Source organism: Cupriavidus sp. Agwp_2 (assembly GCF_040784895.1).
Lineage (GTDB): Bacteria > Pseudomonadota > Gammaproteobacteria > Burkholderiales > Burkholderiaceae > Cupriavidus.
In genome coordinates, this window is record NZ_CP088083.1 from 2,145,143 (window position 1) to 2,198,562 (window position 53,420).

Sequence of the window (53,420 nt, forward strand, 5' to 3'; positions counted from 1 at the left end):
CACCCAGCTTCCAGCCCTGCGAGATACCAATCACCAGCTCCTCGGGGATTCCAGCGGCCACCAAAGCATCCAGCACAGCGCCGATGCCGCTCGGGTCCACGCCGATCTTGTCGAGCAGCCCCGCCTCGTAGACCAACAGCACGTCCTGCGCAAGCTGCTCTACGTCCTCACCGATCCGAGTGACGATGACAAGCTCACCGGCCTTTTGAAGGTCCAGGAGCTTAGGCGCCTCGGATTTGCGGCGATCGAGCACGGTGGGATGCGCCCAAGCCTTGCTCCAGGTCAGCCATTCACCGTTCTCCCGGTCTCGGCCCGCGGCGCCCAGGCCCAGTAAATCGTCCAAGCCGCCGCCGTCAACGCCCACGTCGATCACCTCGCATCGACGGATCAGATCGGCAAGCGTCAGTCCTGGTCGGGCCTGCTGTTCCCAGAACAGCGCCCCGGCCCAGTTGTCCGAGCGCAGCGCCAGGCCAATTTCGACGTTGCCGTGCTTCGCCATGAAGCCGCGAAACGACTCTTCCCCGGCATCCTTCGCCTTCCGGTACTCCCGCTCCAGAAAAGCTTGGTCCACCGAATACCCGAGGTTCGGGTTGACCATGGCGAGGTTCTCGACCTCCAGGTGCTCGCGGCGAGCCACCATTTCGGGTGGATGCTCAAAGATGATCGGGACGAAGCTCTTATCCTCGATCTTGCCGTCGCGAACGTCGCGCGCGTACTGCAGCTTCTGCTTGAACACACCTGCCGGCGGGTCATCGCTCTGGGTGGTCAGGTAGATGACGAAACCTTCTGGCCGCGACGCCAGCCCGCCGATTGCCTCGCGCAGCATGTTTTCCGCGTTTGACTGCTTCCCGAACAGCCACAGCTCGTCGACCAGCGTGCCGACGCTCTTCTTGCCGCCAACCGTGTTGGAGTCGGCAGCCACCACCTTCAGCGTTGCGTTGCTCTCCCGGTGCGTGATGGTCTTGATGTGGGTCTGCACGTGCATCAGCGCGTTCAGATCCTCGTCCACCCGCTCTGCGCAGAAATCTCGCGACGGACCGAAGCTGTTATTGGCGATCTCGATGGTCGGTGCCAGGATGGCAAACTCCGCCGACTGCCGCCAGTTCAGGATCAGCGCCGTCATCATGATGCCGGCCGCGATCGTCGACTTCGAGTTCTTCTTCGGGAGGCAGACGAACCATTCCGTGATCAGCCGGCGCCCCGATTCCGGATCGTAAGCGCCAAAGATCGACGCCACTAGGTCGAAGACCCAGTCCGCGCAGGCCTCCCCGAACGTCGGGCTGCTCGGCGCGTCGACGATCCGCAGTTCCCTGAAGATCGCCAGCGCCTGCTCGGCCTGGTCCGGGAAGATCGGCGGCGGGATGATCGACCGCCCCGACTGCAGGCGTTCGGCCCAGTCGGGGCAAGCGGTCGTCCAGTCCATAGCGTCATTTCACGGCACGTAGCGGCGGCGCCGCGGCGGCGAATCGTCCGGAAGCTGCCTTCTTGGCTGCATCCGCGCGATCCTCTTTCTTTCCGGCGTCGCCGAGTTTCCGATGGAAATAGGGCATCAGTTCCTTCGCTGCGAAGACGCGGAGCTTCGGCTCCGTCAGATCGTCGTTCATCACGGCCTTCAGGAAGGCCTTGGGATCGGAATACTGTGTGGCCTGCTCCCAATTGAACGCTGCAACTGCCGCGTCTTCATCCAGTGACTCGGGCTCTCGCACCGGCTTTGCCTTCGGGGCCGCCTTTGCTGGCGGCGCAGCCTTCCGCGCAGTACCGGCCTTCGATTTGCGCGCGAGGTGAGCCAGGACGTCAGCATCTTTCGCCAGACGCGAACCGGCGGCGGCGGCAGTGCCGGCGCTATAGCCGGCGTCGATAGCCGCCTGCTTGTTCGACAGGCCCCGCGCCTTGGCCTCGGCAAATTTGAGTTTTTTGCCTGTCAGAGCCATGTGGAAACCCCGCGTTGCGGGCCTCAATCCTTAACATCGCGCCACCCGATTGGCGTTTCCAATCAATGGCTTGCGGCTCATTGTTAAAGGGAGAGCCGTGTTAAAGCTTTAACAAGTTTCGTGGGCGGGGAAATTTTCTCTGCGTGAGGGAACGGGCGGTTTCCGGCCAACAGGCCTTCCGAAGATTTACCCGCCCCCCACCCCTAATGAATGCGCCGATCAGCACGCATCAGGGCTCCGTGCCGGCGGTCACGCCAATCGCAACCGGCGGATGACCCGCGCCGAACACGGACAAACGGATGGGCAGGCCAGCCAGGATGTTGGCGATGTCCTGCTCGGTGGGCTGGTACCACGACAGCCATCGGTTGTTCGCCTGGTCACGGTGGACCGGCAGGCCGAGGCACTCGCCGTGCACTGCCGGGTCCCAGTCTGCTGGCGCACCAAGCATGGCGTTGGTGTGGTCAGTCGTCACGGGCTGCATCATGGCTGGTCTCCTGCGCTATCGCCCAGCTCGGGCTGCCGCCTCTCTGGCGGTCTTAGCCTTATGGCAATCATCGCAGCGAGGACGCAGGTTGCTGTCGTCGTTGCTGCCACCCTGCTCCAGCGGAACATCGTGATCAATCTGGTCACGGGCTGCTATCCAAACATGGCCACAGTCGACGCATCGGAACCCATGCGCCAAGGCAACACGCTGGCGGGTCTCCATCCATAAGCGCCCGCGTGGCCGTGGCGCGGTGCCGGCCTTAGTCTCAAGGATCGGTACCCTCTTTGCGGTCGAAGCCTGGAGGCGTGGCTTCAGCATCTGGAGCCGGCTCATTGGATCGACCCCTTGAATAGAAAGCGCCTGACCAAGGCCAGGCAAACCCCGGCGGCTGCCGGCGGAGGAGACAACTGGGTTGCGGCACCGCGAATTGAACGCGGAACCTGCGGGGCATGAACCCCGCCGCGCTACCGTTGCGCCATACCGCAGAAGACTGACGGCCACCAGCATGTTTGCGCGCAGACACCACACCAAAGGCAGAGCATCACGGGCAAGAACATGGGCGGCATCCAAAAGCGAAGCCCCGCGCGGCGCCGGCCGGGCGGGGCTCTGTGTTGGTTGAAACGACTCTCCCTTACTGCGCGGGGCTGTCTGTGGAATGAGTAGCCTCTTGCTCCTCATCTCGCTCAAACCAGGTCGTGACTCGGAATATTCCCATCGATGCAGCGACAGCCGTCATCAAAGCATACATAAAGAGGAAGAAGCCGAAGCAGTTACCTATTGGAGCTAAGCAGCGGCGAAAAAGCATGAGGTCCCCAGAGATCGCCAAGGAGACATGCCCATACAAGGTGTCAGCTGCGAGGGGATAGTCAAAAGCCTTTGTAGCAATCGCGAACACCAACGCAATCAACTGAACGAGAATGAAGTGCGCGAACGATGCACTGACCACCACGTATGGACTACTTTTGCCATTTTTGCGCGTTGCCTGACGCCTGCGGAATTCTTCGTCGCCAAACCCAAGCCAGATTGCATATCCCCCCAAAGCAAAGCCAACAACGTTGGGGAGGACCGATGCAGCCGTATCCCACCACTTCTCATTCAGCCAGAACGGATGGAGAACGATAGTCAGCACGGCAGCACAGTGCATGTAAGGGGAACTGAGCACATCCCAGATCCCCCCATATGCTGACCAGTACAGCCTGAAGATCTTTCGCACTCCCACGTATGCCCGGGGAAGTCCCATATTTCTAGCCTCTTGCCGCGCGACGCACCAGCGAACGAAGGAAATCGGAAGCGACGGCGTACAGTGCGGTTGACGGGAACTCTACATCTGGATCGTACTCCGCTGTTTCTAGCAGCGGGTGCTGCTTTGTCGAAAGCTCCACCACATTGCCTTCGTCGTCTCGGCCGCGCCCCGAAACTAAACCATTCGACTTAGCAACCTCGGCAAGCGCTTGAATTTCATTGTCCGGTGCCAGCGTTTCGCCTCGGCTCGCAATCAGGGACACATCCATTCGTCTCGCATGCTGAGCCTTTAGCCGATCCTTGACATCCTGCTCGAAGTCCTCGAAATCATCGGGATTTGGAGGACTTATCTGAATATCGAGGCGCCTCAGCCCTGGGATTGCGAGAATCTTTCTAAGGGTGTCCTTGTCGGGCTCGGCGGTAACCTCAATTTCACCGAACTCTTCCCTAAGGGCAGGCTGATTCAGCAACGCTCGAAAATACCGCGCTGCATCCAAGGGTCCAAAGCTCTCGCCCCGCTCTCTCGACACAAAGAACAAGCGATGCTTGGGCGGAAAAAACAGAAAATCAAACGTCTCCAAGCCCGGCTTCAAATGCTCCGGCACCGAGACACCTTCTCGTTCAGCGTCGTCCACCGGCTTCCGGGCCTGCAGATTGAGCCACTTACCAGTTAGCTCAAGATCAAAGAACTTGTGCACGACCCCACCGTAATACCCGTTCTCTTTCGGCCCAAAGCCACCCAAGATGGCCGCAAACTTTCCTCGCACCGTCAAGGCACGGCGAGTCCCATGGGCCTTCTTAAAGAGTTCAACGTATCGTTCCCGATTGTGCGGCTCGGGCATAACGATATTAAGAACGCCGACTGTTACCTTACGCATGACCCCTCTATCTGCCTAGAAATGTGGAGGTCAGATTTTATTCTGAGGTGCCTATTGACATGCGAAGCCCCTACCAACGAGGGGTAAGGGACTGCTGACTCTACAAAAAAGCCCGCGCGGCGCTATCCGGGCGGGCTTTCGAATCTGGTTGCGGGGGCAGGACTTGAACCTGCGACCTTCGGGTTATGAGCCCGACGAGCTGCCAACTGCTCCACCCCGCGGGCCGGACTATACGCGGTTTGGCAGAACATTGATACGGCAACATGCAAAAAGCCCCGCCCAGATAACTCCGGCGAGGCTTCAGGCGCATCTCTGCAATTTGGGGAAATTCTAGGGTCGCTGTAACAGCCTGTCAAGCCACAACTTCGCCGTCGCAGATCAGACCCAGCGCGGTGAAGTAGGCATCAAGGCGCGACACCGCCAAAGCCTCCAACTCACGCAGGCGCTCGCGGATCTTGGGGAAGGCCCGGGCGTAGGTCATGTGGTTGCTGCCGAACGATGCCGCCATGTCGCGATAGCTCACCGCCAGGCGCTCATGGTTGGCAAACGCCTTCGATACCAGTATGTCCAGGGCCGGCCCGGCAATTGAGCAGTTCGGCGCCAGCCAGTCGGCGAGGTATCGGATTCCCTCAACGCGAGCCGGGCCGTAGAAGTAGCGGCGCTTTCGCTCGCCGTTGGCGCCGATCTCCTCATACTCGGCCGGCGTGAACCGCGCGCGCACCACCGCCCGCTCCGGGGCCGGCAGCTTCGAATCCACAGCCGACATCACCATGGCGCACTGGCCGCGCACCTCGTCGCTGGTCAGGCCGCCGAAGTCGACCGTGCTGTCCGACGGCGTGCCGCGCAGCTGGTCCAGCCAGGCCTCCTGCATGCCAGTCAGGTTCGGCGTGGCCTCCATTGCCCGGATCAGCGCCGTGCGGAATGGCGCCTTCTGCCGCGGCGGCAGAGCCATCACCATGTGAGCAACGTACAGCGCCTGGCGCGTGTCGGCGAATACTGCGTTCATCGTCATTCCCCCGTGTTCTCTTCAATTGCCTGCGGGAAGGAGATGCTCACCGGCACCGGCTTCCCTCCCACAATCCGGTAGCGGGTCTTTGCCCCCACCGTCAGTCGTACCAGCTCGAATTCCTCGCCTTCGACCAAGGTGCCGTCTTCCCGCACCATTTCCTCGGGCGACTCGTAGTGCGCGTTCCACTCGTAGTCCGGGACGAAGATCTCTTTCACCCTCGATCCCCTTTCTGCCAGCGCATGTACGGCAGGCGCACTCCAGCGTGGAACTTGGCCTCGGCCGCCGGCGCGTGGTCCAGCTGGGCGCGCGACTCGATGCCGCCGCTGACGGCCAGGACGTAGGCCCGCGCCGCTGCCGCCGAGTCGCACGGCTTTCCGCTGCGGTGCGCCACGAAGCGCCAGAAGTCCGGGTTTCCGCACCACATGCCCGCCAGCCGCGCCAGCGCGCCGCCCTTCGCTTTCACCGTCATGCCGACCTCCCAAGGCCAAACAGCGCACGCACGACTCGGTGCTGCTTCCGGACGGTTCCGTTCCGGCGGGAGCGGTTGACGGTGGCGCGGTCGATCATCGCCTTGTAGCGCAGCGGGTCTTCCTCCCTGATTCGCGCGCGCAGGGCACGGTTGCGCTCGGTGTTGGTCAGGGCGCGCGGCTTCGGCTTGCTCTTGCCAGGGAACGGCAGCCAATACGGGATCGGCGCCCCTGGGCGCTTCTCCCAATCCGCCACGTGAGCCTCGCCGGCCTTCTCCTTCCTCCGCATCAGCTGATCGATCGTGTAGCGGCTCGTCCCTGTGGCCTGGGCCATCTCGTGGACCGTCCGGCCGCGCCGGTCTTGGCAAACCCGGGTCAGAAGGATCCATGTCGGGGAAGTCTCGCCATCGAAAGGCTTCGAGCCCAAACCCATTGCCTTTCCTTTCCGGAATACAGCGTGATCCGTCCGCCCCAGCTCCGCGCCGATGACCTTCAACGACTTGTCGGTCGTCCACAGCTGGCGCAGGCGGGCTTCTTCCTCGTTCGTCCAGCGCATGTCAGACCTCCATCCCTTCCGGGCGCGCCAGGCGCGTCCAAGGGCAGCCGGCCACCGAGTGGTCCCCGGCGCCGCAGTAGCAGCAAACCCAGTTCATTTCGGCTCCTTGCTGGCGCTCATGGCGGCGTCGATGGCGGCACGGCAGGACTTGGCGCCGCGCGCCTTGCTATCGTTCAGATCTATCGCAGCCAAATGACCTCGCCCGCCTGGGCCATTCATGAGCCGGACGATGTTGGGACTGAGTATCAGCTCCCAACCGTAGACTGTTCCGTAGTGCTCATTCAATCGATGGTTCAGTCCATCGAGGAAGTCCAGCCGCTTCGCATCCTCCACCTGGTCGGCAGGCGATGCGGAAACCAAACGCTCTAAGCCGGCAGCGTCAGCCCACGTACCGTTCGCTTCCAGATCGGCGATCGTTGCCGGCTCCACCCAATTCGCCGGGGCAATCCAGTTGTTTCCGTTGGATGCCATTCCGATTGCGCAAAGAGACGAGCCGCCGCTTTTCCAGTTGACGCGATACAGGCCAGGGGTGATCCGGCGGTTGTGCTGTGGCGCGCCGGCGCTCGGGGCGGCGAGTGCTCGAATCTCTTCGGCGAGCTCCGTCAGCGAGGTGTAGTGGTCCATCTTCACTTGGCTGCCGAACGAAAGTGTTCCAGCAACGCCAAAGCCGAAGCGATTCGCGTAGTCATCCGCCTTGCGATCGATGAATGCTGCGACCTCTGCAGCCGTGGTCAACGCCTCGCGCTCTGCCTGTTTCTCGTTCATCTCATCTCCTTGTCGCCCGTCTATGCGGCTTACCGAAAGACCTACCGCGCTTTCCATTTCACCTACTGCCACGTGAGTCATTGACCATTCCGTCTACAGACGGTCATGCGGGACCGGTCGATTCCTGCGGGCGGCGGTCCACAACGATCTCGCACACAGCCTCAGCCTTGCTGGTGCCGAGGCTCCCGCTCGAACGGCTGGTGATACGCAGGATGCGAACCGAGACGTTGGAAGCATCCAGGTCCACCCCAGCCTGCGCGGCCACCGCCTGCGCCACCAATTCCAAGATTTGCTGCTGGTCGAGAACAGCCCTGAAGCTCAGTTCGTCCACCGACGACGCATGCACCTTGATCTCGCTCACTTTGTCTCCTTGATCTGGATTCCCATGGCCGCCATCAGATGCCGCTTGATGCGGTACCCCTCGGTGATGTGGCCCTTCACGTCCTCTACCGTCTTCACCGAGGCGCCCTCTTCGACGTAGGTGAAATCGGCCACGTACTTGAGCGCCGGCCGCTTCCGGCCACCGATCACCACCGCCGGCGACAGGATGAACACCACCTGGCGCTCCAGCTGCTGGATCTTCCCGGCCCGCTGCAGGATCCGTAGGTGGTGGTACCGCTCCATTTCCCGCTGGCTGTCGAACGTCTCGCCGTTCACCGTCACCCTGGTGTTCCCGTACTTGCTCGGCTTGCCCTTCGGTGCGCTCGCATGTCCGATGCCAGCTGCACCGCCGCGGCGCGCCCCCTGTGCCTCTCCACCTTGGTCAGAAACTCGGTCACCTGGTGATCCGGCCTTGCCGCCAGCCACCTGACCTCGCACTCGTGCCGCCTGGCCTCGTCCGTTCGCATTGCCCCACTTCCCCCACATGCCCGTCATGCCGCATCCCCAATCGGCGGATGGCCGTAGATGTACTGATGGATGTCTGCATAGAGCGAGTTCTTGGTGCGTTGCAGCTCGTTCATCAGCTCGTCGCGCCACTTACCCTCTCCGGCCCGCTTGAAAACGTTGACCTTGTAGCGGAGCGGATCCTCGCCCTCTTTGAAGGCGCGGAAGACCTGGGCGCCCTTCTCCGTGATCCCGGACCAGCGCCGGTACCAAGGCTCAGCTGCAGATTGAGCGCCGCCCGTTTCGCCTTCCGGCGATTCCTCGGGCACCTCGTCGGTCCAGCGCCGGCCATTCAGCCAGGTGGAGGCATGCGGGACGAACGTGCCGCCATCCTTGGTCCATGCCTGCGATGCCGCCTGCTTCTCCACCGCTGCCAGCAGGACGGCCTGAAGCGCCTCGTCCGGGTCAAGCTTCCGATAGGCCTTCAGAGCGGCGTCCTTCGAAACCTTCCTCGGGTACACGGCCCAGAGCTGCTCGAAGGCTTTATCCACAGCCTTGCGCTTGGCGCGCGCAACCTTGGGTAGTTCTTTGGGTAGTTCTAGTGGGTAGTTAGACTGAACGTCGTTCAGTGCCTTTTTGTCGCCACGTTCAGTGCCTTCTGTCGTCACGTTCAGTGCCTCGCCGGAAGGTACTGAACGTCCTTCAGTGCCTTCGCCCTCAACGTACTGAACGTCGTTCAGTGCCTCTGTGGATAACTTTTCGTCAGAAGGCACTGAACCTGCTTCAGTGCCTTTTCTGACTGGGGCAGGACGCGGCACAAACCCGTCCGGAGTGCGTGGGCGATACTGATTCCGGGCCCAGCCTTGGCCGGCATAGCCGTGCTTGGACACGGTCAGCCACCCAAGGGATGCAGCCAGCTTCAGGTGCGTGACGACGGCGCGCTCCGACAGCCCGCATTCGTCGGACAGCAGCAGCGTGGAGGGGTATGTGGGTTCGCCAGCATCATTGATGTGGCAGGACAGCGTCAGCAGGACGTGCCGGGTGGTCGGGCCGAGATCCGATCGGATGATGGCGGCGCGCCAGGTATAGGAGTTCATTGAAGCCCTCCCGCCGCGCCGTGCGACAATGCCAGCCCACCAACATCGGGAGCACTGCAATGACCCCAGAACGTGAAGAATGGCTGCTTGACGCAATGATGTTTGCTGGCCGCGTCGCCCGCTGCACCGTTGAACCGTTTGATACCACGGCCTTCGGTGGAAAAACGGCAAGCCGGGTCACCCTGGAGATTATTCGTGACGCTGCTATCGACGGGGACTTCCCCTGCAGCCTGAGTGCGACCTTCGTATTCCCGACCGCCGGCAAGACCATCGAGCAGATTCAGGACGAAGCCTTCGAGCGCGCTCAGAAGATGCTCAGGCATACCGGCCCGGATCGGGACAAGGCGCCCGCTTGATTGGATGCAGCCGGTCATGCGATCACCTTCACCAGGCCGGCTTCGAACAGCAGGCCAACCGTCTTGCGGTGGGCCGCCTCCCACATTTCCTCGCGCTCGGCGCGGCTTAGCTTCGAGCCTTGGTCTAGTGCGGCGTGACAGGTGTGGCACATGGCAGCAATGCGGTAGTCGTGCGCCTTGAGGCCGCGGCCCTTGCCGTCACGCAGTTGGTTGGAGTGCGCCGCCACTACCGTGCCGTCCTGCCGGCCGCAGTTCGTGCACGGGAAGGCCCGCACCGCTTCGAGCAGCTTCGTGTTTCGGTACATCATCAGAACAGGTCCCCTTGCGGATTCGGCCGGCGCACCGGGCGGATCGTGCGGCCAGTGATCTTGCACGCGCGCGACGGCGCAAGCTGAAGCTGGCCCTTGGCGCGCAGCTCGTTGACGCGGCCGCTGACGGTATTGATCGCCAGACCGGTCGCCTGCGCCAGTTCCTGCAGGGAGTAGTCGCGCGGGTAGCCGCCGACCGCGCCCAGGATCTCCTGCTGGACCCGGCCCAGTTCGCCGGTCTTGCGCATCCGGTCGTAGTTGCGAATGCTGGTGTGAGCGACGGCGGTGTGCATGCCCCCTCCTATGCCTTGCCGGCCGTCTTGGGCCGGTATTGCTCGTCCTTAAAGCCCGCATGCCACTCCAGGTGGGCGTCGGTGCCCGGTGGCCAGTGCGGGTTGTCCTCCACCTCCTGCCCGCGGCGGAAGGCTTCGGCGCCCTGCTCGCGCACCGCGGCGCGCGGGATCAGTTCGTGGATCACGGGCCAACCTCCGGTACCGCCAGGCGCAGATTTGCCTCGGTCAGGAAGAACACCCGATGGCGGATCTCCGAGCCGTCGTCCACGTAGACGAACTTGTAGGCCTTCTGGTACGGCACGTAGGAAACGAAGCGAGCCTTACGCCCGCTGGGCATGCGGCAGGCGCAGCCTTGAGTCAGCGCCGCAGTCATGGCCGTCCCCGCACGCCGGATCCGCACTCCCCGAAGCCCTCGCGCGCGCAATGGCACGACGCGCCCACCTGGCACAGCGTGCTGATCGCGTCCAGATAGGGCTTCGTCACCAGGGCGAAGCCGCAGTTGGCGGTCAGGAGGTCGATCTTGTTGAGGGGGATGCCCTGTTGGTTGCTCAGGATCCGACTCACGTCGGAGCTGTCCCAGCCCATCAGGTCCATCAGCTCCTTCCGCCGCTCGGAAGAAAGCGCCATCCGGACAGCTTGCTCAAGCTTTGCCGGCGAAAGTGTGGTGGCCATAGTGTGTGTCTTGCTCAAAGTTGCTCAACGCTGCGCAAGTCCGCCCCTACTTCTCTGCGTGCTGTTGGGTGGGGGTGGCGAGTACGCTGCAGTTATTGAAACCGCGCCCTTCGCGCGGACTGTTGCGGGATGCCCCGCGTACCTACTTCTGCGAGTGCCCACATGGAACATGGACAACTTCATTCGATGGATCGGCTTGATGGCCTTTCCTTTGCGCCGGCGGTACCGTCATCACATGGCCAGGTGACCCTGCACTTCGGTAACGCCGGTATTCCTTGCGAGCTGTCCATCCCGGTGCCCCTCGCCGTCCAACTGCTCAACTCACTGCAGCTGCTGGCCTACGAACACGGTCTGCGCAAACCCGCGCACTAATCAGATGCCTGCCAGGTACAACATGAGCATCCATTTCGCCAGACCAGCGCCCGATCATGGCGTCCAGATGAGGGACAGAAGCGGAACGGATTTGGGACGGATTTGGGACGCTCTCTTTCCGCTGTCTATGCGCGCTCTTCTTCCCCAACTCCCGCCATCCGATCCAGCCGGGCTTTGTGTAACCTCAAGAGGTGATTACGACCATGCACATGGATCATCACCATGTCCCGCAGATACTCGGATACCGTCATTCCCTCGCTGGACGCGATTCGGAGGAACTCGTCCTTCGTCTCCTCGTCCACAACGGTCCGCATCTCAGCGGTCAACTTGCCAGGCGTGCTGCTCATGCGTGCGCGCGACATGCCATCCCCTATTTGCCTATCTCCCACAACGGCCCCCGGTTTTCTTGTTGACCAGCGCCGATCTGTGTCGGCCATTACCTGCTACCCATCTACCTACTTATTGGTGCGTACCCGCAGCCGTGGAACAATTGAGATCTCTGACCTTCTCAACCACCCACGAAAGGGGTACGCATGGACTATTTCGTAGTTTTGAATCCCGCCGCGGCGTTCACCGCCCTCTACGACGAGCACTGCGACCAAAGGCTCAAGGCAGGCGACCAGTCGTATCCGTGCCTGATCTGTTCGGAAGCGGACATGGATCACCCGCACTACCTGTTTGTGAGGAGACCCACAAAAGAGGGTCATTCGCATCAAGCAATTCACATCCCGCATGCCGCGATCGTTGCGGTGTATCGAATTGGCGAAGGCGAGCCAGCCCCAATTGGCTTTCTCTGACAAGCGCCGGCCGGATCAGCCAGAGCACCAGGCGTGCGTATAGGCGTTTCATGTCAGGCCTCCTTCCTCTGTGGCTTGCTGCGTCGGATTGCGCCACCCGTAGGAGGCTGGACGTCATCGATGGCCTTGATCCTGTCAGCGGCTCCGACCAGTTCAGGCCACACCCGCTCGAGCACGTCGTGGCTGAACATCTCCTTCCGGGTAACCAGTCCACCAGTGGCATCCTCGATCGGGCGGCCAAAGGGAACCGGCACCGGGCGCTCGCCGGTAGCCCATCGACTAAGATCGGATGCATGGGCGCCGATGGCCTTGCTCAAGGCAACGAGCCGACCGCGTCTTCCGGAGAGGTAGGTTTTGAGGTCCATAGCTTCACTATAGCGATTCGCTAAAGAAATGACAATAGCGAATCGCACATTTCAATGTTTAGCGAATTGCTATGGAATGGCGCGCATGAAAACCATTGATGAAATCCGCCGCCTGAACCTCATAGAGGCCATGGCACGCATGAAGACGGCGAGAGCGCTGGCAGAGAAGGCTGATCTTTCAGCGGCTTACCTGAGCCAGGTGAAGAATGGTCAGCCTGAGAGCAAGACGGGAAAGCCCAAGAATTTGGGCGATGACGCGGCCCGCAAGATTGAAAAGGCTCTTGGCGAAATGCGTGGTTGGATGGATGTCGACCACTCGCTGGGACAGACCGAGCCTACTGTCAAGCCAGAATTTGGTTCAGATCAGATAGAAACGGGACTTAACGAGGGCGGCGAAGCCCCCTCATACAATGTGACCCACCTGCCAGAGACTCGCATCCCAGTTGGGGATGCGCCAGCGCGGCGTGTGTACGTTGTGGGCCGGGCCAATGGTGGCCTTCCCGAGAGAATTTGGACTGACGGCGGTTACCTGGTGGGCGCAACAGAAGAATATGCAGTACAGGCGACGGATGACCCGCTCGCCTTCCTTACCCCGATCGTTGGCACCTCGATGTCTCCGGTCTACAACCCTGGAGACTTTGCCTTCGTCGAGCCAAGCACGGAAGTTGAGGCTGGCGACGACGTGATGGTGAGGCTTACGTCTGGCGAGACAATGCTCAAGCGCCTGCGCTCTATGCACAACGGGGTGCAACTCGAGTCCTACAACGAGCCGGGTACCTTGTTCTTCAAACCGGAGGAGGTTTCGTGGATTTACTACGTTGCTCACCCGGTACGCCGAAAGAAAATCAAGACACGGTTCTAGCAATTCAACGAGGAGGGAGCGGGACATGAGAACTATGGCCGCTGCTGCAGCAATCCTGGCCATGACGGGGTGCGCAACCAAGAACTATGGAACGCAGGCACCGCTGACGGACTTCGAGCGGCAAAACTTGTCCTGCCGGGAGATTCAGTTGGAGCAGGCAAAGGTCATGGGCTTCGCCCAGCAGGTCGACAAGGAAAGCCAGTTCAGCGGGCGAGATGTGCTGGCCGCCTTCGGCGACTTTGGCATCGGCAACTCCCTCGCGAAATCTAACGCCATCGATAGCGCCACTCTGCGTTACCACCAGCTCGCGACCGCTGCATACGAAAGCGGCTGCACTACGGCGAAGCCGGACCCTCTACCAGAACCAGTCAAGTACGGCGCTAGCCAGAACTAACGTATTGCCCCCTTCGGCTCGCGAAGTAGCTCTACCCCCACCATCCGAGCCCGCCCTTCACGGCGGGCTTTTTGTTGCCTGCTCGCTACACACACAACGGATCGCTAGATATTTAATTTAGCGATAAGCGAATTTCCAGCTTGCGTTGTTTTTAGCGAATCGCTATAGTGAATCCATCAACTCACCGATGGAGGCGCACATGGAAATCCTCGCAGGTATCGGCATCATGGCCTGGACGGTCGTTGTCCTGGTCGTGGTTTCCCTCTTCCGCTTTGTGGGCGGGCCCGACTGGGTAACCTCCCCCACGAAGCGCGACGCCGCTCAGCCGGTCTCTCGCATTCCCCTCGTCCACCGGCCAGCTCCGCGCGAAGGATCCACGCGCACCGCCATCTGGATGGAAGGCCGGTACTGGGCTGTCACGGGCCACGTCTGGGTCGACCCTGACCATCCGCCCACCTTCGTTGCCACGGACGTCCGCCAGTTGATGGTCGACGGCAGCGAGACGGTCGACATGCTCGGCAACCTCGCACCGGCCCTTGTCGCCCACATCGAACGCACGGCCGCTGCCTCCCTGTGGAGGCCGGCATGACGCCAGATCAAGCCGCTATCCGCCAGGCCGTCCTCGACAACTCGCGCGCCGAGCTGCTGAACGAGCTGAAGGCTGCCCACCAGATCATCCGCAACATGCTTGGCCTGCTCTCGGTCTGTCAGAAATCGGTGCTAGCGGAGCGCAACGCGCACGACGGCGTCGATGGCGAGGGCACTACCCGCTATCACGAGCGGGCCGCCGTGATCCGCCGCGCGGGAGGTCAGGAATGAAGCGCTACGCCATCGCCCTGGCCTTGCTCGCCTACCTCGTGCCGCCGATCGCCGGTTTGGCAGTGATGGCCTCTCTTCATTGGGTGTCGCAATGAAGGCTATCCGCACCCTTCTCTTCTGGTTCGGCATCGCCTTCGGCGTCATCGGCCTCTCCGGCCTCTATGCCGCCATGAACCCGGAAGCACCCACCAATACCCCGATCTGGAGGCAATCGTGACCTTCCGCATCTTCATCAACCGTCAGTGCGTCTATACGGGCCGCTTCGCCAGCTGGTGGGCCGCTCATGACGCTGCCATCAATCGCGGGCTGCTTTGCGGCGCGCGCAACGTCCAGGTGAAAGCAGCATGAAGCTCTCCGAACGCCTTCTCCAGATCTTCGACGCAAAGGCTGCGGCCGACCGGGCACAGCTCCAAGCACAGGCGGCCGACGTTGATGCGCTGGGCGAGATCTTGTCCACCGCTCACTACGCTGGCATCGATTGCCGCCCGGAGCAAATCCACGCCCACGGCGACTCGATCATGGTGTGCAACGCTGAGCCTGAGACGGCCATCGCCTGGATGCTACGCGCCGGATTCAGTGTTGAGCAGGTGAAAAGCCGTCTCTACTTCACGCACAACCATCTGCGGCACCCGGACATCACTTGCCCGATCGTGATCTTGACGCCCAAGGATGGAGCGGAGCGGGCATGAGTATCCCTGGCTTCCTCGTCCGCACGGCGGCGAACAGCAAGGCGCTTGCCGACAGCGCGAGCCGCGTTGGTAAGGCCGCCGTTCCGCCCGGCCTGCCCTCGTCGCAGGAGGTCGTCACCGCTATCGACGGCGTCCTGCAGTGCGACAACTTCTATTCGGCAGCCGCGCAGGATGCGCTCGCTCGCCTGGTGATTGTGCGCGAGCGGTTTGCCGCGAGCCTCCCCAAACCCAACGGAGATTGATCCCATGTCCGCATTCTGTGTGTTCGGCATGACGTTCGAAGTCGCAATCAAGCGCGCTGAGAAGAAGCTGTGCGATTCCAGCCTGCCGATGGAAGCCTGGAAGAATAAGGTGCACGAGCTGGCAGAGAAGATCCTGATCGAGGCTAAGCCTACCCAGGTCAGCCCCCCCTTCGACGCTCCGCAGTTCGCCAAGGAATGGATCGAGGTCGCGCGGAAAACCTCGCGCATCTACGCGCCCAAGGTCATGGTCCGAAAGCCAAAGAAGGACAAGCACGGCAATCCTGTGATCAGCAAGACCACCGGCCTGCCCGCCCTCGGTTGGGAACCGTACTGACATGGATTGCGTGATCTACCTGGTCATCATGGCGCTCGCCTTCCTCGGCGCTGTCGCCTTCGGCGTCTACTTCAACTACCGCTGGATGAAGCGGTTTGCAGAAAGAGAGGAGTCGCATCGTGGCAATAACTGAACGCGCTGCTGGCGTCGGCGCCCGCACCCTGATGGCAGACGACGCCTATGCCATGGCGAACCGTTCGACCACGATTAAGGCTCAACCATGAGTTACCCGGCCACGCTTATCCTGGGCACTCTTCAGAAGAGCCTCTGCTCTAGCACAGAAAATCTTCGTTTCGTTGATCAGACCGTCCCCTCTTTCCAGAAGGTCATCAATAGTCCGGGTGTTGTCCTCGAATGGTTGAGGGGTGCCGGCCTTCATGGGGAAGCACGACTGCAATTCTCGAACAAGACGGCGGAGATCAAACGCAAGTCCCGCCCTCACGTGATCCGATTCATCGCGTTCGTAGTGGCGCAGCCGCGCAAGCAGATCGCTCACTGCCGAGACATCGAGTTCGAATATCCAGTGTCCGGTCCTTTTGGCTCCCATCGCAAGAAGCAAGAAAACGAAATCGTTCGCGAGCACATTCATGCGGTGCGCCAAGACAACCGCTGCCTCAAGCTGCTCCAGATGTTGCGTCTCTCTTTCAAACTGGCGCTGCCGTGCGGGAACCCAGACGGCGATGAAGATCGCTATTACAGAACCGATGGCCTGGAACCAAGCGGCCATTCCATCTTTGTCAGGCCACATGGCATGACACGCCAACGTCAGCAATGTGAGCGCAACCAGCGCAAAGCCCAACTTCACCCATCGCCACAGGCTACCGACCATGCATTCATTCCAATTAATTTTTCGGAGGGCATCCTAGCATGATCCGAGACCAGTTCCTGCTCGACATCGCGCCCGAAATCATCGTGGACAACTTCGCCGGCGGCGGGGGCGCGAGCTGCGGCATCGAGCTGGCCCTGGGCCGCCACGTCGACATCGCCATCAACCACGACCCTGAAGCCGTGGCCATGCACGCCATGAACCACCCGCAGACGGAGCACCACTGCGAGAGCGTGTGGGATGTGGACCCGCTCGACCTGGTGAAGGGGCGGCCCGTCGGCCTCGCCTGGTTCAGCCCGGACTGCAAGCACTTCAGCAAGGCCAAGGGCGGCAAGCCGCGCGACAAGAAGATCCGCGGACTGGCATGGGTGGCGATGCGCTGGGCGGCGCTGGTCCGGCCGCGCGTCATCGTCCTGGAGAACGTTGAGGAGTTCCAGACGTGGGGCCCGGTGCTGGCTGACGGTAACCCATGCCCGAAACGAAAAGGTGACACCTTCCGCTCGTTCGTGCACCAATTGCAAGAAAAGGGCTACGCCGTCGAGTGGCGTGAGATGCGTGCCTGCGACTATGGCGCGCCCACCATCCGCAAGCGCCTGTTCCTTATCGCGCGCTGCGACGGAAAGCCAATCGTCTGGCCGCAGCCTACCCATGGCGCACCGGACAGCGCCGCGGTGAAGGCGCGACAGCGCAAACCCTGGCGTACGGCTGCTGAGTGCATCGACTGGTCGATCCCCTGCCCGTCGATTTTCGAGCGTACCCGGCCGCTGGCCGAGGCCACGCAACGCCGCATCGCGCGCGGCCTGCGCCGGTATGTGATCGACAGCACCAAGCCATTCACGGTGAAGCTGCCGACCATCTCCACTGCTCCGATCATTACCGAGTGCGCGAATGCTTCGAATGAGCGCTCCTGGCGAGCAGATGAGCCGCTGCGCACGCAGTGCGCCGAGGTCAAGGGCGGGCACTTTGCACTGGCCTCCGCCACCCTGATCCAGACTGGTTACGGCGAGCGGCCCGGCCAGGCTCCGCGCGCGCCCGGGCTGGACAAGCCGCTTGGCACGGCGGTCGCCGGCGGCGTGAAGCATGCGCTGGTGTCAGCCTTCCTCGCCAAGCACTATGGCGGCAACTACGACGGGCCCGGGGTCGGGCTCGACACCCCTGCCAGCACGATCACGACCGCCGACCACCACGCGCTGGTGTCCGCGCAACTGGTCGGATGCGGCGGGCGCGCCGAACAAAGCCGCCCGCGCGACGCGAGTGAGCCGATGCAAACCATCACCGCCAAGGGCGACACCGCCATTGCGGCGTCGCACCTGGTGAAGCTCCGCGGCGAATGCACCGGAAGCGCGGCCGACGAGCCTGTGTCGACCGTCACCGCCGGCGGAAAGCACATCGGCGAGGTCCGCGCCTTCCTCGTGAAGTACTACAGCGAAGGCGGGCAGGATCAGGATTGCCGCGACCCGATGCACACCATCCCGACCAAGGACCGCCTTGGTCTGGTGACGGTCGCCGGCGAGCAGTACCAGATCGCGGACATCGGCATGCGCATGCTGGTGCCTCCAGAGCTGTATCGAGCCCAGGGCTTCCCGAGCAGCTACATCTTTGCGCCAACGATCGACCCGGCCGACCCATTGCTGGCGTTCGTGCGCGAGGCGCTGATGCGGATTGGCAAGATAAAAGCGTACCGACTACCCCAGCACGCCCAAGTACGCATGTGTGGCAACAGCGTCAGCCCTCCGATGGCGGCTGCTCTGGTGCGCGCCAACGTGCCGGACATGGTCAGTTGGTCCGCGAGGGAAAAGAGGTCGCTGGAGGCGGCCGCATGACCCCGCTACTTCCCGTCAACATGACATCTCGCAATATGGAGGGCTTCGCTTACAGCAAGCTCCCGCGACGCGCACCCCCGGGATTCCGACATCTGTCCATGGCCCGCGAGCCCATCAATCGTGTAGCGCCACGACCAACGGCCATCCTTGCCCTCTGTCACTTGGACGCTGATCGATCGGCCCTTGTAGTTTTCCAACTCGGACGCCATTCCTCTCTCCGCAACGAATTTCGGGAAATACTAGCATGCTGACCAACCACTGCTACAGGCGACTGCCGCGCTGTCATGCGCGATCTGGTCGCCGCCGGCGTTCGCGTGCAGTGCATCGTCACTGGGGCCTGTGCACAGCCATGGTCACACGGTCACTCCCGGTCGGCGTCCGGCGGCTGATCTTCAAAGAGGTCCGGGTAGTCTTCGCGGCGGGCCTCGCCTCGCGCAACCATCTGGCGAACGTAGTCCTCGGCTTCCTCCCACTCCTCTTCAAGAGTGGGCATCCCCTTGGCCTTTTGGATCGCGTTGTAGGTCTCGATTTGGGCGCCCAACTCAGCCGCCATCCCGGCGATTTGGAGGGCCGCCCCGGTGCCCAGCTCTTCCTCGAGCTTCTTGTCGAAAAATTTGGTCATGGGGTCCCTATCGGCCCCCGCCGAAAAATCTTGAGACTGACTTGGCGCACAGCCCAAACCCTGTATTTGTAATTTACACGTCATAGCCTGTAATGCAGCAGCAAGCACGACAAATCATCGAATTGACCCGCCGGGCCTGGCGGATTGGAGAGAGCAAATGAAACTGCGCCTGGACGCATGGCTGTCGAAGCAGTTCGACCCGCCGCCGGCTATCCGCACCGCGCGCCTCTGGATCCGCGACGGCAAGATTTACCCCACCCCGGTCAAGGTCGGCAGGGCCTACTACGTGGAGGAAAATGCCGTCTTTCAGAACGGCATCGCCCGCCCTTCCCTCGCTAGTCGCATCCCCCAATAAAGAGCTATGGCAGCAAGACCACGCATCCGCAAGCGCGCGCACTTCCCGCCCAACCTCCACGAGGCTCGCCCGGGCTACTTCACATGGCGCGATCCTCGGGATGGAAAGACCCATGTGATCGGCAGGGTGCCGACGGCGCAGGCAATCCACGAGGCGCTGGAGGCAAACCTGGTTGTTGAGCGTGGCACAACCGAGCCCACGCTCGCAGCGCGGGTGGCGGCCAGCAGAGAGACGGTTGCACAGTTGATCGAAAAGATGCCGACCGAAGGAGTGAAGCATGCCACTGTGATTGCACGGAACGGATTCGACCGGGTGATCCGCAACGCCATCGGGCACATCGAATGCGCGGCGCTGACTACCAAGGACATCGCCGACATGCTCGAAGCCATCAAGGAAAAAGGCGCCTTGGCCTATGCAAAGAAGATCCGCACGCGCATCACCACAATCTGCACGAAGGGCATTGCCCTCGGCTGGATGGAGAGAAACCCCGCCGCGGTGACCGAAAAGGTCAAGGTGAAGGTGATGCGCCGGCGCATGACGCTGTCCGAGTTCAATGCGATCCTGGCCAAGGCGCCGGAAGTCGCAGACTGGCTGCCCAATGCGATGCTACTGGCTCTGGTGTCAGGCCAGGATCGGTCGACTGTCGCACGTTGGGAGCGCTCGTTCGTCAAGGGCGATGTCGCCGTACTGCAGCGGTCGAAGACCGAGGTGCGGATTGCCATCCCGACAGCCCTGCGCATGGACGCCGTCGGCATGTCGCTGGCCGACGTGATCGCGCGCTGCAAGTCCACCGGCGTCGTCAGCAAGTACCTGATCCACCATGTCAGATCGATCGGCAGAACCAAACGAGGTGATCCGGTGCGTCTCAGCACTATCTCGATCTCGTTTGCCGAAGCGAGGGAACTGGCCGGAATACACGGCGAGGACGCACCGACCTTCCATGAAATCCGGAGCCTCTGCAAGCGGCTCTACATGGAACAGGGTGGCATCGATACCAAGGCGCTGCTCGGCCACATGAGCGATGCGATCGCGGATCTCTACGCCAACAATCGTGGCCTGGAACCGATCAAAGTCAGCATCAATGCGGCGTAGGTTTTGAACGAATTTTGAACAAGTTTTGAACACCTACCCGCAAACCCGCGCCAGCATTGGGAATAAAAAAAGCGCGCCGTCCCTGAGAGAGAACGGCGCGTCGCCTAAATTGAGGAGCGTGATGGTCTCACGCCCCCCGTTCCGCCGGACCCACTAGCCGGCGGAGGTGACCAGGAGAGTCAGGCCACTTTCTTGTCGTCGAAGAACTGCTCGTCTTCGGTCGAACCCTTCAGCGCAGTCGTCGAAGACTTGCCGCCTTCGATGGTCTGCGTCACGGCATCGAAGTAGCCGGTGCCGACTTCGCGCTGGTGCTTGACCGCGGTGAAGCCCTTCTCGGCTGCCTTGAACTCGGCTTCCTGCAGTTCCACGAATGCGCTCATCTGGTTGCGGGCGTAGCCGTAGGCCAGGTTGAACATCGAGTAGTTCAGCGAGTGGAAGCCGGCCAGCGTGATGAACTGGAACTTGTAGCCCATGGCGCCCAGTTCCTTCTGGAACTTAGCAATGGTGGCGTCGTCCAGGTTCTTCTTCCAGTTGAACGAGGGCGAGCAGTTGTAGGCCAGCATCTTGCCCGGGAACTTGGCGTGCACGGCTTCGGCAAACTTCTTGGCGAATTCGAGGTCCGGCTTGCCGGTTTCGCACCACACCAGGTCAGCCACTTCGGCGTAGGCCAGGGCGCGCGAAATCGACTGCTCCAGGCCGTTCCTGACGCGGTAGAAGCCTTCCACGGTGCGCTCGCCGGTGCAGAACGGCTTGTCGTTGTCGTCCACGTCCGAGGTCAGCAGGTCGGCGGCTTCCGCATCGGTACGGGCGATCACCAGGGTAGGCACGCCCGACACGTCGGCGGCCAGGCGGGCAGCGGTCAGCTTGGCGACGGCTTCGCGGGTCGGCACCAGCACCTTGCCGCCCATGTGGCCGCACTTCTTGACCGAAGCGAGCTGGTCTTCGAAGTGAACGCCGGCGGCGCCCGCTTCGATCATGGACTTCATCAGTTCGAAGGCGTTCAGCACGCCGCCGAAACCGGCTTCAGCGTCAGCCACGATCGGGGCAAAAAAGTCGGTGTCGCCCTTGCCTTCGCTCCACTGGATCTGGTCGGCGCGCTGGAAGGTGTTGTTGATGCGCTTGACGACTTGCGGCACCGAGTTGGCCGGGTACAGCGACTGGTCGGGGTACATTTCACCGGCCAGGTTGGCGTCGCCGGCGACTTGCCAGCCCGACAGGTAGATGGCCTTCAGGCCGGCCTTCACTTGCTGCATGGCCTGGTTGCCGGTCAGCGCGCCCAGCGAGTTGACGAACGGCTCGGTGTGCAGCAGGTTCCACAGCTTTTCAGAGCCGCGGCGTGCCAGGGTGTGCTCCACCTGAACCGAACCACGCAGGCGCACGACATCTTCGGCGGTGAAGTTGCGCGTGATGCCCTTCCAGCGGGGATTGGTATCCCAGTCTTTTTGCAGGGCCTGGATCTGTTCTTGGCGGTTCATGGTCACTCTCCTGAAGATGTTCGGGATGGCTGAGAATCTATTGATCATCTGCCTTGGGGCGCCGCCTGCAGGGGCGTTTTTTTGCGTCTCAGGTCATGTGTCTTATATAAGAGTGTAGGGAATGCTCCCGCGTCGCAACAACCCTGAACTGTAGTTCTCGCTTAGTTTTTTTCTTCAATAAATTCAGTGGTTTATAAAACATATTTCACGATGCGGGACAGGTTCTTTCATCATGAGAAATGGTGTTGTGCTCCGCAAACCATGTATTTTTGCGGGCCGCAACGACTTTCCACATCGTGAAAAATCGGCGGGAATGGCATGCATGCCCGTGATTGGTCACCCTGCGAGCGAAAAGAAAACGGCGCCACATGGGCGCCCTTGACTGGATAGCTTCGGGAGAACGCGTTCAGGCCATGGCGGCGTCGCGCGCGCGGCGATAGGCCACCCAGTCACCGCTGCCAATGTGCGGCAACGTGGCCACGGCGGCTTCCGCCACCGGATACAGCAGGCAGGCGACAGGCTTGCCATCCTGCTGCACCGCGCATTCCTCGCGCACGAACAGCGTAGCCTGCCCCGGATAGACCTCTTCGATCTCGTCCAGCACCGGCAGCAGCGCATCGGGGATGTCATAGATATCCCCGACAACCGGCCCGGCCGTCGCATCCAGCACCAGGCCGGGATAGGTCCCGAAGTCATAGAGCCGGCCCGCCACCGTGGCCGTGCCCAGCAACGTGGGCGCCGTGATGCCGTGCCGCTGCGCGGCCGCATTCAGGTCGTTGACCTCGCCGGCGCGCAGCGTGCCGTAGACAAAGACGCGCGGCATGCTCAGCCCTCCAGCTTGTCGTCCGAGACCAGCACGCCGTCGGCGTCGACGTAGATCCAGTTGCCCGGACGCACGACCGCGCCAGGCATCTGCACCGTGACTTCGCTTTCACCGACATTGCGCTTCTGGCTCTTCTGCGGATGCGCGGCGAGTGCGCGGATGCCGATGTCGCACACATCCAGCTCGGCGCTGTCGCGCACGCAGCCGTTGACGACGATGCCAGCCCAGCCATTCTTCTCGGCCAGCAGGCCGAGATTGCCGCCGACCAGCGCGCAACGCAGCGAGCCGCCACCGTCGATCACCAGGACCCGGCGCTGGCCCGGCGCTTCCAGCACGGTGCGCACGAGTGAATTGTCTTCGAACACCTTCAGCGTCGCGGCCGGGCCGGCAAAGGCGCCCTGCTTGCCCCAGGCGCGGAACACCGGCGCCATCACGCGCAGGGTGCCGGCGGCGAGACGGTCTTCATGGGCGTCGCACAGGTCGGTGGTGACAGGCTTCATCAATGGTCTCCTGATGGATGGTAAGAATCCGTGGCGGCCCGCACCGCGCTCAGTTCGGCCGGCTGGCCAGCAGCGCCTGCGCGCGGATCGCGCTGAGCGTGGTGCGCGGCGTGATCACGTCGGGATCGACGCGGATCTCGATCAGCGTCGACACCGGCGCCTCCAGCGCGGCGCGCAGCGCGGGGGCGAAGGCCTCGGTCGTGGTCACGGTTTCGCCGCGCGCACCGTAGGCGCGCGCCAGCGCGGCAAAGTCTGGGTTGTGCAGCTCGGTGCCCGATACGTGGGTCGGGTATTCGCGTTCCTGGTGCATCCGGATGGTGCCGTACATGCCGTTATTGACGACGATGAACACCACCGGCGCCTGGTACTGCATGGCGGTAGCAAGTTCCTGGCCATTCATCAGGAAGCAGCCGTCGCCGGCCAGCGCCACCACGGTGCGCTGCGGGAAGGCGATCTTGGCGCCGACCGCGGCGGGCACGCCGTAGCCCATCGCGCCGCTGGTCGGCGCCAGCTGGCCGCGGCCGCCGTTGCGGAACGGGCGGTAGTGGAAATAGCGATGCAGCCAGCTGGCGTAGTTGCCGGCGCCGTTGGTGACCACCGCATCGTCCGGCAGCATCTGGTCGAGCGTGCGGATGACCTCGGCCATGTCGACGCCCTGCCCTGTAAATGCCGGTGGCTGCAGGTAACGCTCGTAGTCCGCGTGGGCCGCTTCGGTCCAGGCCTGCCAGCGCGGCACGCCGGCAGGCTGCAGCGCTGCCAGCCGCGCCGCGATGGCCGGCATCGAAGCGTGGATCATCAGGTCGGCCTGGTAGACGCTGCCCAGTTCCTCGGCACCGGCATGCACGTGCACCAGCGTTTGCGCGGGCCGCGGCGCGGCGATCAGCGCGTAGCCGCCGGTGGTCATCTCGCCCAGGCGCGGGCCGATCGCCAGCACCAGGTCGGATTGCCGGATACGCTCGGCCAGCGCCGGGTTGATGCCGATGCCGACATCGCCGGCATAGTTGGGATGGCGGTTGTCGAACAGGTCCTGCCCGCGGAAGGCGCAGCCGACCGGCAGCGCAAAGCGTTCGGCAAAGGCCTGCAGGTCGGCGCAGGCCTGCGGCGTCCAGCCGCTGCCGCCGGCCAGCACGAAGGGCCGCTCGGCGGCTTCGAGCATTTGCGCAAGGCGCGCCATCTCCGGGTCGCCCGGCCAGCTCAGCACGCGCTCGTAGCCGCGCAACTGCGGCACCGAGGCGGTCTGCGCCAGCATGTCCTCCGGCAGCGCCAGCACCACCGGGCCCGGCCGGCCCGAGGTGGCGGTCTGGTAGGCGCGCGCGATGTATTCCGGGATGCGCTCGACCCGGTCGATCTGCGCCACCCACTTGGCCATCTGGCCGAACATGCGGCGGTAGTCGATTTCCTGGAAGGCTTCGCGGTCCATGAAATCGGTGCCGACCTGGCCGATGAACAGGATCATCGGCGTCGAGTCCTGGAACGCCGTATGCACGCCGATGCTGGCATTGGTGGCGCCGGGGCCGCGCGTACAGAAGGCCAGCCCGGGGCGGCCGGTCAGCTTGCCGTAGGCCTCGGCCATGACCGCGGCGCCGCCTTCCTGGCGGCAGACGATAAAGCGCAGCTGGTCGCGGCGGTGATGGAAGCCGTCGAGCACCGCCAGGTAGCTTTCGCCCGGCACGCCGAAGGCAAGCTCGGCGCCATGCGCCAGCAGCGCGTCAACGAGAATATGGCCGCCCAACATCGGCACCTCGCTGGCTTTGTGCGAATCGGGAGTGTCAGGGTTCGAATGGCCCGGCGTGGCAGTCATGGAAACATCCTCGAGGCAGGCTGGAACAATGCAGGACGCGCAGAAGGCAGGCAATGGTGGCCGGCTGCGCCGGCCCGGTTCAGGCTGCCGGCGCAGCAGCCCCGCGGCGCGAGCGGTTGCCGTTGCCCACCGTCACCGCGGTAAAGATCGAGATCAACTGGAAGCCACCGATCATGAAGAACACCCAGGCCGGCAGGCGCGCGTCCATCAGCGCGCCGAAGAACAGCGGCCCGCAGGCCAGGCCGATATCGAGGCCGGAATAGACCACGCCGTAGACGCGCCCGGTGGCGCCGGCGGGCGCGGCGGCTCGCACCAGCAGGTCGCGCGACGGTCCGGCGGTGCCGGCGCCAAACCCGATCACACCCATCAGCACCGGCACCAGCAGTGCGGGGAACAGGTTCAGCCCGACCAGGATGGCGATCAGGCCGGAGACCGTAAAGCTGACGGCGATCAGCCGGTCATGGTTGCTGGTGCGGCTGGCGGCAAAGCCGCCGACGACCATGCCGCCGGCGCTGCACAGCATGTAGATGGTGTACGACGCCGTGGCCAGCGTGAACGGCATGCCGTACAGGTAGGTCAGCGCGGTCGGGGCAAAGCTCTGGATGCCCGCGGCGGAGAACGTGGTCAGCAGGAAGAACGCCCAGCACACCCACACCTGCGGCAGCCTCAGGAAGCCCAGCAGGCTGCCGCCGGCGGCCTTGGCGCCAGGCCGGCCCACGGCGCCGCGCACCTCGCGCGGGTCCAGCACATGGCGCAGCACCACCAGTACGGCCAGCACCACGAAGGCCACCACCGAGGCCGACGCCAGCGCCACGCGCCAGCTGGCCAGGTTGGCGATGGTGACCAGGAACAGCGGCGCCGCGGCCCAGCCCAGGTTGCCGGAAATGCCGTGCACCGAGAAAGCATGGCCCAGCCGCGGCTGCGACACGTGCTTGTTCAGCAGCGTGAAGTCGGCCGGGTGGAACACGCCGTTGCCCAGCCCCGCCACCGCCGCGCCGGCCAGCAGCGCGGCATAGCCATTGCTGGCCGACAGCAGCAACGCCGAGCTGCCCAGGAAGGCCAGCCCGGCGAACAGCACCGGCCGCGCACCGAAGCGGTCCACCACGAAGCCCGAGGCGGTCTGCACCACCGCCGACACGGCGAAAAACACCGTCATCAGGAGCCCCAGCTCCGCATAGCTCAATCCGAACTCGGTCTTGATCCATGGGAACAGCGGCGCCAGCAGCAGGTGATAGAAATGCGAGACCCCATGGGCCAGCCCGACCAGCCCGATCACCTGGGCGTCATGACGAAGCGGATTGCGGGCGGGATCGAGGGCGGCGGTGGACATGGCGCGGGCGGAAGGTGTTGTAGCGGACTGCGGCAGGAGTGATGCGGGCAGCGAATAAAAATGCGGGCCGAAGCCCGCATCATAGAGGAAAACCGCGCCACGCTGCAGCCGGGTGGCGGCTGCGCCGCTTGCCGCAATGCCTACATCTGCTTGAACAGATGCGCGTACTGGCGCGCCACCGGCAGCAGTTCGGGCCGGTCGCGCAGCCGCAGCGACAGCCGCCCCAGCGACTGGTTGACCGCGCTTGCCACGCAATCGATGTTGACCACCGTGCCGCGGTGGACCTGCCAGAAACGCTCCGGATCCAGTTGCTGGGTCAGTTCGCGCAGGCTGGTGCGGATCAGCGCCTCGCCGGCGCTGGAGACCACATTGACGTACTTGTCGGTCGCTTCCAGGTAAATCACCTCGTCGACCGGGATGATTCGCACCTCCTGCCCGACCAGCGCCTTGATAAAGCGCAGGTACTGGCGCTGCGTCGCGCCGCCGGCGCCGGGCGTGGCGTGCTCGAGGGACTCCAGCCGCGCCAGCAACTGCCCCAGACGGTCGGTGTCGAGCATGGCGGCCTCCGCCTCGGCGCTGTCGTCCGCTTCGCCATCCTCCTCGTCGTCCGCCATGTCGGCCATCGTCTGCAGCCGTTCCTTGAGGCGGCACACGGTCGCTTCCAGCCGCTCGCGCTGCACCGGCTTGAGCACATAGTCGACAGCGGCACGCTCGAAGGCTTCCAGCGCAAACTGGTCATAGGCGGTCACAAAGACCACCAGCGGCGGGATATCAAATTCGATCAGCTCGCGCGCCACGTCCATGCCGCTCATGCCCGGCATGCGGATATCCAGGAAGGCCACGCGCGGCTGGAACTCGCGTGCGGCGGCGAGCGCGGCCATGCCGTCGTGCACGACCGAGACGATACGGGCCTCGGGCCACAGCGACTTCAGTTCGGATTCCAGCACGCGCGCGAGCAGCGCTTCGTCGTCGGCGATCAGAAGGGTCGGGGTCATGGGGGCGATGGTTGGGGGCAGTGAAGAAATCCGGGGCGATGCTGGCGGCGCCGCCCTGCGCTGCGCCTTGGGTTGTCTTCTTGTAGGCGATCCCTACAGGCGCGTTCAGGTCCGCTGGATGGCCGGCGACGACACCGGCATGCTCTCCGGCACCGTGACCGTCTGCGTCAGGGTCGGCGACTCGACCGGACGCACCAGCGGCAGCGTCAGCCGCACCACCACGCCGCGCGGCGTGTTTTCTTCCATCTGCATGCTGGCGGCGGCTCCGAAAATCCGCGCCAGCCGCTCGCGCACATGGGTGATGCCCAGCCCCGAGCCCTTGCCGGACGCATGGCCGAAGCCCACGCCGGTATCGGCAATGATCACCTGCACCGCATCGTCGCCGGCGGCGCGGGCCGACAGGCGGATATGGCCGCCGATCATGCAAGGCTCGATGCCGTGCGTCACCGCGTTTTCCACCAATGGCTGGATCAGCATCGGCGGGATCTCGACCTTGGCCAGCTCGCGCGGCAGGTCAACGTCATACGACAGCCGCTGGCCGAAGCGCATGCCCTGGATATCCAGGTAGCTGCGCAGCAGCTCGAACTCCTGCCGCAGCGTGCATTGCTCGGCGCGGGTATGGGCCAGCGACATGCGCAGGAAGCCGATCAGGCGCTGCAGCAGCTGGCGCGCGGCGGGCGGGTCGGTGGCGATCAGGCCGTCGAGGTTGGCCAGCGAGTTGAACAGGAAATGCGGCTCGATCTGTGCCTGCAGCGCCATCAGTTGCGCGCGTACCAGCTGCTTTTCCGCTTCCTCGCGCTGCAGCGCGTCAAGCGCGGCCTGGCGCTCCAGGTAGGCGAGCTTCTCGCGCGACCAGTAGAAGTAGATCATCGACGCCGATGCCAGCATGCCCACCACCAGGCACATGCGCAGCATGTCGCCGGTTTCGGCCACCGACTTGGGCGGCAGGTCCAGCGCCACGCGCGTGGCCCAGCCGCCGATCACCACGCCGGTCGGCACCGCGGCGGCGGCCAGCAGCAGGAACGGCCAGCGGCGCGGCCGGTCGTTCCACCAGATCACGACGCGGGGGATATCGATCAGCAACCAGATCGACAGTCCGATCAGCTGGCTGTAGACAAAGTTGTGCCAGAGCGTACCCCCGGTCTGGAAGCCGTAGTTGAGGCTGACGGCAATCACCGTGTTCATGCAGAGCACGAACAGCAGGTCGCGGCCGAGGATGGTGAGCCGCGACGGGGGCGCGGTGGCGACAGTCGAGAAGCAGCGTTCCATGGCGATATGTTAGCGTTGGCCGGTCTCGGCGCAATCCCGGGAGGTGACGGGCGTACCACACTGACCAATCAGCGTGCGCCACCACTGCCCCGACAGCACATAGCGCGGGAAGGTGATCCATTGCTCGGCGAAGATCCGTCCGGCGATGTCCGCCGGTCCGGCAAACGGCTCCGGCGCGCTGGCCTCCAGCCGGTGCCCGCGCCCCTGCAGCGCCAGCGACATGCCCATGCATACCAGCCCCAGCGCCACCGCAGGCAAGCTCAGCCGCAAGATGCCATAGGCGCCCAGCACCGTGCCCGCCATGAACATCGGCACGGCCACGATATGCAGCAGCAGGTTGCGGGGATGCTGGTGGTTGCGGCCATAGCCGCGCCACTGCCAGCGCAGTAGCGGTTCGTCGCGCATGATCGTCTCTCTCCCTTGCCCTCTTTCCTTGCCCACCTCCTGGCCCAGGTACAGGCCGGACGGGCAGCCGCGCGCAATATCTGTTGCACTGCGGAAGACGCGCGGCGCAAGCCTGGCTGGCAATGCGCGGCACGTGCAAGGACTTTACCCTTCACCCGGGCGCGAAGAAAGCCTGTTGCGACGAACGGTGGGCACGGGGCGCGAACGGCACCGTGCGGGGGCAGACGGCGCGCGCGGAAGGCGGCAAGGTGCCGCCGGCGCCATCCGGGGCCGGGCCAGGCCCGGCGCGAGGACGCTGCGAGTGCCGCTCAGGCCGCCAGCGCCTGCCGGTCCTGTTCCGACAGCGCGCTGCTGACGGTGTCGCGCGACAGGTGCGGCGCGAACATATTGATGAAGGCGTGCGCGTAGCCGCGCAGGTAGGCGCCGCGGCGCAGGGCCACGCTGGTGGTGTTGGATGCGAACAGGTGGTCGGCGTTGATGCGCACCAGCCCCGAGTCCTTGCGCTCGTCATACGCCATCGAGGCGATGATGCCCACGCCCAGTTCCAGCTCGGCATAGGTCTTGATCACGTCGGCGTCCAGCGCGGTGAGCACGATCTCCGGCTGCAGCCCCGCTTCGGCGAAAGCGCTGTCGATCTTGCGGCGGCCGGTGAAGCCGGCGTCGTAGGTGATGAGCTGGAAGCCGGCCACGTCCTCGAGCGTCGGCTCGGGCAGGCGCGTGAGCGGATGGTCGGGCGACACCACCAGCACGTGCTGCCAGCTGTAGGCCTCGAACGAGGTCAGGCCGGCTTCGGTCGCCAGGGCTTCGGTGGCGATGCCGATATCGGCCTGCCCGGTCAGCAGCAGCTCGACGATATGCGTCGGCGACGCTTCCTGCAGCGCCAGCGTTACGTGCGGGTATTCGCGGCGGAAGGCCTGCACCACGCGCGGCAGCGCGTACCGTGCCTGCGTATGGGTGGTGGCCACGGTCAGGCGTCCGGTATGGCGGCCGGCAAACTCGTCGCCGGCCTGGCGCAGGTTCTCGGCCTCCAGCAGCAGGCGTTCGACGATGCGCACGATCTCGCGGCCCGGCTCGGTCAGCCCGGTCAGCCGCTTGCCATAGCGTTCGAAGATCTCGACGCCGAGTTCTTCTTCCAGCTCGCGGATCTGGCGCGACACGCCGGGCTGCGAGGTGTAGAGCGCGTTGGCGACCTCGGTCAGGTTGAACTGGCGGCGCACCGCCTCGCGGATCGATCGGAGTTGCTGGAAGTTCATCGTGCGGCCTCTTGTTTTTTGGTGGGGGCAGTGCCGTTGGATTGCGTAAAGACGCGCAGCTGGCGCGGCCGCACGGCGAGCAGTTCGCCCTCGCGGAAGCCCGCATGGCGGAAGCGCTCGAGCGGCAGCGCCACTTCGATCACGTCCTGGTTGTCTTCACGCTCGAGTTCGAGCTGGGCCACCGGGCCCAGCGTCAGCGCGCGGCGCAGCGTCACGGCGATGCCGTCGGCGCCGGGCGAATAGCGCTCCAGGTCCAGGTCATGCGGGCGCACATAGGCGACCGCATCGCCAGCGGTCTCGTGGCCGCTGCCGACCACCGGCAGCACCGCTTCGCCGGTATGCAGCAGGCCGCCGGTCTCGCCCACTTCCAGCCGCCCGTGGAACAGGTTCACGTTGCCGAGGAAGCCGAACACGAACGGCGTGGCCGGATGGTTGTAGACCGCCTCGGGCGAGCCGTACTGCTCGACGTGGCCACGGTTCATCAGCACCACCTGGTCGGCCACTTCCAGCGCCTCTTCCTGGTCGTGCGTGACAAACACGCTGGTCACATGCAGTTCATCGTGCAGGCGGCGCAGCCAGCGGCGCAGTTCCTTGCGCACCTTGGCATCGAGCGCGCCAAACGGTTCGTCGAGCAGCAGCACGCGCGGCTCCACCGCCAGCGCGCGCGCCAGCGCGATACGCTGACGCTGGCCGCCGGACAGCTGCGACGGGTAGCGGTCGGCCAGCCAGTCAAGCTGGACCAGGTCGAGCAGCGAATGCACCTTCTCGCGGATCTGCGCTTCGCTCGGGCGTTCGGCGCGCGGCTTTACGCGCAGGCCGAAGGCCACGTTCTCGAACACGCTCATATGCTTGAACAGCGCGTAGTGCTGGAACACGAAGCCCACCTGGCGCTGGCGCACATGCTGGTCCGAGGCATCGCGCCCGGACAGCACGATCTGTCCCGCGTCGGCACGCTCCAGGCCGGCGATGATGCGCAGCAGCGTGGTCTTGCCGCAACCGGACGGCCCCAGCAGCGCGGTCAGCTCGCCTTCGTCGAAATCGAGCGAGACATTGTCCAGCGCGACGAAATCGCCAAAGCGCTTCTCTACGTTCTTGACCTGGATGCTCATGATGCCGTTCCTTACACGGATGCCTGCAGGGGGGTTCCAGCTGTTCCAGCCGTTGTTCCAATCGGCCGCTCGATCACGACCTCTTCCGTCTCTTTGCGCGCGCGCCATTCCACCAGCGTCTTGATGCCGAGGGTGACCAGCGCCAGCAGCGTCAGCAGCGAGGCCACCGCGAAGGCCGCCGCGAAGTTGTACTCGTTGTAGAGAATCTCTACGTGCAGCGGCATGGTGTTGGTCAGCCCGCGGATATGGCCCGACACCACCGACACCGCGCCAAACTCGCCCATCGCCCGCGCATTACAGAGGATCACGCCGTACAGCAGGCCCCAGCGGATATTGGGCAGCGTGATATGGCGGAAAGTCTGCCAGCCAGAGGCGCCCAGCACGATCGCGGCTTCTTCCTCTTCGCTGCCTTGCGCCTGCATCAGCGGGATCAGCTCACGCGCGACGAAGGGGAAGGTCACGAAGATCGTCGCCAGCACGATGCCAGGCACCGCGAACATGATCTTGATGTCATGCGCTTCCAGCCACGGGCCGAACCAGCCCTGCGCGCCGAACAGCAGCACGTAGACCAGGCCCGAGATCACCGGCGACACCGAGAACGGCAGGTCGATCAGCGTGATCAGCAGGTTCTTGCCGCGGAACTCGAACTTGGCGATGGCCCATGCCGCCGCCACGCCGAACACCACGTTCAGCGGCACCGCGATCGCCGCCACCGTCAGCGTGAGCTGGATAGCGGCCACGGCATCGGGTTCGATCAGCGCTTCAAAGTAGGTCTGCACGCCCTTGCGCAGCGCTTCGTAGAAGACCGAAGCCAGCGGCACGAACAGGAACAGCGTGAGGAACAGCACCGCCAGCGTGATCAGCGTGTAGCGCACCCATGGTGCCTCGCCGGTGGCATCGAACTTGTGATGGGCCCGGTCCTGGCGCTGTGCGCCCAGGCGTCCCGAAACTGCGCCCGCCATGTCAGAACTCCTTGCCCGTCGCGGGCGCTTCCGGTGCCAGGGCAGCGCGCGCACCCGACTGGTGGCGGCGCGTCCAGGCCTGCAGCAGGTTGATCAACAGCAGCAGCCCGAACGAGATCACCAGCATCACCACGGCCACCGCGGTGGCGCCGGCATAGTCGTATTGCTCCAGCTTGGAATAGATCATCAGCGGCGCGATCTCCGACACCATCGGCATGTTGCCGGAGATAAACACCACCGAGCCGTACTCACCGGTGGCGCGCGCGAAGGACAGCGCAAAACCCGTCAGCAGCGCCGGCAGGATCGCCGGCAGGATCACCCGCTGGAACGTCTGCAGCCGGTTGGCGCCCAGGCTCGCGGCGGCCTCTTCCAGCTCCTGCTCCACGTCTTCCAGCACCGGCTGCACCGTGCGCACCACGAACGGCAGGCCGATGAAGGTCAGCGCCACTACCACGCCCAGCGGCGTGAACGCGACCTTGATGCCGAGCGGCTCCAGGTAGCGGCCGATCCAGCCGTTGCCGGCGAACAGCGCGGTCAGCGCGATACCGGCCACCGCGGTCGGCAGCGCGAACGGCAGGTCGACCAGCGCATCGATCAGGCGCTTGCCGAAAAAGCGGTAGCGCACCAGCACCCACGCGACGATCAGCCCGAACACCGTATTGACAATGGCCGCCACCAGCGACGCGCCGAAGCTCAGTTGCAGCGACGCCACCACGCGCGGCGACGAGATCGCGCTCCAGAACGCGTCCCACGTCATCGTGAACGTCTTCAGGAACGTCGCCGACAGCGGAATCAGGACGATCAGCGTGAGGTAGAACAGCGTGAAACCCAGCGACAGGCCAAAGCCGGGAAGCACCGTGAAGCGCTGCTTGGCGGGCCTGCGTGGCGCCCGCGAGGCCGGCGCATCGGGGGCGCCCGGCGTGGGGGCATCCGCCAGGGATAGGGATGGTGGCATGTCGTCTCGTCTGTGGTCGGCCGGCTTCGGGTGCCGCGGCGGGCTTGCGGCCGGTCCTTATGACGCTGGCGCATATTGCGCCGGCTTACGAGACAGATTCTGCAGACCCGCCTTTATAAAAAGAACGAATCTTTTTGAATTTTCTTAGACGGTTTAGATATATGGGGCGCCCGGCGCCACTTCCAGACCGGCTTCCCATGGTGCTGGCGTCACTTCAGTAGCTCCCGCATCACCTGCATCCGCGATGCGTTGCACCAGCGTACCCAGCAATGCCAGACCCTCGGGCCAGTCACCCAGGCCGGAATCCGCGTTGATATGGCCCAGGATGCCAGCATCGATCAGTTCGCTGCCCCACAGCGTGCCCCAGCTGAAGGCGGTGCGCTGCGGCATCCAGGGATCGTTGCGGCTGGCCACCATGATGGTCGGGAACGGCAGGCGGTAGGTTGGCAGCAGGCTGGCGACGCCAAACTTGTCGGGATCGGCCGGCGCCACCAGCAGCGCGCCGGCGATACCCGCCGGGTCCAGCGACGCCTGCCGCAGCGCCGCCAGGCAGCCGAAGCTGTGCGCCACCAGCAGCGCGCCGCGCGAGGCGACGCGCTGCGCCCGCATCACGCCTTCGGAGACACGCTCGGCCCACAGCGGCAGGCTCGGGCGCGACCAGTCATGCTGCTCGACGCGCTGCCAGTCCGGGAAGCGCTGCTCCCAGCGGCTCTGCCAGTGCCCCGGGCCGCTGCCATGCAGGCCCGGCACGGTCAGCACCTGCAGGTGCCGCGGGATTTCCAGGCGCGTAGCATGCGCCGCAGGAGATGGTCCTGCCGATGGCCCGATCGCTTGCGTCATACCGGCTCCTTGCTGAGTTCGTGTGCGGCTGGCGCGCCCGTGGCCGCCACTTGTGCCCGCAGTGCGGACGTGCTGACCAGCGCGCCGGCAAAGGCGCCCTGCCCCAGATCGATACCAGCAGCCTGCAGCCGCTCAACGCTTTCGGCGTTCTGCAAGCGCCGGCCGATCAGCGTGACGCCGGCATTGGCGGCGCTGGCACGCAAGCCCGCCAGCTGGCGGTCGGTCCAGGTGCGGCGCATATCGAGCTTGAGCCATTCCGGCAATGCATGCGCCATCAGCGCGCCCGCCTCGGCCGGGTCCGACGCCTGCAGGCTGACCGCGAAGCCGTTGCGCCGGTAGTTGCCGACCACGTGCAGCAGCAGTGGCAAGTCGTCGTTGGCGCTGGCCGGCACCTGGATCACGAAGCGCTCCAGCGGCAACCCCAGCGATTGCAGCGCGCGCCGGAACGCGGCGCCATGGTCGTCGGCGACCGCTGCCAGCAGCCGGTTGTGCACGTTCAGCACCAGCTTGTGCGCGCCGTCGGCGGCAAAGTAGTTGATCGCGTGCAGCAGCCGCGACAGGCGGTCCAGCGACACCAGCGTGGTGTCGTCGGCGGCCATCGCGAACAGCTTCCAGGCCGCCAGGCCGAGGCCATCGTCGGCATAGGTATGGATCGAGCCTTCGTGCGCCACGACCTGGCGGTCGGCCAGCGTCACCAGCGGCTCGAAGGCGCTGGTCAGCGAGCAATTGAAAAATTGTCCCTGCACCTGCCCGCGCGCGTCGCGCCACAGTTGCCGGTCGGCCAGCGGCTGGCGCGGCAGCGATTCCAGATAGCGTTGCAGCGGCTTGGCTGCGCTGGCGGGGTCATGCACGCCTGGCATGGCGAATTCCTTCGGTTGACCGGACCGCGTCGGGTCCCATGGTCGGATTGGTGATGGCAACGGCCTGCTGTCGCAGCGCGCGCCTGCCTGCTCATGATAGGAGTTCAACGGGCGCCGGCGAATGAAGATTCCGACCTGTCGATATGCGCGCCGTCGTCGATGCGCTGCGCACGGCGCTTCGTGCCCGCATCGAGGGGCGAAGGCGCCGCCGGAGTCTGCCGCATCACGCGCTGCAGTACCGATGCTTCGAGTTGAGCGAAGCCGGCGGCGCCGCGCTCGCGCGGCCGCGCCAGCGCCACCGGCTCGTCCATGGCGATGTGGCCGTCCTCGATCAGCACGATGCGGTCGGCCAGTGCCACGGCCTCGGAGACGTCATGGGTCACCAGCAGCGCCGTGAAGCCAAGGCGCCGCCAAAGGCCTTCGATCAGGCCCTGCATTTCGATACGCGTGAGCGCGTCGAGCGCACCCAGCGGCTCGTCCAGCAACAATAGCTGCGGGTGATGCACCAGCGCGCGCGCCAGCGCCACGCGTTGCCGCTGGCCGCCGGACAGCCTTGCGGGCCACGCCTGTGCGCGGTCGGCCAGGCCCACCTGCGCCAGCACTTCGGCCGCCTCGCCACGCCGCGCGCGCGGCAGGCCCAGCGCCACGTTGTCCAGCACGCGCTTCCAAGGCAGCAGGCGCGCGTCCTGGAACATCACGCGCACGTCGGCGCCGCGCTTGCGGCTGCTTTTCGCGTGGTCTTGCGCGTCACCGTCGATCGCAATGGTGCCGGCATCGGCGCCTTCCAGCCCCGCCACCAGCCGCAGCAGCGTGCTCTTGCCGCAGCCGCTGCGCCCGACGATGGCGACGAATTCACCCGGCGCAACGTCGAGCGCCACATCGTGCAGCACCTCGCGGCCGTCGTAGCGCTTGACCACCTGGCGCAAGCGCAGCGCGACGCCACCAGTGCGGTGCGGAGCCTCTGCCTCGTGCCTGACTGCCTCGCGACGCGCGAGTCCCGCTTCCAGTTCGGCCAGCGCGGCCTGTTCCACCGGATACATCTGCATATCGATCTCCTTGCCGAACGTGCGGCGTTGCGGGGTTCAGGCGGCTGCGTAGCCCGGGTGCCAGCGCAGCCAGTAGCGCTCCAGCCCCCGCGACAGCAGGTCGGCCAGCTTGCCCAGCAGTGCGTAGAGCAGGATGCCCACCAGCACCACATCGGTTTGCAGGAACTCGCGCGCGTTCATCGTCATGTAGCCGATACCGGACTGCGCGGAGATGGTCTCCGCGACGATCAGGATCACCCACATCAGCCCGAGTGAAAAACGCACGCCCACCAGGATCCCGGGCAACGCGCCTGGGAGGATCACTTCACGGTACAGCTGCCAGCCCGACAGCCCGTAGCTGCGCGCCATTTCCACCAGGCCGGTGTCAACCGAGCGGATGCCGTGGTAGGTGTTCAGGTACACCGGGAAGAACACGCCCAGCGACACCAGGAACAGCTTGGCGGATTCATCGATGCCGAACCACAGGATCACCAGCGGGATCAGTGCCAGCGGCGGGATGTTGCGCACCATCTGGAGCGTGCTGTCGAGCAGCGTGGCCGCGCTGCGGAACGTGCCCGTCAGCAGCCCCAGCAGCAGGCCGAGCCCGCCGCCGATGGCAAACCCGGCCAGCGCGCGCCAGGTGCTGACGCCCACGTGCTTCCACAATTCGCCCGAACGGGCCAGGTCCCAGGCGGCCTGCAGCACGGCCAGCGGGGCCGGCAGCACGCGGTTCGACAGCCAGCCGTACTGCGAGGCCGCCTGCCACACCACGATCAGCAGCACCGGCACGATCCACGGTGCCACGGCGCGCGCCAGCGCGGCGGGATGCCGGCGCGGCGGCGGAAGATGCGGAGCGCTCATGCCGCCCTCCCTCAACTCTGCGCGGCGCGCGGCACGATGCCGGTCGCCATGACTTCGCCGAACGGCCCGGACAGCACCTTGCCCGGCAACTTCTCGCGCACCGAGCGCGGCAGCAGCGGAAACACCAGTTCGGCAAAGCGGTAGGCTTCTTCCAGGTGCGGGTAGCCGGACAGCACGAACGTGTCGATGCCGAGTTCGGCGTACTCGCGCATGCGTTCGGCGACGGTGTGCGGGTCGCCCACCAGCGCGGTGCCGGCACCGCCGCGCACCAGGCCGACGCCGGCCCACAGGTTGGGGCTGATTTCCAGCGCCTCGCGCGTGCGGCGCGTGCGACGCTCAGCGCCCGCATGCAGCGCGGCCATGCGGCGCTGCCCTTCCGAATCCATCCTGGCGAACACCGCCTGCGCGCGCGCCACGGTCTCGTCGTCGAGGCGGCTGATCAGGTCTTCGGCGGCGGCCCACGCGGCGGCATCGGTCTCGCGCACGATCACGTGCAGGCGGATGCCGAACCTGACCGTGCGGCCGTGCTTTGCCGCGTGCCGGCGAACATCTTCCAGCTTCTGCGCGACGTCGGCCGGCGGTTCGCCCCAGGTCAGGTAGGTATCGACCTGCTCGCCCGCCAGCGCATGCGCCGGCGCCGACGAGCCGCCGAAATACACCGGCGGATGCGGCCGCTGCAGCGGCGGGTAGAGGACGCGCGCGCCCTTCACGCTCAGGTGCTTGCCCTGGTAATCGACCTGGCCGCTGTCATGGCTGGCCGCCAGCACGTCGCGCCAGATGCGCAGGAATTCTGCCGAGGCCTCGTAGCGCTCGCTGTGGTCGAGGAACAGTCCATCGCCTTCCAGCTCGGCGGTGTCGCCGCCGGTGACCAGGTTGATCAGCAGCCGTCCGTTGGAGAGGCGATCGAACGTTGCCGCCATGCGCGCCGCCAGCGTCGGCGCCATCAGGCCCGGGCGCACGGCCACGAGGAACTTCAGGCGCTGCGTCACGGCCGACAGGGCCGACGCCGCCACCCACGGGTCTTCGCAGGAACGCCCGGTGGGAATCAGCACCCCTTCATAGCCAAGCGTATCGGCGGCCACGGCGACCTGCTTCATGTAGTCGAAATTGACTTCGCGCGCGCCTTCGGAGGTGCCGAGGTAGCGGCTGTCGCCGTGGGTGGGGATAAACCAGAATACGTGCATGCCGTTTTCCTTGTTGTTGTGCGAGGCCTAAGCGACGTCTTGGCGCTGCATTAGCGCTGCGCCTGCTGCTGCGGTACGTCCCACCGCGCGTCGGCCACCTTGACCGGCTTGGGGATCAGCTTGAGCGCGTGGAAGGCATCGGCGATGCGCTGCTGCTCGGCCAGCACGTCGGCGCTGACCGGGCGCGCGCCGTAAGAGAAGCGCGACACGGCCAGTTCCAGCACATCGGCAGGCAGGCCGACTTCGCCGGTCAGCACGGCGGTCGCGTCCTTCGGATTCTTTTCGGCCCAGGTGCCCAGCGTGGCGAGTTCATCCAGGATCAGGCGCACAATTTCGGGCCTGGCCTGTGCGTAGGGACGCGACGCCAGGTAGAACTGGTGGTTGCTGACCACGTTCTTGCCATCCGCGCCACGGCCATCGGCCAGCACGCGCGCGCCAAGCTGCTTCTCGGCGGCTGCGAGGAACGGGTCCCAGATCACCCACGCATCGACCGAGCCGCGCTCGAAGGCGGCGCGCGCATCGGCGGGCGGCAGGTAGACCGGCTGGATATCGCCGTACTGCAGGCCGGCCTTCTCCAGCTGGCGCACCAGCAGGTAATGCACGTTCGAGCCCTTGTTGAAAGCCACGCGCTTGCCGCGCAGGTCGGCCACCGAGCGCAGCGCCGAGCCCTTGGGCACGACGATGGCCTCGGCGGTCGGCGCCGGCGGTTCGTTGCCGACGTAGACCAGTTGCGCCCCGGCGGCCTGTGCGAAGATCGGTGGGGCCTCGCCCACGGTGCCGAAGTCGACGGCGCCGACATTGAGGCCTTCCAGCAATTGCGGGCCGGCCGGGAATTCAGTCCACCTGACGGTGATGCCTTGCGGCGCCAGCCGCTTTTCCAGCGTGCCGCGCGCCTTCAGCAGCGTCAGCGTGCCGTACTTCTGGTAGCCGATGCGCAGCACCTTGGCGTCGATCTTCGATTGCGCTTCGGCGCGGCCGGGCAGCAGGCCGTAGGCCAGGCCGGTGGCGGCCACCAGCGCGGCGATAAACAGGCGGCGGCGCAGCGAGCCGGCCGGCTTGATAATGGTGGTCATGCGATTTCCTCCGTGGCCGGTCAACCGCCGGCGCATGTTCTGAAGTCGGGACAGCGTGAATGCGCGGGCAGCAACCCGCCCTGCCTGCCCGGGTTGCCGGTGGCATGGTTGGCGGCGTTGCTGCCGCGGCGCCGGACTGGCCGGCGCCCAATGCATCAGGAATTCAGATCAGGCGGTACATCGCTCCGCCACCACGGCGGCAGCGGCGGCGCGCTGCACGAAGGCGCCGGGCATAACGTCGAGCGCGTCGAGCGGAACCTCGATGCGGGCGTGGGCCAGTGCGTCGCGCACGCGCAGCAGGCCTTCGTCGAGGCGGGCGGACAGCGCGGCGTCAAAACGCGCCTGGCGCACGCCGCCGGAGTCGGAATAGGCGGAGGTGTCGATCTGCTGGTCCACGGCAAAGATGCCGGGCAGGATCTGGCGCGAGCCCAGCGCGGACAGCACGGGGCGCAGCGCGTAGTCGATCGCCAGCGCATGGGCGAGGCTGCCGCCAGTGGCGATCGGCAGCACGATCTTGTCGCGCAGGCCGGTTTGCGGCAGCAAATCCAGGAAGGCCTTGAGCAGGCCGCTGTAGGCGGCCTTGTAGACCGGCGTGGCCAGCACTACCACCTGGGCCTCGGCCACCGCGCGGGTGGCGGCGGCAATCGCGTCATCGTCCACGCGCGCTGCCAGCAGCGGACCCGCCGGCAGGTCGCGCAGGTCCAGGTGGCGGGTGCGTTCGCCGGCAGCCTCCAGCGCGGTGCGCAGGTGCGCCAGCACGAAGCCGGAGCGGGACTGGACCGACGGGCTGCCGGAGAGCGTCAGGATGGACATCGGGGCTTCCTTCTTCTGTTGGGCCGGCTCGGTGCCGGGCCGCCCCACGCGGCCCCGCCCGCCGGCCTCATGGGTTATTTCTTGCCGGGCTGGTAGACCTGGTCGAACGAGCCGCCGTCGGCGAAGTGGGTCTTCTGGGCCTTTTGCCAGCCGCCAAACACTTCATCGATGGTGAACAGCTTGACCTTGGGGAAGTTGGCTGCGTACTTGGCCGCCACCTTCTGCGAGATCGGACGGTAGTAGTTCTTTGCGGCGATCTCCTGGCCTTCGTCGGTGTACAGGAACTGCAGGTAGGCCTCGGCGGCCTTGCGCGTGCCCTTCTTGTCGACCACCTTGTCGACCACGGCCACCGGCGGCTCGGCCAGGATCGAGATCGACGGCGCGACGATCTCGAACTTGTCCGGACCCAGTTCCTTGATGGCCAGGATGGCTTCGTTTTCCCAGGCCAGCAGCACGTCGCCCAGGCCACGCTCGACGAACGTGGTGGTGGCGCCGCGCGCGCCGGAATCCAGCACCGGCACGTGCTTGAGCAGTTCGCCGACGAACTCGCGCGCCTTGGTTTCATTGCCGCCCGGCTGGCGCAGCGCATAGCCCCACGCGGCCAGGTAGTTCCAGCGCGCACCGCCCGAGGTCTTCGGGTTCGGCGTGATCACCTGCACGCCAGGCTTGACCAGGTCGCCCCAGTCCTTGATGCCCTTGGGGTTGCCCTTGCGCACCAGGAACACGATGGTCGAGGTGTACGGCGCGGCGTTATGCGGCAGGCGCTTTTGCCAGTCCGGCTTGATCAGGCCCTTCTCCGCAATGGCGTCGACGTCATAGCCCAGCGCCAGCGTCACCACGTCTGCGTCCAGCCCGTCGATCACCGAACGGGCCTGCTTGCCGGATCCGCCATGTGACTGGCGCACGGTCACGGCATCGCCGCCCTGGGCCTTCCAGGCCTTGGCGAAGGCGGCGTTGACGTCGACGTACAGTTCGCGCGTCGGGTCGTAGGAAACGTTGAGCAGGCTGGTCGCCGAAGCGGTCTGCGCCGCGCCCAGGGCGCCCAGGACTGCCAGGCCGATGGCCAGTTTGCGGATCATGTGTGTTGCTCCCGTCTGTCGTGAATGGGCGCCAGGCGCCTCTGGTTGCTTTGCCCGCCGTCGGGGGCGGGCTTGTGTCAGGAGCAAGACTACCGACGGGGCTATCTGAACGGAACGAATGGTTTCGCCGATCCTTTGCTGTTTTTTGCATAAGATCGGACGGAAATATCGGCATGCCGCCATATGGGGACGATGGGGGCGCCAGGTGGCCGGAGGTGGCGCAACCGGCACGCACAAAAGAAAACGCCCGCACCGGCAAACCGGTGCGGGCGAAGTTTCCATTCCGGAAACGGGTAGACAAGTCATGAAGAGCGCCCCCGCATCTCCATGACAAGACAAATGGTATCGGGTCGCCGCGGCATCCGGTTTGATCGCGGTCAAGTCCGGAACAACCCGCAGCGAATCGCCGTGTGGGGCTTCAGCCGCCCTGGCGCGCCAGCAGGTCCGCCATTTCGTCGGCGTGTTCTTCTTCCACCGCCAGGATCTCTTCCATCATCCGGCGCGAAGTGGGGTCGCGCTCGCCCAGGAACTTGATGATCTCGCGATAGCTGTCGATGGCGATGCGCTCGGCCACCAGGTCTTCCTTGATCATCTCGGTCAGGTTGTTGCCCGGCACATATTCGGCATGCGAGCGGCTGGTGAGGCCGTCCGGCGCGAAGTCGGGCTCGCCGCCAAGCTGGACGATGCGCTCGGCGATCTGGTCGGCATGGCCCTGCTCTTCATTGGAATGGGCCAGGAATTCTTCGGCGACGCTCTTCGAGTTCGGGCCCTGGGCCATGAAGTAGTGGCGGCGATAGCGCAGCACGCAGACGATTTCGGTGGCCAGCGCATCGTTCAGCAGCTTGAGCACCGTCTCGCGGTCCGCCGTATAGCCCGCGGTCACTGCACCCTCGTCGAGGTGCTTGCGGGCGCGCTCGCGCAGGGTCTTGACGTCTGTGAGGAAGGACTTGTCGGTCATGGATTGGCTCCTGTGGGGATGGCTGCATCGCGGCGCAGCGCTTTGTAAGGAAACTCAACCCTTTTGCAACGCGAAAAGTGTGCCACTTGGAAAACCGCATGCGGCCCGGCGGTTGGCGGGGCGGAACCGGGCAGCGCCGTGAAAAAATTGCACGGTGCGGCACTCCCTTACATGGCGAGGGAAGCGCGACATGAAAAAAGGCCCTTGCGGATCCGCAAGGGCCTGGCCATGAGACCGCCGGCTCGGGCCGGGCTTAGTGGACGGACCGCCCGAACGTGAACTCGCCGTCCACGTAATCCACCGGCACCACATCCTTTGCCGTGAACTTGCCTTCCAGGATGGCGCGCGCCACCGGATTTTCGATCTGCTGCTGGATCGCCCGCTTGAGCGGACGCGCCCCAAACACCGGGTCGTAGCCTGCGCTGGCGATCTTCTCCAGCGCGTGCTCGCTGACCTCCAGCGTCATGTCCATGCGGGCCAGGCGGGCCTGCAGGCGTTGCAGCTGGATGCGCGCGATCGACTCGATGTTCTTCTGGTCCAGCGCGTGGAACACCACGACTTCATCGATCCGGTTCAGGAACTCCGGCCGGAAATGCGTGCGCACTTCCTGCCAGACCGCGCCCTTGATTGCTTCCTGCGGCTCGCCGCTCATCGCCTGGATGATCTGCGAACCCAGGTTGGACGTCATCACGATCACCGTGTTCTTGAAGTCCACCGTGCGGCCCTGGCCATCGGTCAGGCGGCCGTCGTCCAGCACTTGCAGCAGCACGTTGAAGACGTCGGGGTGGGCCTTCTCGACCTCATCGAGCAGCACCACACTGTACGGCTTGCGGCGCACGGCCTCGGTCAGGTAGCCGCCTTCCTCGTAGCCCACGTATCCCGGCGGCGCGCCGATCAGGCGGCTGACGCTGTGCTTCTCCATGAATTCGCTCATGTCGATGCGGATCAGGTGCTCTTCGGAGTCGAACATGAACTCGGCCAGTGCCTTGCACAGCTCGGTCTTGCCAACGCCGGTCGGGCCCAGGAACAGGAACGAGCCATAGGGCTTGTTCTCGTCCGCCAGCCCGGCACGCGAGCGGCGGATGGCATCGGACACCAGCCGCACCGCCTCGTCCTGCCCCACCACGCGCGCATGCAGGCGGTCTTCCATCTTCAGCAGCTTCTCGCGCTCGCCCTGCATCATCTTCGATACGGGAATGCCGGTCGCGCGGCTCACCACTTCGGCGATTTCCTCGGCGCCCACCTGCGTGCGCAGCAGCTTGTTGGGCTGTTTCTGCTCGCTGGCTTCGGCGTCGGTCGCGGCCTTGAGCTTGCCTTCCAGGCCCGGCAGCTTGCCGTATTGCAGCTCGGCCACCTTGTCGAGCTTGCCTTCGCGCTGCAGCCTGGAGATCTCCAGCTTGATCTTCTCGATCTCTTCCTTCAGCGCGGCCGTGCCCTGCGCGGCGCCCTTCTCGGCCTTCCAGATCTCGTCGAGGTCGGCGTATTCCTTCTCCAGGCGCGCGATCTCCTGCTCGATCAGGTCCAGGCGCTTGAGCGAGGCTTCGTCGGTCTCTTTCTTGACCGCTTCGCGCTCGATCTTGAGCTGGATGGTGCGCCGCTCGAGCTTGTCCATCGCCTCCGGCTTGGAGTCGATTTCCATCTTGATGCGCGCGCCCGCCTCGTCGATCAGGTCGATCGCCTTGTCGGGCAGGAAGCGGTCGGTGATATAGCGATGCGAAAGCTCCGCCGCGGCGACGATGGCCGGGTCGGTGATCTCCACGCCGTGGTGCAGCTCATACTTCTCCTGCAGCCCACGCAGGATGGCGATGGTGGCTTCCACCGTGGGCTCGTCGACCAGCACCTTCTGGAAGCGGCGCTCCAGCGCGGCGTCTTTCTCGATGTACTTGCGGTATTCGTCCAGCGTGGTCGCGCCGATGCAATGCAGCTCGCCGCGCGCCAGCGCCGGCTTGAGCATGTTGCCCGCGTCGATCGCGCCCTCGGCCTTGCCCGCGCCGACCATCGTGTGGATCTCGTCGATAAAGACGATGGTCTGGCCCTCGTCCTTGGCGACGTCGCTCAGCACCGCCTTCAGGCGTTCCTCGAACTCGCCGCGGTACTTGGCGCCAGCCAGCAGGCCGGCCATGTCGAGCACCAGCACGCGCTTGTTCTTCAGGCTCTCGGGCACTTCGCCGTTGACGATGCGCTGCGCCAGCCCTTCCACGATCGCGGTCTTGCCCACGCCGGGTTCGCCGATCAGCACCGGGTTGTTCTTGGTGCGGCGCTGCAGGATCTGGATCGCGCGGCGGATCTCGTCGTCGCGGCCGATCACGGGATCGAGCTTGCCGATGCGGGCACGCTCGGTCAGGTCGATGGTGTACTTCTTCAGCGCCTCGCGCTGGCCTTCGGCGTCGGCGCTGTTGACGGATTCGCCGCCGCGCACGGCCTGGATGGCCGACTCCAGCGACTTGCGGCTCAGGCCGTTTTCGCGCGCGATGCGGCCGGCGTCACCCTTGTCGTCGGACACGGCAAGCAGGAACAGCTCGCTGGCGATGAACTGGTCGCCGCGCTTGAGCGCTTCTTTCTCCGTGGCGTTGAGCAGGTTGACCAGGTCGCGGCCGATCTGGACCTCGTTGGTGCCCTGCACCTGCGGCAGGCGCTTGATGGCGGCGTCCAGCGCCGTCTGCAGGCCCTGCACGTTGACGCCGGCGCGTGCGAGCAGCGCGCGGGCGGCGCCGTCGTCCTGCGACAGCAGCGCGCGCAGCACATGCTGCGGGTCGATGTATTGGTTGTCGTTGGCCAGGGCCAGGCTTTGCGCTTCAGCCAGCGCTTCCTGGAACCGGGTGGTCAGCTTGTCAAGACGCATAGGATTCCCTCTCTCGGATAGGTCGTGTCCTGATGCGGGGGGCGCCGGCTCCGGGCTTTACCGCCGGGTTGCCTGGATGCCCTGCCGGACACTGGATATCCGAAAGATAAGGCTTTGTCGCGACATTTCAAGGACTGAGACCGCATGTCGTCGAGTGCAGCAAACGATACGCAGCGGACTCCGTAATGCATCTTGCTATGCCGCCCGGCTCCCGCTGCCTTTGTCCTCCAGGTTGCGCACCAGCACCAGCGACTCGCCCTGCACCACCACGCGGCCTTCCTCCCCGGTGACCACGCTGGCCAGGTTGACCAGGTCCTTGCCGGCGCGCAGGCGGACGATGCGCACCTGCGCCGTCAGCGGTTCGTCGAGCCGCGCGGCCGACGCCAGCCGCAGCGACTGCTTCATCCAGCCGGTGCCGCGCCCGGGCAGGCGCGTTCCCAGCAGGTCAGAGAACATGCCAGCCAGCAGTGGCAGCGGCACGATCGCGCCGCCGAACCCTCGCCCGCGCGCGAAGGCAGGGTCGGCGTGGTACGGGTTGGCATCGCCGGTCAGGGCCACATACTCGTCGATATCGGCCGCGGCAAAAGCGCGGGTGGCACTGGCGGACTGTCCGGGGCGCAGGCCGTAGAGCGTTGGGTCGCCCTCGCCCTCCGGCTGCGCGCCCGGCCACGATGGCAACCGGCCAGGTGCCGCATCGGCCAGCCACAACGATTCGCCTGCGGCCGCGACGCGCGGCGCCGCGCCCGGGATGCCCGCGCTGACCGTGGTGCCGAAGCCCGCCAGTCCCGCCTGAGGCCGCGCGACCAGCGCAAACGCCACCGCATCGCCGACGAAGGCCGGCGTCGGGAACATCAGCGTCTGCACCACCGGCAGCGCGGGCGCGGCCAGCTCCCGCCACGTATGGGCGCACAGCAACGAAAACAGGAACATGCCGTGCGCCACCGTGGCACCGAAATGCGTGCCGCGGGCAAAGGCCGGATCGCAGTGGATCGGGTTGTCATCGCGCGACAGCACGGCGAAGCGGTCAAAGTCGTGTTGCGTCAGCACGCGCGGCATGGCGTCGGTCATCAGTTGGGCACCTCTACGGTCGAAGCATTGACGGTAATCGCATTGCCCGGCGCGGGTGTGGCAGCGATCGGTGGGACATTGGACGGCAGCAGCGTGGGCGCGGGCGTGTTAAAGGTGCCGCCGCGCGGCGTGGTGCGCACTACCTGCGATGGCGGCAACGCCTTGCCGGAGGTCAGGTTGTCGTAGACAGCGTCGAGCGCACGGTTCAGGTAGACATGGAGCGGCACATAGCGGTTGCTGTAGCCCGGCACCAGTCCGATGAAGGCATCGAAATGCTGGGCGTTCTCCACCTCGATGTACGACAGCTTGCTGGTCACGCCCTCCTTCTGCCGGTTCAGCCCCAGGTACGGGCGCGAAGTATGGTTCACCGGCAGCAGGCCGTCGCTGCGGCCATGCACGATCACCGCCGGCTTGCCGCGCAGGTTACCGTTGCGCAGCGTCAGCGCCTGGCCCGCCTGCAGTGCGCGCGCCGCGGCGTCGCTGCCGGCCAGCAGCTTGCGCAGGCAATCGGCGCCATCGTAGTTGAGATCGGTGCGGCCGTTCGATGCCGACACGGAAAACAGGTTCAGGTACGGGCCGTGCGTCGGGTCGAGGTCGTTGATCAGTTGCACTGTCGGCGGCTGCGGCGGGATGCCGTTGCCGGTGGCGAACATCGACGCCAGCGCCGCGGGTGCGATCGCAGCGGGCTTCAGGTCGGTCAGCGTATTCGCAAAGCTGTAGCCGCACAGCTTGTCGGTCACGCTCGCCTGCGCGTAGGCGTTGGCGTAGGTCACGGTAATCGCGGCAGCCGTGTCGAATGCGGCCAGTGACGGGTGCAGGTCATCGGATTCCGGCTCCCAGCCCGCAGCATGCAGGGCCTGCAACGCGCTGGCGCTCTGCTCGTTGGTATTGGCGCCGCTGACCAGCCCCTTTTCCGCGAGCGTGGTGCAGCGTGCGGCAAAGAATGGCTCCATGGTCGGGTTGTTGTAGAACGGGGACTGCGTCAGCGCGGTAGTCCGCGCGGCGCAATGCTGCAGCAGGTTCGCCGTGCTGGTGTAGTCATACAGCGTGCGGCCCGAGGACAGGACCTGCACGCCGCCGCGCTGCACGACGACGCCCGTGTCTGGCGGCATGTTGAGATTGGGCTCGCCTACGGCCACGCCGTCGATCAGGCCATCGGCGTCCTGTTCGGCCGCGGCCACCGCGGCGCCGCCGCCGTTGGACACGCTTGAGGCAATCACCAGGATCTTGCCCTTGTCCATGCTGCGCTGGCGCGTGCCGTTGGCAGACACCGCACCGAAGCGGTCGTTGATTGCCCAGATCGCGAACTCCACCGCCTGCAGCGTGAACTTGCCCCAGTCCTTCTCCGGGTTGCGCTGAGAATGGGCGTGCTTGAACGCGAGCCGGTGCGGGCTGGCGGCGGTGAAGTCGGCGAGCGACGTGGCGCCGGCAGGCGCGGCGAACTGCGCATTCTTGCCGGCAGCAGCGCGCGTGGTGCGCGTGCCGTCGATCAGCGGCACGGTATCGGTGTCCAGGTCGTGCGGCGCGGCACCGGTGCCCTTGTCGGTGTAAGCCACCGCGCAGCCGCGCTTCAGCCCCCATTCGCCGGTGGCGATGGCGCCGTACACGCCGCGCGAGCCCGACGACGTGGCGGTGATCACGCACGGCCTCGCGGTATCGAACGTGGCGGGTATCTGGACCAGCATCGTCACGTTCTGCTGTCCTGTGCCGTCGTCCGAATACGCCAGGTATTCCACGCCGGCGACCTTGCCTTCCGAGCCGGTGACATTGCCCTGAGCGTCCACGTTGGGGCCGTACAGCGAGCCGTAGCCGCCAGCCGCGGTGGTATCGACAATGGCGCGGTAGTTGGCGTAGATCGCATAGCGCCGCAACTCCGCCGCGGTCGGCGCGGTGGCATTGGCCGGCACCGGGGCTGTAGCGCTGGCGAGTCCGTCCTTGCCCAGCCCCGCGGTCAGCAGGTCGTCGCTGCTGCCGTTGTAGCTGTTGACGGTGACCGTGCCGATATACGCGGGCTTGGTGTTGGGGTTGTTTCCGTTGCCATTGTTGTCATCGCCCGAGCCGCAGGCAGCGGCCAGCATGGCGGCGGCGATGGCGAACACAGTGCGGCGCAGGCGGCTTTCTTGCAGCGGCGGAAACTGCTTGGAATGCATGTCACCCTCCTTCTGTCGCCCCGTGTCGGGGCGGTAGAGACGAACGTCAATGGAGAACAGCGGAGACTGCGGACAGCGGACAGCGGAACTGCAGGAAATGCAGGAAATGCGGGAGATGCGTATGGCGGGGTGTGGCGCGTCAGCCGGAAAACCTGGCGCGCAGCTTGTGCTTTTCCACCTTGCCGGACGGCGTGCGCGGCAAGGCATCGACAAAGCGCACGTGGCGCGGCACCTTGTAGCCTGCCAGCTGCGCCTTGCAATGGGCGATGACCTGCTCGGCATCGAGCGTGGCGCCGGCGCGCAGCACCACCAGCGCCATGCCGGTCTCGCCCCAACGTTCGTCCGGCGTGCCGATCACGGCGGCCTCGGCCACGCCCGGCAGCTGGAACAGCACGTTCTCGACTTCGGCGGGATAGACGTTCTCGCCGCCGGAAATGTACATGTCCTTGGCGCGGTCGACGATGTAGTAGTCGCCCTCCTCGTCGCGCCAGGCGATGTCGCCGGAATGCAGCCAGCCGTCGCGGATCGCATTGGCAGTCGCTTCGGGCAGGTTCCAGTAGCCGGGCGTGACGCCCGGCCCCTTGATCAGCAGTTCACCACGTTCGCCGGGCGCGACGTCGTTGCCGAGCGGGTCGGCGATGCGCGTCAGCATCGATCCAACCGGCTTGCCGATGGTGCCGATCTTGCGGCGCGCGGTGGCTTCGTCGCAGACAAAGACCGTGGGGCCGGTTTCGGTCATGCCAAAGCCGAAGCAGATGGTCACGCCCTTGGCCAGGTAGGCTTCCAGCAGCGGCCGCGGCACCGGCGAGCCGCCCGCCGACATGTTGCGCACGCCGGAGAAGTCCGCTTGCGCAAAGCCTGCGTGCTGGCTCAGGAACAGGTAGACCGCGGGCACCGCGAAGAACATGGTGATGCCCTCGCCCGAGTTGCGGTCGAGCCGGTCCAGCACGACCTGCGGCTCGAACTGCCGCATGATGTGGACCGTGCCGCCGGCATGCAGCACCGGGTTGGCATACAGATTCAGGCCGCCGGTATGGAAGAACGGCAGCACGTTCAGGAACACGTCGTCGCGCGTGATCTTGTTGGCCAGCATGGCATTGACGGCGTTGAAGAACACCATGCCATAGGTCTGGATCACGCCCTTGGGCTTGCCGGTGGTGCCGGAGGTGTACAACAGGTGCCAGGCCTCGGATTCGTCGCGGCACGGCATCTCGATGATGCGTCCGGAAGCAGCATCGAGCACGGCTTCGTATTCGGTCCAGCCACCTGGTACGTCGGCCGCCTCGTCATCGGCAAGATGCAGTACCGCGCGCAGCGGCACGGTACGCGCCAGTTCGGCGGCAACGGCAAGGAAGCCGTCGCCGGCGACCAGCACCTCGGGCGTGCAGTCCTGCAGGATCGGCAGCAACTCCGCCGCGGGCAGGCGCCAGTTCAGGCACACCATCACCATGCCGGCCTTGGCGCAGCCATACAGCATCTCGAAATAGTCGGAGCTGTTATGCGCGAGCACGGCGACGCGCGTGCCCGGCGCCAGTTGCAGGCCCTCGGTCAGGTATTCGGCGAAGCGGCTGGCGCGCTCGTCGAACTGGCGATAGGTCACCCGGCGTCCGCTCTTCACGTCCACCAGCGCGACCTTGCCGGGAGTGTGCTGCGCGTTCTTGTGCAGCCAGTCGATCACGTACATTGCGCGGGTCTCCGCTCAGGTTGCCACGTCCTGCACGGCACGATTGCCGCGCAGCCGCCCCACCACGCCTTGCGGGAAGTAGTAGACGCTCAGGATAAACAGCAGCCCCAGCCACAGCAGCCAGCGGTCCGGATGCAGCAGCGACGACAGCAGCGGCAGCGCCGTGGTGGCGTCGCTGGCCAGCTTCATCACGTCCTGCAGGTAGGTCTGGGCCACCAGGAACAGCACCGTGCCGATCACCGCGCCGTAGATCGTACCCATGCCGCCGATCACCACGATCAGCAGGATGTCGACCATGATCTCGAACGACAGCGAGGTATCAGGACCGTTATAGCGCAGCCACACCGCCATCAGCACCCCCGCCAGCGTGGCGAACATCGCAGACAAGACCGTCGACACCGTGCGGTAGACCACAGTGCGGTAGCCGATGGCCTCAGCGCGAAAGTCATTCTCGCGGATCGCCTGCAGCACGCGGCCGAAAGGCGAGTTGACGATGCGCAGCAGCAACAGGAACAGCACCAGCGCGCCGGCGAACACCAGGTAGTAGCTCAGCAGCTTGCCGGTCAGCGGCACGCCCAGCAACTCCGCGTCTCCGATCGAAAAGCCGGGGCGCAGCATCTCAGGCACCTTGAAGGTCAGCCCGTCCTCGCCGCCGGTCCACTCCGACAGCTGCGATACCAGCGTGGCGAACGCGGTCGCCACTGCCAGCGTGATCATCGCGAAGAAGATCGCGCGCACGCGCAGCGAGAACAGGCCGATCAGGAACGCCAGCAGCGCCGAGACCGCCAGCGCACCGACGGCGCCCACCGCGAGCGCGCCCCAGCCCGGCTCCATCCGCGACATCGCGATGGCGACGCCGTAGCCGCCGATGCCGAAGAACATCGTATGCGCAAACGAGACGATGCCAGTGTAGCCCAGCAGCAGGTCATAGCTGGCCACCAGCACCACGAAGATGCAGATCTTGGCTGCCATGTTCAGCGCGCGCGCGCCGGGGAAAGCGAACGGCGCGCAGGCCAGCGCCAGCAGGATCAGCAGCAGGATCACGGTCAGCACGCGGCTGCGCGGCAGGTCGCCGGAGAGAAGTCGGATCATGGTCGTGTCCTTCCGTTCAGCGCCGCGCCACCGGGAACAGCCCTTGCGGACGCCACAACAGGATCAGCATCATCAGCAGGATGTTGGAGAACAGCGCAACCTTCGGGAACAGGAAGCCGGTGTAGTTCGCCATCAGGCCAACCAGCAACGCGCCGACGAAGCAGCCCGTGGTCGAGCCCAGCCCGCCGATGATGATGACGATAAAGATGAGCACGTTCACCTGCGCGCCGATCGCCGCGGTGATGTTCTGCTGGTACAGCCCCCACAGCACGCCGCCCAGTCCGGCCAGGCCGGCGCCGACAACAAACACGCCGATGAACAGCCGGCGGATGCGGTAGCCGAGCGCTTCGACCATCTCGCGGTTCTCCACGCCAGCGCGGATCAGCAGGCCGATGCGGGTGCGGTTGAGGAGCAGCAGCATCGCGATAAAGATCACCAGACCGAGCGCCATCGCGATCAGCCGGTATTTCTCGATCGCGGCATCGCCCAGCAGCACCGCGCCACGGAACGTGGTGGGCACCTGCAGCGCGATGGTTTCCGGGCCCCAGATCGCCTTTATCAGTTGCTCGGCGACGATCATGCCGCCCATGGTAATCAGGATCTGCTTCAGGTGCTGTCCATAGACCGGACGCACCACCACGCGCTCGAAGAACAGGCCGACCGCGCCGGCGGCGACCATGGCGGCGGCGATCGCCAGCGCGAACACCGCCAGGTTCTGCACGAGGCTGTCCGCCTCCACCCAGCCTGCCATCGGCAGCAGCACCGATGCCGCCACGTAGGCACCCAGCGCGATGAAGGCGCCGTGGCCGAAGTTGAGCACGTCCATCAGGCCAAAGACCAGCGTCAGGCCGGAGGACACCACGAAGATGATCATCCCCATCGCCAGCCCGGCAATGGTCAGCGTGAGCCAGGTCGATGGACTGCCGACCAGCGGGAAGGCCAGCAGCATCAGCAGCGGCGCCAGGGCCAGCGGGGTCCAGTCGAGCCGGATCTTGGGCAGGGCTGCCGGCGCGGTGGCCGGCAAGGTCGTAGAAGTGGTCATTGGTCTCGTCCCGCGTTACTGGTGCGCCGCCAGCGACAGCCCCAGCAGTTGCTGCTGCAGCGCCTCATCGCCCGCCAGCGCCGCCATCGTCCCCGCATGCACGGTGCGCCCGTCATCCATCACCGCCACCGTATCCCCCACCGATTTCGCCATGTTGAAGTTCTGCTCCACCAGCAGGATCGACACGTCGGTCTGCTTCAGCTCGCGGAATACATGGATCATGTTCTGGATGATCGCGGGTGCCAGCCCCTTGGTGGGCTCGTCAACGATCAGCAGCTTGCGCGGCTCGATGATGGCGCGCGCCACCGACAGCATCTGCTTCTGCCCGCCCGACAGCACGCCGGCGCGCTGGTGCCAGAAAGTCTTGAGCGCCGGGAACATGCGGAACACCCAGTCCAGCCGCCGTTCGTCGATGGCGCCGTTGCGCGCGGCCAGGCGCATGTTCTCGGCCACCGTGAGGTCGGAGAACACGCTCATGTTCTCCGGCACGTAGGCAATGCCCGCCTGCGCGATCGACGGCGTGCTGTGGCGAGTGATGTCCGTGCCGTCGAAGGTCACCGTGCCCGTGCTCGCCTGCCACAAACCCATGATGGTGCGCAGCGTCGTAGTCTTGCCGGCGCCATTGCGTCCCAGCAGCATGGTCACGCCGCCGCGCGGCACGTCGAAGCTGACGCCGTGCAGGATGTGGTACGGGCCGATATGGGTCTGCACGCCCTGCAGCCGCAGGATAGGCGTGGCGTGTTGCGCGTCAGCCATGGTTGCCGCCCTCCTTCTCTTCCTCCGCCATGCCCAGGTAAGCCTGCTGCACTACCGGCGACGCGATCACCTCGGCGGGGTCGCCGTCAGCCACGAGCGTGCCGTTGTGCAGCACGATGATGCGGTCGGCCAGCGAGCGCACCACGTCCATCTTGTGCTCGACCAGCAGCACGGTCTTGCTGCGGTCCTGGCGGATCTCGCGGATCAGGTCCAGGATCACCGGCACCTCGTCCACGCTCATGCCCGCGGTGGGTTCGTCGAACATGAACACGCGCGGCTGCAACGCCAGCAGGATGCCGACTTCCAGCTTGCGCTGGTCGCCATGGGGCAGCGACCCTACCGTCAGGTGCTGCTTGCCTGCCAGCGCCACGCGCTCCAGGATCGCCAGCGCCTGCGCGCGCACGTCGCGGTCGCTGGTCCACAGCGAGAACAGGTCGATGCCGCGCTGCTGCCGCGCCTGCACCGCCAGCCGCACGTTCTCCAGCACGGACAGCTGCGGGAACAGGCTGGTCAGCTGGAAGGCCCGGCCGATGCCACGCCGGGTCTTCTGCGACACCGGCAGGCGCGTCACGTCCTCGCTGTCGAGCAGGATCTGCCCGGCAGTGGGCGGCAACTGCCCCGAGACCAGGTTGAAGTACGTGGTCTTGCCGGCGCCGTTCGGGCCGACGATGCAGGTCAGCTCGCCCGGCCGGAACGCGCACGACACCGCATTGACCGCGACATGGCCGCCGAAGCGGATGG

67 protein-coding genes and 2 tRNA genes (2 of these 69 running past the window's edge) are annotated in these 53,420 nt (G+C 65.3%); 16 read left to right on the forward strand and 53 right to left on the reverse strand.

The window, feature by feature from the left end:
* From LPA45_RS09970 to LPA45_RS10045, 16 genes are all read right to left on the reverse strand, one after another.
* Positions 1–1,423: the 5' portion of a terminase large subunit gene (locus LPA45_RS09970; protein WP_367394526.1), read on the reverse strand. The gene continues 263 nt to the left of window position 1, outside the view; 1,423 of the gene's 1,686 nt are visible here — the first part of the coding sequence; its start codon is at positions 1,421–1,423; the stop codon falls past the left edge of the window.
* 4 nt (positions 1,424–1,427) lie between these two features.
* Positions 1,428–1,931, reverse strand: a complete 504-nt coding sequence (locus LPA45_RS09975) for a terminase small subunit (protein ID WP_317921076.1) — start codon at positions 1,929–1,931, stop codon at positions 1,428–1,430.
* 229 nt (positions 1,932–2,160) lie between these two features.
* Positions 2,161–2,415 (reverse strand): hypothetical protein, encoded by a 255-nt coding sequence (locus LPA45_RS09980; RefSeq protein WP_317921078.1) that lies wholly within the window; start codon positions 2,413–2,415, stop codon positions 2,161–2,163.
* A 15-nt stretch (positions 2,416–2,430) separates the two neighbouring features.
* Positions 2,431–2,748, reverse strand: coding sequence for an HNH endonuclease signature motif containing protein (locus LPA45_RS09985; RefSeq protein ID WP_317921080.1), 318 nt, complete (start codon positions 2,746–2,748; stop codon positions 2,431–2,433).
* A gap of 79 nt (positions 2,749–2,827) precedes the next feature.
* A tRNA-Met gene (locus LPA45_RS09990) sits at positions 2,828–2,900 on the reverse strand.
* Positions 2,901–3,046: 146 nt separating this feature from the next.
* Complete coding sequence (locus LPA45_RS09995; protein ID WP_317921082.1) at positions 3,047–3,544, reverse strand: hypothetical protein; 498 nt, start codon at positions 3,542–3,544, stop codon at positions 3,047–3,049.
* Between the two features lie 115 nt (positions 3,545–3,659).
* A complete protein-coding gene (locus LPA45_RS10000; protein WP_317921084.1) occupies positions 3,660–4,535 on the reverse strand; it encodes a DUF4747 family protein in 876 nt (291 codons plus the stop codon).
* 145 nt (positions 4,536–4,680) lie between these two features.
* Positions 4,681–4,756, reverse strand: a tRNA-Met gene (locus tag LPA45_RS10005).
* A 131-nt stretch (positions 4,757–4,887) separates the two neighbouring features.
* Positions 4,888–5,541, reverse strand: a complete 654-nt coding sequence (locus tag LPA45_RS10010; RefSeq protein WP_367394527.1) for a hypothetical protein — start codon at positions 5,539–5,541, stop codon at positions 4,888–4,890.
* 2 nt (positions 5,542–5,543) lie between these two features.
* Positions 5,544–5,759, reverse strand: a complete 216-nt coding sequence (locus tag LPA45_RS10015; RefSeq protein WP_367394528.1) for a hypothetical protein — start codon at positions 5,757–5,759, stop codon at positions 5,544–5,546.
* The gene (locus LPA45_RS10020; RefSeq protein WP_367394529.1) at positions 5,756–6,013 is read right to left on the reverse strand and encodes a hypothetical protein; all 258 of its coding nucleotides are present in this window, start codon (positions 6,011–6,013) and stop codon (positions 5,756–5,758) included. Before LPA45_RS10020 ends, LPA45_RS10015 begins: the two co-directional genes overlap by 4 nt.
* Positions 6,010–6,567, reverse strand: a complete 558-nt coding sequence (locus LPA45_RS10025; protein ID WP_367394530.1) for a hypothetical protein — start codon at positions 6,565–6,567, stop codon at positions 6,010–6,012. The genes LPA45_RS10020 and LPA45_RS10025 overlap by 4 nt, the downstream gene beginning before the upstream one ends.
* A gap of 93 nt (positions 6,568–6,660) precedes the next feature.
* Entirely contained in the window at positions 6,661–7,332 is a 672-nt protein-coding gene (locus LPA45_RS10030; RefSeq protein ID WP_367394531.1) for a hypothetical protein, read from the reverse strand.
* A gap of 103 nt (positions 7,333–7,435) precedes the next feature.
* A complete protein-coding gene (locus tag LPA45_RS10035) occupies positions 7,436–7,693 on the reverse strand; it encodes a hypothetical protein (RefSeq protein WP_367394532.1) in 258 nt (85 codons plus the stop codon).
* A complete protein-coding gene (locus tag LPA45_RS10040; protein ID WP_367394533.1) occupies positions 7,690–7,995 on the reverse strand; it encodes a DUF1064 domain-containing protein in 306 nt (101 codons plus the stop codon). The genes LPA45_RS10035 and LPA45_RS10040 overlap by 4 nt, the downstream gene beginning before the upstream one ends.
* Positions 7,996–8,204: 209 nt before the next feature.
* Positions 8,205–9,254: a helix-turn-helix domain-containing protein gene (locus tag LPA45_RS10045; protein WP_367394534.1), complete on the reverse strand. Its 1,050-nt coding sequence runs from the start codon at positions 9,252–9,254 to the stop codon at positions 8,205–8,207.
* A 59-nt stretch (positions 9,255–9,313) separates the two neighbouring features.
* On the opposite strand from LPA45_RS10045, the gene LPA45_RS10050 reads away from it, so the two are divergent.
* Positions 9,314–9,610 carry a hypothetical protein gene (locus LPA45_RS10050; RefSeq protein WP_367394535.1) on the forward strand — a complete coding sequence of 99 codons (297 nt, stop codon included), beginning with the start codon at positions 9,314–9,316 and terminating at the stop codon, positions 9,608–9,610.
* 14 nt (positions 9,611–9,624) lie between these two features.
* Here the strand turns inward: LPA45_RS10050 and LPA45_RS10055 are convergent, their stop codons facing one another.
* Genes LPA45_RS10055 through LPA45_RS10075 form a run of 5 tightly spaced genes read right to left on the reverse strand, consistent with a single transcriptional unit; the run spans position 9,625 to position 10,883 of the window.
* A complete protein-coding gene (locus LPA45_RS10055; RefSeq protein ID WP_367394536.1) occupies positions 9,625–9,918 on the reverse strand; it encodes a hypothetical protein in 294 nt (97 codons plus the stop codon).
* A complete protein-coding gene (locus LPA45_RS10060; protein WP_367394537.1) occupies positions 9,918–10,211 on the reverse strand; it encodes a helix-turn-helix domain-containing protein in 294 nt (97 codons plus the stop codon). Before LPA45_RS10060 ends, LPA45_RS10055 begins: the two co-directional genes overlap by 1 nt.
* 8 nt (positions 10,212–10,219) lie before the next feature.
* Positions 10,220–10,396 (reverse strand): hypothetical protein, encoded by a 177-nt coding sequence (locus LPA45_RS10065; protein WP_367394538.1) that lies wholly within the window; start codon positions 10,394–10,396, stop codon positions 10,220–10,222.
* Positions 10,393–10,584 carry a hypothetical protein gene (locus LPA45_RS10070; protein WP_367394539.1) on the reverse strand — a complete coding sequence of 64 codons (192 nt, stop codon included), beginning with the start codon at positions 10,582–10,584 and terminating at the stop codon, positions 10,393–10,395. The genes LPA45_RS10065 and LPA45_RS10070 overlap by 4 nt, the downstream gene beginning before the upstream one ends.
* Entirely contained in the window at positions 10,581–10,883 is a 303-nt protein-coding gene (locus LPA45_RS10075) for a DNA-binding protein (RefSeq protein WP_367394540.1), read from the reverse strand. Before LPA45_RS10075 ends, LPA45_RS10070 begins: the two co-directional genes overlap by 4 nt.
* A gap of 162 nt (positions 10,884–11,045) precedes the next feature.
* Here LPA45_RS10075 and LPA45_RS10080 point away from each other — a divergent pair, with 162 nt between their 5' ends.
* Together LPA45_RS10080 and LPA45_RS10085 are read left to right on the forward strand one after the other, a co-directional pair.
* A complete protein-coding gene (locus LPA45_RS10080; protein ID WP_367394541.1) occupies positions 11,046–11,255 on the forward strand; it encodes a hypothetical protein in 210 nt (69 codons plus the stop codon).
* Between the two features lie 533 nt (positions 11,256–11,788).
* Positions 11,789–12,052: a hypothetical protein gene (locus LPA45_RS10085; protein ID WP_367394542.1), complete on the forward strand. Its 264-nt coding sequence runs from the start codon at positions 11,789–11,791 to the stop codon at positions 12,050–12,052.
* A gap of 53 nt (positions 12,053–12,105) precedes the next feature.
* Here LPA45_RS10085 and LPA45_RS10090 read toward each other — a convergent pair whose 3' ends face one another.
* Complete coding sequence (locus tag LPA45_RS10090; RefSeq protein WP_367394543.1) at positions 12,106–12,369, reverse strand: Cro/Cl family transcriptional regulator; 264 nt, start codon at positions 12,367–12,369, stop codon at positions 12,106–12,108.
* Positions 12,370–12,502: 133 nt separating this feature from the next.
* Here LPA45_RS10090 and LPA45_RS10095 point away from each other — a divergent pair, with 133 nt between their 5' ends.
* From LPA45_RS10095 to LPA45_RS10140, 10 genes are all read left to right on the forward strand, one after another.
* Positions 12,503–13,279, forward strand: a complete 777-nt coding sequence (locus LPA45_RS10095) for a S24 family peptidase (RefSeq protein ID WP_367394544.1) — start codon at positions 12,503–12,505, stop codon at positions 13,277–13,279.
* 25 nt (positions 13,280–13,304) lie between these two features.
* Positions 13,305–13,673 (forward strand): hypothetical protein, encoded by a 369-nt coding sequence (locus tag LPA45_RS10100; RefSeq protein WP_367394545.1) that lies wholly within the window; start codon positions 13,305–13,307, stop codon positions 13,671–13,673.
* 199 nt (positions 13,674–13,872) lie between these two features.
* On the forward strand, positions 13,873–14,262 hold the full coding sequence (locus tag LPA45_RS10105; RefSeq protein WP_367394546.1) for a hypothetical protein: 390 nt from the start codon (positions 13,873–13,875) through the stop codon (positions 14,260–14,262).
* Complete coding sequence (locus LPA45_RS10110; RefSeq protein WP_367394547.1) at positions 14,259–14,492, forward strand: hypothetical protein; 234 nt, start codon at positions 14,259–14,261, stop codon at positions 14,490–14,492. Before LPA45_RS10105 ends, LPA45_RS10110 begins: the two co-directional genes overlap by 4 nt.
* A gap of 91 nt (positions 14,493–14,583) precedes the next feature.
* Positions 14,584–14,709 (forward strand): hypothetical protein, encoded by a 126-nt coding sequence (locus LPA45_RS10115; protein ID WP_367394548.1) that lies wholly within the window; start codon positions 14,584–14,586, stop codon positions 14,707–14,709.
* Positions 14,706–14,840: a hypothetical protein gene (locus tag LPA45_RS10120; RefSeq protein ID WP_022539353.1), complete on the forward strand. Its 135-nt coding sequence runs from the start codon at positions 14,706–14,708 to the stop codon at positions 14,838–14,840. The genes LPA45_RS10115 and LPA45_RS10120 overlap by 4 nt, the downstream gene beginning before the upstream one ends.
* Complete coding sequence (locus tag LPA45_RS10125) at positions 14,837–15,181, forward strand: hypothetical protein (protein WP_317921120.1); 345 nt, start codon at positions 14,837–14,839, stop codon at positions 15,179–15,181. Before LPA45_RS10120 ends, LPA45_RS10125 begins: the two co-directional genes overlap by 4 nt.
* Positions 15,178–15,423 (forward strand): hypothetical protein, encoded by a 246-nt coding sequence (locus tag LPA45_RS10130; protein ID WP_317921122.1) that lies wholly within the window; start codon positions 15,178–15,180, stop codon positions 15,421–15,423. Before LPA45_RS10125 ends, LPA45_RS10130 begins: the two co-directional genes overlap by 4 nt.
* Positions 15,424–15,427: 4 nt before the next feature.
* Positions 15,428–15,757: a hypothetical protein gene (locus LPA45_RS10135; RefSeq protein ID WP_317921124.1), complete on the forward strand. Its 330-nt coding sequence runs from the start codon at positions 15,428–15,430 to the stop codon at positions 15,755–15,757.
* A 10-nt stretch (positions 15,758–15,767) separates the two neighbouring features.
* Positions 15,768–15,890, forward strand: a complete 123-nt coding sequence (locus LPA45_RS10140; protein WP_317921126.1) for a hypothetical protein — start codon at positions 15,768–15,770, stop codon at positions 15,888–15,890.
* 81 nt (positions 15,891–15,971) lie between these two features.
* Here LPA45_RS10140 and LPA45_RS10145 read toward each other — a convergent pair whose 3' ends face one another.
* Positions 15,972–16,586 (reverse strand): hypothetical protein, encoded by a 615-nt coding sequence (locus tag LPA45_RS10145; RefSeq protein WP_317921127.1) that lies wholly within the window; start codon positions 16,584–16,586, stop codon positions 15,972–15,974.
* 38 nt (positions 16,587–16,624) lie between these two features.
* On the opposite strand from LPA45_RS10145, the gene LPA45_RS10150 reads away from it, so the two are divergent.
* A complete protein-coding gene (locus tag LPA45_RS10150; protein ID WP_317921128.1) occupies positions 16,625–18,406 on the forward strand; it encodes a DNA cytosine methyltransferase in 1,782 nt (593 codons plus the stop codon).
* A 361-nt stretch (positions 18,407–18,767) separates the two neighbouring features.
* Here the strand turns inward: LPA45_RS10150 and LPA45_RS10155 are convergent, their stop codons facing one another.
* Positions 18,768–19,028: a hypothetical protein gene (locus tag LPA45_RS10155; protein ID WP_317921129.1), complete on the reverse strand. Its 261-nt coding sequence runs from the start codon at positions 19,026–19,028 to the stop codon at positions 18,768–18,770.
* 157 nt (positions 19,029–19,185) lie between these two features.
* On the opposite strand from LPA45_RS10155, the gene LPA45_RS10160 reads away from it, so the two are divergent.
* Both LPA45_RS10160 and LPA45_RS10165 read left to right on the forward strand, forming a co-directional pair.
* Entirely contained in the window at positions 19,186–19,383 is a 198-nt protein-coding gene (locus tag LPA45_RS10160) for an excisionase (RefSeq protein ID WP_317921130.1), read from the forward strand.
* Positions 19,384–19,389: 6 nt separating this feature from the next.
* Positions 19,390–20,475, forward strand: coding sequence for a phage integrase Arm DNA-binding domain-containing protein (locus LPA45_RS10165; RefSeq protein ID WP_317921131.1), 1,086 nt, complete (start codon positions 19,390–19,392; stop codon positions 20,473–20,475).
* Between the two features lie 179 nt (positions 20,476–20,654).
* Here the strand turns inward: LPA45_RS10165 and aceA are convergent, their stop codons facing one another.
* The 29 genes from aceA to LPA45_RS10310 all read right to left on the reverse strand — a co-directional run.
* Positions 20,655–21,950: an isocitrate lyase gene (gene aceA / locus LPA45_RS10170; protein ID WP_116320500.1), complete on the reverse strand. Its 1,296-nt coding sequence runs from the start codon at positions 21,948–21,950 to the stop codon at positions 20,655–20,657.
* Positions 21,951–22,356: 406 nt separating this feature from the next.
* Positions 22,357–22,773, reverse strand: a complete 417-nt coding sequence (locus LPA45_RS10175; protein WP_317921132.1) for a gamma-glutamylcyclotransferase — start codon at positions 22,771–22,773, stop codon at positions 22,357–22,359.
* Positions 22,774–22,775: 2 nt separating this feature from the next.
* Positions 22,776–23,273 carry a ribonuclease E activity regulator RraA gene (rraA, locus tag LPA45_RS10180; protein ID WP_317921133.1) on the reverse strand — a complete coding sequence of 166 codons (498 nt, stop codon included), beginning with the start codon at positions 23,271–23,273 and terminating at the stop codon, positions 22,776–22,778.
* Positions 23,274–23,322: 49 nt separating this feature from the next.
* On the reverse strand, positions 23,323–25,008 hold the full coding sequence (locus tag LPA45_RS10185; RefSeq protein WP_317921205.1) for a thiamine pyrophosphate-binding protein: 1,686 nt from the start codon (positions 25,006–25,008) through the stop codon (positions 23,323–23,325).
* A gap of 145 nt (positions 25,009–25,153) precedes the next feature.
* Positions 25,154–26,404, reverse strand: coding sequence for an MFS transporter (locus LPA45_RS10190; RefSeq protein ID WP_116320497.1), 1,251 nt, complete (start codon positions 26,402–26,404; stop codon positions 25,154–25,156).
* 140 nt (positions 26,405–26,544) lie between these two features.
* Positions 26,545–27,399: a LytTR family DNA-binding domain-containing protein gene (locus LPA45_RS10195; RefSeq protein WP_116320496.1), complete on the reverse strand. Its 855-nt coding sequence runs from the start codon at positions 27,397–27,399 to the stop codon at positions 26,545–26,547.
* 105 nt (positions 27,400–27,504) lie between these two features.
* Positions 27,505–28,668, reverse strand: a complete 1,164-nt coding sequence (locus tag LPA45_RS10200) for a sensor histidine kinase (RefSeq protein WP_116320495.1) — start codon at positions 28,666–28,668, stop codon at positions 27,505–27,507.
* A gap of 9 nt (positions 28,669–28,677) precedes the next feature.
* Positions 28,678–29,073 carry a terminase gene (locus LPA45_RS10205; RefSeq protein WP_317921134.1) on the reverse strand — a complete coding sequence of 132 codons (396 nt, stop codon included), beginning with the start codon at positions 29,071–29,073 and terminating at the stop codon, positions 28,678–28,680.
* A 308-nt stretch (positions 29,074–29,381) separates the two neighbouring features.
* Positions 29,382–30,326, reverse strand: a complete 945-nt coding sequence (locus tag LPA45_RS10210) for a CysB family HTH-type transcriptional regulator (RefSeq protein ID WP_116320493.1) — start codon at positions 30,324–30,326, stop codon at positions 29,382–29,384.
* Positions 30,323–31,435 carry a sulfate/molybdate ABC transporter ATP-binding protein gene (locus tag LPA45_RS10215; protein ID WP_116320492.1) on the reverse strand — a complete coding sequence of 371 codons (1,113 nt, stop codon included), beginning with the start codon at positions 31,433–31,435 and terminating at the stop codon, positions 30,323–30,325. Before LPA45_RS10215 ends, LPA45_RS10210 begins: the two co-directional genes overlap by 4 nt.
* An 11-nt stretch (positions 31,436–31,446) precedes the next feature.
* Complete coding sequence (cysW, locus tag LPA45_RS10220; RefSeq protein ID WP_317921136.1) at positions 31,447–32,397, reverse strand: sulfate ABC transporter permease subunit CysW; 951 nt, start codon at positions 32,395–32,397, stop codon at positions 31,447–31,449.
* A gap of 1 nt (position 32,398) precedes the next feature.
* Positions 32,399–33,352, reverse strand: a complete 954-nt coding sequence (cysT, locus tag LPA45_RS10225) for a sulfate ABC transporter permease subunit CysT (RefSeq protein WP_116320491.1) — start codon at positions 33,350–33,352, stop codon at positions 32,399–32,401.
* Between the two features lie 153 nt (positions 33,353–33,505).
* Complete coding sequence (locus tag LPA45_RS10230; RefSeq protein WP_317921137.1) at positions 33,506–34,192, reverse strand: alpha/beta hydrolase; 687 nt, start codon at positions 34,190–34,192, stop codon at positions 33,506–33,508.
* Complete coding sequence (locus tag LPA45_RS10235) at positions 34,189–35,052, reverse strand: EAL domain-containing protein (RefSeq protein WP_116320489.1); 864 nt, start codon at positions 35,050–35,052, stop codon at positions 34,189–34,191. Before LPA45_RS10235 ends, LPA45_RS10230 begins: the two co-directional genes overlap by 4 nt.
* A 104-nt stretch (positions 35,053–35,156) precedes the next feature.
* Complete coding sequence (locus LPA45_RS10240) at positions 35,157–36,098, reverse strand: ATP-binding cassette domain-containing protein (RefSeq protein ID WP_317921139.1); 942 nt, start codon at positions 36,096–36,098, stop codon at positions 35,157–35,159.
* A gap of 36 nt (positions 36,099–36,134) precedes the next feature.
* Positions 36,135–36,938 carry an aliphatic sulfonate ABC transporter permease SsuC gene (gene ssuC, locus LPA45_RS10245; protein ID WP_317921141.1) on the reverse strand — a complete coding sequence of 268 codons (804 nt, stop codon included), beginning with the start codon at positions 36,936–36,938 and terminating at the stop codon, positions 36,135–36,137.
* Between the two features lie 11 nt (positions 36,939–36,949).
* The gene (gene ssuD / locus LPA45_RS10250) at positions 36,950–38,122 is read right to left on the reverse strand and encodes an FMNH2-dependent alkanesulfonate monooxygenase (RefSeq protein WP_317921143.1); all 1,173 of its coding nucleotides are present in this window, start codon (positions 38,120–38,122) and stop codon (positions 36,950–36,952) included.
* A 50-nt stretch (positions 38,123–38,172) separates the two neighbouring features.
* On the reverse strand, positions 38,173–39,195 hold the full coding sequence (locus LPA45_RS10255; RefSeq protein ID WP_317921144.1) for a sulfonate ABC transporter substrate-binding protein: 1,023 nt from the start codon (positions 39,193–39,195) through the stop codon (positions 38,173–38,175).
* Positions 39,196–39,363: 168 nt separating this feature from the next.
* Positions 39,364–40,008, reverse strand: a complete 645-nt coding sequence (ssuE, locus tag LPA45_RS10260) for an NADPH-dependent FMN reductase (RefSeq protein ID WP_116320484.1) — start codon at positions 40,006–40,008, stop codon at positions 39,364–39,366.
* Between the two features lie 74 nt (positions 40,009–40,082).
* Positions 40,083–41,087: a sulfate ABC transporter substrate-binding protein gene (locus LPA45_RS10265; protein WP_116320483.1), complete on the reverse strand. Its 1,005-nt coding sequence runs from the start codon at positions 41,085–41,087 to the stop codon at positions 40,083–40,085.
* 418 nt (positions 41,088–41,505) lie between these two features.
* Positions 41,506–42,045, reverse strand: coding sequence for a bacterioferritin (locus tag LPA45_RS10270; protein ID WP_116320482.1), 540 nt, complete (start codon positions 42,043–42,045; stop codon positions 41,506–41,508).
* Positions 42,046–42,298: 253 nt separating this feature from the next.
* Complete coding sequence (gene clpB, locus LPA45_RS10275; protein ID WP_317921146.1) at positions 42,299–44,887, reverse strand: ATP-dependent chaperone ClpB; 2,589 nt, start codon at positions 44,885–44,887, stop codon at positions 42,299–42,301.
* 195 nt (positions 44,888–45,082) lie between these two features.
* Positions 45,083–45,955 carry a MaoC/PaaZ C-terminal domain-containing protein gene (locus tag LPA45_RS10280; RefSeq protein WP_317921147.1) on the reverse strand — a complete coding sequence of 291 codons (873 nt, stop codon included), beginning with the start codon at positions 45,953–45,955 and terminating at the stop codon, positions 45,083–45,085.
* Positions 45,955–48,105 (reverse strand): D-(-)-3-hydroxybutyrate oligomer hydrolase, encoded by a 2,151-nt coding sequence (locus LPA45_RS10285; RefSeq protein WP_317921148.1) that lies wholly within the window; start codon positions 48,103–48,105, stop codon positions 45,955–45,957. Before LPA45_RS10285 ends, LPA45_RS10280 begins: the two co-directional genes overlap by 1 nt.
* A gap of 139 nt (positions 48,106–48,244) precedes the next feature.
* Positions 48,245–49,789, reverse strand: coding sequence for a long-chain fatty acid--CoA ligase (locus LPA45_RS10290; RefSeq protein ID WP_317921149.1), 1,545 nt, complete (start codon positions 49,787–49,789; stop codon positions 48,245–48,247).
* 15 nt (positions 49,790–49,804) lie between these two features.
* Complete coding sequence (locus tag LPA45_RS10295; protein ID WP_317921150.1) at positions 49,805–50,881, reverse strand: branched-chain amino acid ABC transporter permease; 1,077 nt, start codon at positions 50,879–50,881, stop codon at positions 49,805–49,807.
* A gap of 16 nt (positions 50,882–50,897) precedes the next feature.
* A complete protein-coding gene (locus LPA45_RS10300; RefSeq protein ID WP_317921151.1) occupies positions 50,898–51,923 on the reverse strand; it encodes a branched-chain amino acid ABC transporter permease in 1,026 nt (341 codons plus the stop codon).
* 15 nt (positions 51,924–51,938) lie between these two features.
* Complete coding sequence (locus LPA45_RS10305; RefSeq protein ID WP_317921153.1) at positions 51,939–52,679, reverse strand: ABC transporter ATP-binding protein; 741 nt, start codon at positions 52,677–52,679, stop codon at positions 51,939–51,941.
* On the reverse strand, positions 52,672–53,420 hold the 3' portion of the coding sequence (locus LPA45_RS10310; protein ID WP_317921207.1) for an ABC transporter ATP-binding protein. It continues 22 nt past the right edge of the window; the window shows 749 of its 771 coding nt (coding positions 23–771); its start codon lies off the right edge, out of view; the stop codon is at positions 52,672–52,674. Before LPA45_RS10310 ends, LPA45_RS10305 begins: the two co-directional genes overlap by 8 nt.

Coding starts and splice junctions, on each gene's coding strand:
- LPA45_RS09980 (WP_317921078.1), bottom strand. CDS start 2,415: ATGATGCAGCCCGTGACGACTGACCACACCAACGCCATGCTTGGTGCG.
- LPA45_RS10235 (WP_116320489.1), bottom strand. CDS start 35,052: ATGCCAGGCGTGCATGACCCCGCCAGCGCAGCCAAGCCGCTGCAACGC.
- LPA45_RS10100 (WP_367394545.1), top strand. CDS start 13,305: ATGAGAACTATGGCCGCTGCTGCAGCAATCCTGGCCATGACGGGGTGC.
- LPA45_RS10265 (WP_116320483.1), bottom strand. CDS start 41,087: ATGATCCGCAAACTGGCCATCGGCCTGGCAGTCCTGGGCGCCCTGGGC.
- LPA45_RS10300 (WP_317921151.1), bottom strand. CDS start 51,923: ATGACCACTTCTACGACCTTGCCGGCCACCGCGCCGGCAGCCCTGCCC.
- LPA45_RS10020 (WP_367394529.1), bottom strand. CDS start 6,013: ATGACGGTGAAAGCGAAGGGCGGCGCGCTGGCGCGGCTGGCGGGCATG.
- clpB (WP_317921146.1), bottom strand. CDS start 44,887: ATGCGTCTTGACAAGCTGACCACCCGGTTCCAGGAAGCGCTGGCTGAA.
- LPA45_RS10205 (WP_317921134.1), bottom strand. CDS start 29,073: ATGCGCGACGAACCGCTACTGCGCTGGCAGTGGCGCGGCTATGGCCGC.
- LPA45_RS10115 (WP_367394548.1), top strand. CDS start 14,584: ATGAAGGCTATCCGCACCCTTCTCTTCTGGTTCGGCATCGCCTTCGGC.
- LPA45_RS09985 (WP_317921080.1), bottom strand. CDS start 2,748: ATGAGCCGGCTCCAGATGCTGAAGCCACGCCTCCAGGCTTCGACCGCA.
- ssuC (WP_317921141.1), bottom strand. CDS start 36,938: ATGAGCGCTCCGCATCTTCCGCCGCCGCGCCGGCATCCCGCCGCGCTG.
- LPA45_RS10165 (WP_317921131.1), top strand. CDS start 19,390: ATGGCAGCAAGACCACGCATCCGCAAGCGCGCGCACTTCCCGCCCAAC.
- LPA45_RS10215 (WP_116320492.1), bottom strand. CDS start 31,435: ATGAGCATCCAGGTCAAGAACGTAGAGAAGCGCTTTGGCGATTTCGTC.
- LPA45_RS10085 (WP_367394542.1), top strand. CDS start 11,789: ATGGACTATTTCGTAGTTTTGAATCCCGCCGCGGCGTTCACCGCCCTC.
- LPA45_RS10050 (WP_367394535.1), top strand. CDS start 9,314: ATGACCCCAGAACGTGAAGAATGGCTGCTTGACGCAATGATGTTTGCT.
- LPA45_RS10030 (WP_367394531.1), bottom strand. CDS start 7,332: ATGAACGAGAAACAGGCAGAGCGCGAGGCGTTGACCACGGCTGCAGAG.
- LPA45_RS10285 (WP_317921148.1), bottom strand. CDS start 48,105: ATGCATTCCAAGCAGTTTCCGCCGCTGCAAGAAAGCCGCCTGCGCCGC.
- LPA45_RS10280 (WP_317921147.1), bottom strand. CDS start 45,955: ATGACCGACGCCATGCCGCGCGTGCTGACGCAACACGACTTTGACCGC.
- LPA45_RS10295 (WP_317921150.1), bottom strand. CDS start 50,881: ATGATCCGACTTCTCTCCGGCGACCTGCCGCGCAGCCGCGTGCTGACC.
- LPA45_RS10255 (WP_317921144.1), bottom strand. CDS start 39,195: ATGACCACCATTATCAAGCCGGCCGGCTCGCTGCGCCGCCGCCTGTTT.
- cysW (WP_317921136.1), bottom strand. CDS start 32,397: ATGGCGGGCGCAGTTTCGGGACGCCTGGGCGCACAGCGCCAGGACCGG.
- LPA45_RS10055 (WP_367394536.1), bottom strand. CDS start 9,918: ATGATGTACCGAAACACGAAGCTGCTCGAAGCGGTGCGGGCCTTCCCG.
- aceA (WP_116320500.1), bottom strand. CDS start 21,950: ATGAACCGCCAAGAACAGATCCAGGCCCTGCAAAAAGACTGGGATACC.
- LPA45_RS10210 (WP_116320493.1), bottom strand. CDS start 30,326: ATGAACTTCCAGCAACTCCGATCGATCCGCGAGGCGGTGCGCCGCCAG.
- LPA45_RS10130 (WP_317921122.1), top strand. CDS start 15,178: ATGAGTATCCCTGGCTTCCTCGTCCGCACGGCGGCGAACAGCAAGGCG.
- LPA45_RS10010 (WP_367394527.1), bottom strand. CDS start 5,541: ATGAACGCAGTATTCGCCGACACGCGCCAGGCGCTGTACGTTGCTCAC.
- LPA45_RS10150 (WP_317921128.1), top strand. CDS start 16,625: ATGATCCGAGACCAGTTCCTGCTCGACATCGCGCCCGAAATCATCGTG.
- LPA45_RS10045 (WP_367394534.1), bottom strand. CDS start 9,254: ATGAACTCCTATACCTGGCGCGCCGCCATCATCCGATCGGATCTCGGC.
- LPA45_RS10175 (WP_317921132.1), bottom strand. CDS start 22,773: ATGCCGCGCGTCTTTGTCTACGGCACGCTGCGCGCCGGCGAGGTCAAC.
- LPA45_RS10305 (WP_317921153.1), bottom strand. CDS start 52,679: ATGGCTGACGCGCAACACGCCACGCCTATCCTGCGGCTGCAGGGCGTG.
- LPA45_RS10230 (WP_317921137.1), bottom strand. CDS start 34,192: ATGACGCAAGCGATCGGGCCATCGGCAGGACCATCTCCTGCGGCGCAT.
- LPA45_RS10000 (WP_317921084.1), bottom strand. CDS start 4,535: ATGCGTAAGGTAACAGTCGGCGTTCTTAATATCGTTATGCCCGAGCCG.
- LPA45_RS10095 (WP_367394544.1), top strand. CDS start 12,503: ATGAAAACCATTGATGAAATCCGCCGCCTGAACCTCATAGAGGCCATG.
- LPA45_RS10060 (WP_367394537.1), bottom strand. CDS start 10,211: ATGCACACCGCCGTCGCTCACACCAGCATTCGCAACTACGACCGGATG.
- LPA45_RS10190 (WP_116320497.1), bottom strand. CDS start 26,404: ATGTCCACCGCCGCCCTCGATCCCGCCCGCAATCCGCTTCGTCATGAC.
- LPA45_RS10135 (WP_317921124.1), top strand. CDS start 15,428: ATGTCCGCATTCTGTGTGTTCGGCATGACGTTCGAAGTCGCAATCAAG.
- LPA45_RS10155 (WP_317921129.1), bottom strand. CDS start 19,028: ATGACCAAATTTTTCGACAAGAAGCTCGAGGAAGAGCTGGGCACCGGG.
- LPA45_RS10185 (WP_317921205.1), bottom strand. CDS start 25,008: ATGTTGGGCGGCCATATTCTCGTTGACGCGCTGCTGGCGCATGGCGCC.
- LPA45_RS10080 (WP_367394541.1), top strand. CDS start 11,046: ATGGAACATGGACAACTTCATTCGATGGATCGGCTTGATGGCCTTTCC.
- LPA45_RS10270 (WP_116320482.1), bottom strand. CDS start 42,045: ATGACCGACAAGTCCTTCCTCACAGACGTCAAGACCCTGCGCGAGCGC.
- LPA45_RS09975 (WP_317921076.1), bottom strand. CDS start 1,931: ATGGCTCTGACAGGCAAAAAACTCAAATTTGCCGAGGCCAAGGCGCGG.
- LPA45_RS10240 (WP_317921139.1), bottom strand. CDS start 36,098: ATGCAGATGTATCCGGTGGAACAGGCCGCGCTGGCCGAACTGGAAGCG.
- LPA45_RS10145 (WP_317921127.1), bottom strand. CDS start 16,586: ATGGTCGGTAGCCTGTGGCGATGGGTGAAGTTGGGCTTTGCGCTGGTT.
- rraA (WP_317921133.1), bottom strand. CDS start 23,273: ATGAAGCCTGTCACCACCGACCTGTGCGACGCCCATGAAGACCGTCTC.
- ssuD (WP_317921143.1), bottom strand. CDS start 38,122: ATGCACGTATTCTGGTTTATCCCCACCCACGGCGACAGCCGCTACCTC.
- LPA45_RS10200 (WP_116320495.1), bottom strand. CDS start 28,668: ATGGAACGCTGCTTCTCGACTGTCGCCACCGCGCCCCCGTCGCGGCTC.
- LPA45_RS10110 (WP_367394547.1), top strand. CDS start 14,259: ATGACGCCAGATCAAGCCGCTATCCGCCAGGCCGTCCTCGACAACTCG.
- LPA45_RS10160 (WP_317921130.1), top strand. CDS start 19,186: ATGAAACTGCGCCTGGACGCATGGCTGTCGAAGCAGTTCGACCCGCCG.
- ssuE (WP_116320484.1), bottom strand. CDS start 40,008: ATGTCCATCCTGACGCTCTCCGGCAGCCCGTCGGTCCAGTCCCGCTCC.
- cysT (WP_116320491.1), bottom strand. CDS start 33,352: ATGCCACCATCCCTATCCCTGGCGGATGCCCCCACGCCGGGCGCCCCC.
- LPA45_RS10125 (WP_317921120.1), top strand. CDS start 14,837: ATGAAGCTCTCCGAACGCCTTCTCCAGATCTTCGACGCAAAGGCTGCG.
- LPA45_RS10105 (WP_367394546.1), top strand. CDS start 13,873: ATGGAAATCCTCGCAGGTATCGGCATCATGGCCTGGACGGTCGTTGTC.
- LPA45_RS10290 (WP_317921149.1), bottom strand. CDS start 49,789: ATGTACGTGATCGACTGGCTGCACAAGAACGCGCAGCACACTCCCGGC.
- LPA45_RS10025 (WP_367394530.1), bottom strand. CDS start 6,567: ATGCGCTGGACGAACGAGGAAGAAGCCCGCCTGCGCCAGCTGTGGACG.
- LPA45_RS10075 (WP_367394540.1), bottom strand. CDS start 10,883: ATGGCCACCACACTTTCGCCGGCAAAGCTTGAGCAAGCTGTCCGGATG.
- LPA45_RS10195 (WP_116320496.1), bottom strand. CDS start 27,399: ATGACCCCGACCCTTCTGATCGCCGACGACGAAGCGCTGCTCGCGCGC.
- LPA45_RS10070 (WP_367394539.1), bottom strand. CDS start 10,584: ATGACTGCGGCGCTGACTCAAGGCTGCGCCTGCCGCATGCCCAGCGGG.